General features: G+C 29.3%; 50 protein-coding genes and 1 tRNA gene (2 of these 51 only partly in view). 22 read left to right on the forward strand and 29 right to left on the reverse strand.

The features are described 5' to 3' along the window. From ilvC to ACSIGC_RS16880, 8 genes are all read left to right on the forward strand, one after another. A protein-coding gene (gene ilvC / locus ACSIGC_RS16845) for a ketol-acid reductoisomerase (protein ID WP_442265937.1) crosses the window boundary here: on the forward strand, positions 1–930 show its 3' portion. The gene continues 573 nt to the left of window position 1, outside the view; only the last 930 of its 1503 coding nucleotides appear in the window; its start codon lies beyond the left edge, outside the window; it ends in the stop codon at positions 928–930. A gap of 3 nt (positions 931–933) precedes the next feature. Further along, entirely contained in the window at positions 934–2202 is a 1269-nt protein-coding gene (ilvA, locus tag ACSIGC_RS16850; RefSeq protein ID WP_442265938.1) for a threonine ammonia-lyase IlvA, read from the forward strand. Between the two features lie 247 nt (positions 2203–2449). After that, the gene (locus ACSIGC_RS16855) at positions 2450–3544 is read left to right on the forward strand and encodes an energy transducer TonB (protein ID WP_442265939.1); all 1095 of its coding nucleotides are present in this window, start codon (positions 2450–2452) and stop codon (positions 3542–3544) included. Positions 3545–3657: 113 nt separating this feature from the next. Next, on the forward strand, positions 3658–6840 hold the full coding sequence (locus tag ACSIGC_RS16860) for a SusC/RagA family TonB-linked outer membrane protein (protein ID WP_442265940.1): 3183 nt from the start codon (positions 3658–3660) through the stop codon (positions 6838–6840). Positions 6841–6851: 11 nt separating this feature from the next. Next, on the forward strand, positions 6852–8327 hold the full coding sequence (locus ACSIGC_RS16865) for a RagB/SusD family nutrient uptake outer membrane protein (protein WP_442265941.1): 1476 nt from the start codon (positions 6852–6854) through the stop codon (positions 8325–8327). A gap of 14 nt (positions 8328–8341) precedes the next feature. Further along, a complete protein-coding gene (locus tag ACSIGC_RS16870; RefSeq protein ID WP_442265942.1) occupies positions 8342–10393 on the forward strand; it encodes a PKD domain-containing protein in 2052 nt (683 codons plus the stop codon). Positions 10394–10406: 13 nt separating this feature from the next. Beyond that, positions 10407–12053 (forward strand): glycoside hydrolase family 16 protein, encoded by a 1647-nt coding sequence (locus tag ACSIGC_RS16875; RefSeq protein ID WP_442265943.1) that lies wholly within the window; start codon positions 10407–10409, stop codon positions 12051–12053. Positions 12054–12528: 475 nt separating this feature from the next. After that, positions 12529–12735: a hypothetical protein gene (locus tag ACSIGC_RS16880; RefSeq protein ID WP_442265944.1), complete on the forward strand. Its 207-nt coding sequence runs from the start codon at positions 12529–12531 to the stop codon at positions 12733–12735. A gap of 1847 nt (positions 12736–14582) precedes the next feature. Here the strand turns inward: ACSIGC_RS16880 and ACSIGC_RS16885 are convergent. Next, positions 14583–14726, reverse strand: coding sequence for a hypothetical protein (locus ACSIGC_RS16885; RefSeq protein WP_442265945.1), 144 nt, complete (start codon positions 14724–14726; stop codon positions 14583–14585). Between the two features lie 127 nt (positions 14727–14853). Then, positions 14854–14927: transfer RNA gene (locus ACSIGC_RS16890), tRNA-Met, on the reverse strand. 105 nt (positions 14928–15032) lie between these two features. Between ACSIGC_RS16890 and ACSIGC_RS16895 the strand changes: the two genes are divergently transcribed. From ACSIGC_RS16895 to ACSIGC_RS16905, 3 genes are all read left to right on the forward strand, one after another. Beyond that, positions 15033–15416 carry an START-like domain-containing protein gene (locus ACSIGC_RS16895; protein ID WP_442265946.1) on the forward strand — a complete coding sequence of 128 codons (384 nt, stop codon included), beginning with the start codon at positions 15033–15035 and terminating at the stop codon, positions 15414–15416. Between the two features lie 102 nt (positions 15417–15518). Next, positions 15519–16346 (forward strand): aminotransferase class IV, encoded by an 828-nt coding sequence (locus tag ACSIGC_RS16900; protein ID WP_442265947.1) that lies wholly within the window; start codon positions 15519–15521, stop codon positions 16344–16346. Positions 16347–16463: 117 nt separating this feature from the next. Then, complete coding sequence (locus ACSIGC_RS16905) at positions 16464–17660, forward strand: IS256 family transposase (RefSeq protein ID WP_442265948.1); 1197 nt, start codon at positions 16464–16466, stop codon at positions 17658–17660. On the opposite strand, the gene ACSIGC_RS16910 is transcribed toward ACSIGC_RS16905, so the two are convergent. The 5 genes from ACSIGC_RS16910 to uvrA form a co-directional block, all read right to left on the reverse strand. Beyond that, on the reverse strand, positions 17657–17845 hold the full coding sequence (locus ACSIGC_RS16910) for a hypothetical protein (RefSeq protein ID WP_442265949.1): 189 nt from the start codon (positions 17843–17845) through the stop codon (positions 17657–17659). The two genes, ACSIGC_RS16905 and ACSIGC_RS16910, sit on opposite strands and share 4 nt — an antisense overlap. Positions 17846–18551: 706 nt before the next feature. Next, a complete protein-coding gene (locus ACSIGC_RS16915) occupies positions 18552–19685 on the reverse strand; it encodes a hypothetical protein (protein WP_442265950.1) in 1134 nt (377 codons plus the stop codon). A gap of 12 nt (positions 19686–19697) precedes the next feature. Beyond that, the gene (locus ACSIGC_RS16920) at positions 19698–20471 is read right to left on the reverse strand and encodes a hypothetical protein (RefSeq protein WP_442265951.1); all 774 of its coding nucleotides are present in this window, start codon (positions 20469–20471) and stop codon (positions 19698–19700) included. A gap of 160 nt (positions 20472–20631) precedes the next feature. Continuing rightward, positions 20632–21183 (reverse strand): YqgE/AlgH family protein, encoded by a 552-nt coding sequence (locus ACSIGC_RS16925; protein WP_442265952.1) that lies wholly within the window; start codon positions 21181–21183, stop codon positions 20632–20634. 276 nt (positions 21184–21459) lie between these two features. Then, positions 21460–24249, reverse strand: coding sequence for an excinuclease ABC subunit UvrA (uvrA, locus tag ACSIGC_RS16930; RefSeq protein WP_442265953.1), 2790 nt, complete (start codon positions 24247–24249; stop codon positions 21460–21462). 252 nt (positions 24250–24501) lie between these two features. On the opposite strand from uvrA, the gene ACSIGC_RS16935 reads away from it, so the two are divergent. Continuing rightward, positions 24502–25086, forward strand: coding sequence for an RNA polymerase sigma factor (locus ACSIGC_RS16935; RefSeq protein ID WP_442265954.1), 585 nt, complete (start codon positions 24502–24504; stop codon positions 25084–25086). 233 nt (positions 25087–25319) lie between these two features. On the opposite strand, the gene nth is transcribed toward ACSIGC_RS16935, so the two are convergent. Continuing rightward, entirely contained in the window at positions 25320–25979 is a 660-nt protein-coding gene (gene nth, locus ACSIGC_RS16940) for an endonuclease III (protein ID WP_442265955.1), read from the reverse strand. Between the two features lie 36 nt (positions 25980–26015). Between nth and bcp the strand changes: the two genes are divergently transcribed. Next, positions 26016–26468, forward strand: a complete 453-nt coding sequence (gene bcp, locus ACSIGC_RS16945) for a thioredoxin-dependent thiol peroxidase (protein ID WP_299679472.1) — start codon at positions 26016–26018, stop codon at positions 26466–26468. 57 nt (positions 26469–26525) lie between these two features. On the opposite strand, the gene ACSIGC_RS16950 is transcribed toward bcp, so the two are convergent. From ACSIGC_RS16950 to ACSIGC_RS16970, 5 genes are all read right to left on the reverse strand, one after another. Further along, positions 26526–27461, reverse strand: coding sequence for a sterol desaturase family protein (locus ACSIGC_RS16950; protein ID WP_442265956.1), 936 nt, complete (start codon positions 27459–27461; stop codon positions 26526–26528). 114 nt (positions 27462–27575) lie between these two features. Then, a complete protein-coding gene (locus ACSIGC_RS16955; RefSeq protein WP_442265957.1) occupies positions 27576–28208 on the reverse strand; it encodes an alpha/beta hydrolase in 633 nt (210 codons plus the stop codon). Positions 28209–28214: 6 nt separating this feature from the next. After that, the gene (locus ACSIGC_RS16960) at positions 28215–28544 is read right to left on the reverse strand and encodes a hypothetical protein (RefSeq protein ID WP_442265958.1); all 330 of its coding nucleotides are present in this window, start codon (positions 28542–28544) and stop codon (positions 28215–28217) included. A 6-nt stretch (positions 28545–28550) separates the two neighbouring features. Continuing rightward, positions 28551–29810 carry a dihydroorotase gene (locus ACSIGC_RS16965; protein WP_442265959.1) on the reverse strand — a complete coding sequence of 420 codons (1260 nt, stop codon included), beginning with the start codon at positions 29808–29810 and terminating at the stop codon, positions 28551–28553. Beyond that, on the reverse strand, positions 29807–31738 hold the full coding sequence (locus ACSIGC_RS16970; protein WP_442265960.1) for a BatA domain-containing protein: 1932 nt from the start codon (positions 31736–31738) through the stop codon (positions 29807–29809). Before ACSIGC_RS16970 ends, ACSIGC_RS16965 begins: the two co-directional genes overlap by 4 nt. A gap of 114 nt (positions 31739–31852) precedes the next feature. Between ACSIGC_RS16970 and bshC the strand changes: the two genes are divergently transcribed. Further along, positions 31853–33463, forward strand: coding sequence for a bacillithiol biosynthesis cysteine-adding enzyme BshC (gene bshC, locus ACSIGC_RS16975; RefSeq protein WP_442265961.1), 1611 nt, complete (start codon positions 31853–31855; stop codon positions 33461–33463). 68 nt (positions 33464–33531) lie between these two features. Here bshC and ACSIGC_RS16980 read toward each other — a convergent pair whose 3' ends face one another. The 6 genes from ACSIGC_RS16980 to ACSIGC_RS17005 all read right to left on the reverse strand — a co-directional run bounded on the left by ACSIGC_RS16980 (position 33532) and on the right by ACSIGC_RS17005 (position 38628). After that, on the reverse strand, positions 33532–34431 hold the full coding sequence (locus tag ACSIGC_RS16980; RefSeq protein ID WP_442265962.1) for a peptidoglycan DD-metalloendopeptidase family protein: 900 nt from the start codon (positions 34429–34431) through the stop codon (positions 33532–33534). A 35-nt stretch (positions 34432–34466) separates the two neighbouring features. Beyond that, positions 34467–35771, reverse strand: coding sequence for a peptidoglycan DD-metalloendopeptidase family protein (locus ACSIGC_RS16985; protein ID WP_442265963.1), 1305 nt, complete (start codon positions 35769–35771; stop codon positions 34467–34469). Continuing rightward, a complete protein-coding gene (locus ACSIGC_RS16990; protein WP_299679499.1) occupies positions 35764–36147 on the reverse strand; it encodes a BlaI/MecI/CopY family transcriptional regulator in 384 nt (127 codons plus the stop codon). Before ACSIGC_RS16990 ends, ACSIGC_RS16985 begins: the two co-directional genes overlap by 8 nt. 410 nt (positions 36148–36557) lie before the next feature. After that, the gene (locus tag ACSIGC_RS16995; RefSeq protein WP_442265964.1) at positions 36558–37094 is read right to left on the reverse strand and encodes an RsmD family RNA methyltransferase; all 537 of its coding nucleotides are present in this window, start codon (positions 37092–37094) and stop codon (positions 36558–36560) included. After that, on the reverse strand, positions 37095–37919 hold the full coding sequence (locus tag ACSIGC_RS17000; protein ID WP_442265965.1) for a DUF3822 family protein: 825 nt from the start codon (positions 37917–37919) through the stop codon (positions 37095–37097). Beyond that, positions 37894–38628, reverse strand: a complete 735-nt coding sequence (locus ACSIGC_RS17005; protein ID WP_442265966.1) for a hypothetical protein — start codon at positions 38626–38628, stop codon at positions 37894–37896. Before ACSIGC_RS17005 ends, ACSIGC_RS17000 begins: the two co-directional genes overlap by 26 nt. Positions 38629–38733: 105 nt before the next feature. Here ACSIGC_RS17005 and ACSIGC_RS17010 point away from each other — a divergent pair, with 105 nt between their 5' ends. The 7 genes from ACSIGC_RS17010 to ACSIGC_RS17040 all read left to right on the forward strand — a co-directional run bounded on the left by ACSIGC_RS17010 (position 38734) and on the right by ACSIGC_RS17040 (position 46593). Continuing rightward, positions 38734–40158 (forward strand): ATP-dependent DNA helicase, encoded by a 1425-nt coding sequence (locus tag ACSIGC_RS17010; RefSeq protein ID WP_442265967.1) that lies wholly within the window; start codon positions 38734–38736, stop codon positions 40156–40158. Between the two features lie 172 nt (positions 40159–40330). Further along, positions 40331–42820, forward strand: coding sequence for a PIG-L family deacetylase (locus tag ACSIGC_RS17015; RefSeq protein ID WP_442265968.1), 2490 nt, complete (start codon positions 40331–40333; stop codon positions 42818–42820). A gap of 93 nt (positions 42821–42913) precedes the next feature. Next, the gene (locus ACSIGC_RS17020; RefSeq protein ID WP_442265969.1) at positions 42914–43753 is read left to right on the forward strand and encodes a DMT family transporter; all 840 of its coding nucleotides are present in this window, start codon (positions 42914–42916) and stop codon (positions 43751–43753) included. Between the two features lie 3 nt (positions 43754–43756). Then, positions 43757–43891: a hypothetical protein gene (locus ACSIGC_RS17025; RefSeq protein WP_442265970.1), complete on the forward strand. Its 135-nt coding sequence runs from the start codon at positions 43757–43759 to the stop codon at positions 43889–43891. Positions 43892–44272: 381 nt separating this feature from the next. Beyond that, entirely contained in the window at positions 44273–45520 is a 1248-nt protein-coding gene (locus ACSIGC_RS17030) for a CapA family protein (RefSeq protein WP_442265971.1), read from the forward strand. A 6-nt stretch (positions 45521–45526) separates the two neighbouring features. Further along, complete coding sequence (locus tag ACSIGC_RS17035) at positions 45527–46186, forward strand: hypothetical protein (RefSeq protein WP_442265972.1); 660 nt, start codon at positions 45527–45529, stop codon at positions 46184–46186. Further along, positions 46183–46593 carry a hypothetical protein gene (locus ACSIGC_RS17040; protein WP_442265973.1) on the forward strand — a complete coding sequence of 137 codons (411 nt, stop codon included), beginning with the start codon at positions 46183–46185 and terminating at the stop codon, positions 46591–46593. Before ACSIGC_RS17035 ends, ACSIGC_RS17040 begins: the two co-directional genes overlap by 4 nt. A gap of 427 nt (positions 46594–47020) precedes the next feature. Here ACSIGC_RS17040 and ACSIGC_RS17045 read toward each other — a convergent pair whose 3' ends face one another. The 10 genes from ACSIGC_RS17045 to ACSIGC_RS17090 all read right to left on the reverse strand — a co-directional run bounded on the left by ACSIGC_RS17045 (position 47021) and on the right by ACSIGC_RS17090 (position 57482). After that, positions 47021–47692 carry a DUF4272 domain-containing protein gene (locus ACSIGC_RS17045; protein WP_442265974.1) on the reverse strand — a complete coding sequence of 224 codons (672 nt, stop codon included), beginning with the start codon at positions 47690–47692 and terminating at the stop codon, positions 47021–47023. 6 nt (positions 47693–47698) lie between these two features. Beyond that, the gene (locus tag ACSIGC_RS17050) at positions 47699–49309 is read right to left on the reverse strand and encodes a class I SAM-dependent methyltransferase (protein ID WP_442265975.1); all 1611 of its coding nucleotides are present in this window, start codon (positions 49307–49309) and stop codon (positions 47699–47701) included. 275 nt (positions 49310–49584) lie between these two features. Then, the gene (locus ACSIGC_RS17055) at positions 49585–51522 is read right to left on the reverse strand and encodes an alpha-amylase family glycosyl hydrolase (protein WP_442265976.1); all 1938 of its coding nucleotides are present in this window, start codon (positions 51520–51522) and stop codon (positions 49585–49587) included. A gap of 13 nt (positions 51523–51535) precedes the next feature. After that, entirely contained in the window at positions 51536–51916 is a 381-nt protein-coding gene (locus ACSIGC_RS17060) for a cyclophilin-like family protein (protein ID WP_442265977.1), read from the reverse strand. 174 nt (positions 51917–52090) lie between these two features. Next, positions 52091–52852, reverse strand: coding sequence for a hypothetical protein (locus tag ACSIGC_RS17065; protein ID WP_442265978.1), 762 nt, complete (start codon positions 52850–52852; stop codon positions 52091–52093). Between the two features lie 209 nt (positions 52853–53061). Then, positions 53062–53610 (reverse strand): NUDIX hydrolase, encoded by a 549-nt coding sequence (locus ACSIGC_RS17070; protein WP_442265979.1) that lies wholly within the window; start codon positions 53608–53610, stop codon positions 53062–53064. A 1-nt stretch (position 53611) separates the two neighbouring features. Next, entirely contained in the window at positions 53612–54760 is a 1149-nt protein-coding gene (locus tag ACSIGC_RS17075) for an aminotransferase class V-fold PLP-dependent enzyme (RefSeq protein WP_442265980.1), read from the reverse strand. Positions 54761–54870: 110 nt separating this feature from the next. Continuing rightward, positions 54871–55962 (reverse strand): M42 family metallopeptidase, encoded by a 1092-nt coding sequence (locus ACSIGC_RS17080; protein WP_442265981.1) that lies wholly within the window; start codon positions 55960–55962, stop codon positions 54871–54873. Between the two features lie 15 nt (positions 55963–55977). After that, positions 55978–56808, reverse strand: a complete 831-nt coding sequence (locus ACSIGC_RS17085) for a lysophospholipid acyltransferase family protein (RefSeq protein WP_442265982.1) — start codon at positions 56806–56808, stop codon at positions 55978–55980. 41 nt (positions 56809–56849) lie between these two features. Beyond that, the gene (locus ACSIGC_RS17090; RefSeq protein ID WP_442265983.1) at positions 56850–57482 is read right to left on the reverse strand and encodes an NUDIX hydrolase; all 633 of its coding nucleotides are present in this window, start codon (positions 57480–57482) and stop codon (positions 56850–56852) included. An 85-nt stretch (positions 57483–57567) separates the two neighbouring features. On the opposite strand from ACSIGC_RS17090, the gene ACSIGC_RS17095 reads away from it, so the two are divergent. Beyond that, positions 57568–57671: the 5' portion of a hypothetical protein gene (locus ACSIGC_RS17095; protein ID WP_442265984.1), read on the forward strand. The gene runs 193 nt beyond the window's last position; 104 of the gene's 297 nt are visible here — the first part of the coding sequence; it begins with the start codon at positions 57568–57570; its stop codon lies beyond the right edge, outside the window.

The raw sequence follows: 57671 nt of genomic DNA on the forward strand, positions 1-57671 counted from the left end.
AAGGCTTATGCTTATGCAACAGGTGGGCATAGAGCTGGAGTTTTAGAGTCTTCTTTTGTGGCTGAGGTAAAATCTGATTTAATGGGAGAACAAACGATTTTATGTGGAGTTTTACAAACAGCTTCAATATTATGTTTCGATAAAATAGTAGCAGATGGTGTAGAACCACATTTTGCTAGTAAATTAATTCAATATGGATGGGAAACGATTACTGAAGCCTTAAAGCATGGAGGAATTACGAATATGATGGATCGTTTATCTAATCCAGCGAAAATTAAAGCGTATCATTTATCAGAAGAATTAAAAGATATTTTAAGACCATTGTTTAATAAACACATGGATGATATTATGTCTGGTTATTTTTCATCTACAATGATGGAAGATTGGGCGAATGATGATAAAAATTTATTGGCTTGGAGAGCTGATACTGCCGAAACTGGTTTCGAAAAAACAGAAGCTACTGAAGTTGCAGTTTCTGAACAAGATTATTTTGATAAAGGAACATTGTTAGTTGCTTTTGTGAAATCAGGAGTAGAATTAGCTTTTGAAACTATGGTTGCTTCAGGAATTATTGAAGAATCTGCATATTATGAATCTTTACATGAGCTTCCTTTGATAGCGAATACTGTTGCAAGAAAGAAATTACATGAAATGAATCGAATTATTTCTGATACCGCTGAATATGGTTGTTATTTATTCGATCATGCAGCTAAGCCATTATTACAAGATTTTATGACTACAGTTACTACTGATTTAGTAGGAGAAAATTTTAGTTCATCTAATGGTGTAGACAATGCAGAATTAATTAAAGTAAATAAAGCAATTAGAAATCATCCTATTGAAGAAGTAGGTGAACGATTAAGAGCTGCGATGACAGCTATGAAAGCAATAAAAGAAGAAAAGACAGAATCAGAGTTAGTCTTGTCGTAAATTATGGAATCAATAGTAAAGAAAACATATTTTCCAGAATTGTCAGCAATTAAAGAAGCTGCTGTTACACTTAAAGGTGTAGCAGCAGTTACACCATTGCAAGAAAATTTTAATCTTTCTAATACTTTTAAGGCAAATATATTTTTAAAGAGAGAAGATCTTCAACAAGTGCGCTCGTATAAAATAAGAGGAGCATATAATAAGATAAACTCTTTAACAGCTAAGCAAGTAGAGAGAGGAATTGTTTGTGCTAGTGCAGGAAATCATGCTCAAGGTGTCGCATTAGCTTGTTATAAAAAAGAAATTCAAGGAACTATTTTTATGCCCGCGCCTACACCAAAACAAAAAGTAGAGCAAGTACGAATGTTTGGCGGTAAATATGTAACAATTGAATTAATAGGCGATACTTTTGATGATTCGTATACTAATGCAAAAAAATTTGCTGACTGTAACAAAATGACTTTTGTACATCCTTTTGACGATCCAAAAGTCATTGAAGGCCAGGGAACTGTTGGGTTAGAAATTTTAAATCAATCGAATGTTCCAATAGATTACGTTTTTGTACCAGTAGGAGGAGGAGGTTTAGCATCTGGATTATCTTCAGTGTTTAAGTATCTTTCGCCCAATACAAAAATTATAGGAGTAGAGCCTACAGGAGCACCTTCTATGAGAAATGCATTAGATAAAGGAAATCCTGTAAAATTAAATAGGATAGATAAGTTTGTGGATGGAGCTGCTGTACAACAAGTAGGGGATTTAACACATAAAATTTGTGCTGAGAATTTACATGATATGGTTACAGTTCCTGAAGGTCAAGTTTGTCAAACTATATTAGAAATGTATAATAAAGAAGCTATTGTGGTTGAACCTGCTGGTGCTTTAACAGTTAGTGTGTTACATCAATTTAAAGAAGAGTTAAAAGGAAAAAATATAGTTTGTGTAGTTAGTGGTAGTAACAACGATATTACTAGAACAGCCGAAATAAAAGAGAGGGCGCTTTTACATAATGGCTTAAAACATTATTTTATAATTCGATTTCCGCAACGAGCTGGAGCATTAAAAGAATTTGTGATGAATGTTTTAGGAGAAAACGATGATATCACTTTTTTTGAATACTCAAAAAAAACGACTAGAGAAAACGGACCAGCAGTTGTTGGGATTGAATTAGAAGAAAGTAAAGATTTGTATCCTTTAATTGAAAGAATGAAAAGATTGAATTTCTACGGAGAATATCTTAACGATAAGCCCAATCTTTTCGAATTTTTAGTTTAATCATTTTTATAGATAAAACCGAGTGTTTAACTCGGTTTTTTTATTGGTGTTTTCCTTATTAAATAATAAAGAAAATAACCTTTTTTTTACTTTTTGTGATTTTTTGTTTTTTTAATAGATTGTTAATTAGTATATTAGTAGGTGTGATTGTTTTTTTAAAACAAGAAAAATAATTAAAAAGTTCTTATATATTTTTTACAAATAATAGAGAAAATTAGTTTCATTTAAACATTAAACCCCCCGTATTATGAATATAAAACTAAGGTTTTCGACACTTCTGTTGCTATTCTGTATAGCCAATGTCAGCCCCCAGTCTTCACAGACATGTTCAAACTCTGTAGATGATCCAGTTTTAGATCTAAACAGTATTACAAAGTGCTCTATCGACAGAAAATCTGAAGATAATAAAGTACAAAAAGTTACCGTTCAAGTTACTTCGAGAAGAAGAAGAGTGGTAAGAAAAAGAGATAAAGCCACTGGCTTATCTTCAGCAGGTTATTCTCATAAACTAGCATCAATAAAAAAGAAAGTTAATATTGTTAATTCTATAGTAGATGTTAAAAAAGAAGAAATACCAGATGTTTTACCATATGATTATGTAGATCAAATTCCTCTTTTTAAAAGTTGTGAATCAGCACCTATTTATGAGCAGGATCGTTGTTTTAAAGTTAAATTACGAAATCACATTAGAAAAAATCTTAAATACCCTATAAGTGCTTATGATAGGGGTATTCAAGGAAAAGTATATGCTCATTTTTCAATAAGTAAAAATGGAGATATACAAGATTTAAAAATTGTATCACCATACAAAGGAGATTTATTAGGGAAAGAAGCAAAAAGAATTATTAAGAAGCTACCTAAATTTAAGCCAGGAGAACATAATGGAAATACTGTAGCTGTTAAATATGGCTTACCAATAACATTTAAAATTCCAGGAAAGAAACCGACAAATATTAGAAAAACTAATACAAATAAGGTAAAAGAAACAATTCATAGTTTCTCTTCATTAGATATAATTCCACAGTTTGATTCATGTAAGAAATCTAATGATGATTCTTTAACATGTTTTAATGAAAATTTAATAGAACATATTCAAAGTTATTTTGCTTATCCAGAAGAGGCAAAAATGAAAAATATTGAAGGAGAGGTAGTTGTGAATTTTGTAATTAATTCAAAAGGAAACGTGGTTGATATTACTGCAAAAGGCCCAGAAAATGCTAAAATTTTAGAAGTAGCAGCAATCAGATTTATAGAGAAGTTACCAAAGCTTAAAGCAGGAAAAATAGAAGGGGAAAATGTAAATACTTCTTATTCTTTTCCTATCAATTTTACACTGAATTAAAATTCAAAAAAGTATACACAAATGACATCTAAATTTTAAGATGTCATTTGTGTATATAAATATTTCTCCTCACCAAACAAGATCAAATTTTTAAATCAATTATACCATCTTATATGAGAAAACTATTTACACTATTTAGTCTGTTATGTCTTTCATTTATTTCGTTTGCCCAAGATATTGAAGTAAAGGGAAAAGTGTTAGATGGAGTAACAAAAGAACCAATTCCTGGAGCATTTATTTTATTAAAAGAATCTTCCATTACTTCAGAAACGGAATTTGATGGAAGTTATATAATAAAAGCTGCAATAGGTAAAGTTTTAGAAATTAGTTATCCGGGTTATAAAAAGAAAACAATTGTAGTGACTAGCTCTTTAATAGATGTTGAATTAGAGATAGATACTGAAGAAAGTTTTTTAAATGAAGTAATTATAATAGGGTATGGAGCAAAGCGAAAAGAATTAGTCTCTGGAGCTTATAGTACTGTAAAACCTGAAGAAATAGAACGAAATAATCCACAACGGATTGAACAAGCGTTGCAAGGTAGAACAGCAGGAGTTCAGGTAAGTTCTAATTCAGGTTCTCCGGGATCTTCATATAATATAAGAATTAGAGGTGTAACAACTAATGGAGATAATTCACCTTTAGTATTAGTTGATGGTGTTCAAATTGGTTCAGATTTAAGTATTATTGATCCAAATGATATAGAAAAAATAGATGTGATAAAAGATGCAAGTACTGCTATTTATGGAGTTAGAGGAGCAAATGGAGTAATTTTAATTACAACAAAATCTGGTAAAAATAGTACAGAAACAAAGTTTACTTATAGTACTTCTGTAGCATTACAAGAAACAACTAAAAAATTAAACTTACTTAAGGGAATAGAGTATGCAGCGTTAGTAAATGAAACTATAGCGGCAGATGGTGGAACTCCTCCTTTTCAATTGCAAAATATAAATACAGAGACAGATTGGCAAGACGCATTGTTTGAAACTACTCCAATGATTACGCATCATATTGGTGCAACTGGAGGAGGAGAAACCTATAATTTTAATGTTAGTGGAAGTTTGTTAGATCAAAAAGGAATTATAGCTCCAGGTAGATCTAATTATGCAAGATGGACATTAAGAAGTAATTTAGGTTTAAATTTAACTGATAAATTAAAATTAAATACTCTAGTTTTATATACAAATAATATTAGACGTACTATTCCTGAAGGAAGTAGAGGTTCTGTGTTGTATTATGCTAATAATGCTTCACCGTTAACTCCAATTTTTGATGGTACTGATGGTACAGGCCCTTCTAAAGGGTTTTCTTACATTGGAACTGAACAAGGGAATGAAATTGTAAATCCTTTTGCTGTAATAGATAATACGTTTAATGAAACTAGAGTAAATCGATTTACAGGTAAGATTGAACTGGTATATGATTTTCTGAAAAACTTTGAGTTTACTTCTCGAAATAGTTTTAATTATTCGAATGTATATGCTAGAGCATATTTTCCACTTCAATATTATGGAGAAAATAAAGTGGTGAATACAGTTCGTTTAGATCCTATTTCTGGTCAATTCAATTTAGATAGAAATGGAGATGGAGATCGTGATGTGTATAGTAGAGTAAATGAAAATGATCAAAATTTGTTCTCTTTCATTTCAGAAAACTTTGTGAATTATAATTTTACACTTGGAGAATATCATAACTTTCAAACTACTTTAGGACTTTCATTAACGACTGAACAAAGCAAAGGTATTTTTGGGTCTGGGTTTCTAACAGCAAGTGATTCGTGGAAAAATGCATTCTTATTTAATACACAATCTTTTATTATAGATGATGATGATCTTGGTACAAATGATATTAGAGAAACAATAAATTCAGATTCTTTTACAATCGAAGATCGTTATACTTCTATCTTCGGGAGGTTACAATACGATTTTAATGAAAAGTATTTATTCTCAGCAATTTTACGTCGAGATGCTTCTACAAGATTCGGACCTAATAATAGGGTTGCATATTTACCTTCTTTCTCTGCAGGATGGGTAGTTCATAACGAAGATTTTTTAAGTGATACGGGTATTTCTAATCTTAAGTTGAGAGGAAGTTGGGGGATTGTTGGAAATGACAAAATTGGAGCTTATAGGTGGTTAGGTTTTTTACAAGGTGTAAATGGAGATGCAACGTATCCTTTTGGAGATGTTTTATCATTCGGAAATGCTGTAGGAGTTTTGTCTAATCAAGATTTACAATGGGAAACGACAATTCAAACGAATATCGGATTTGATTTAGGATTTTATAATAATAACTTAAACATTACGCTCGATTATTATAAAAAACGAACGGAAGATTTACTTGTAATTCCAGAAATTTCAGCGCTTTTAGGAGTTTCTGCACCAGGTAGTGGAGCTCCAGTAGTAAATGCTGGTATTGTTGAAAATAAAGGTGTCGAGTTTGGTATAAATTATACACATTATTTTTCTGACGATGTTTCTTTAGCTTTAAACTATAATCTAACTACAATTAATAACGAGGTTATTGATGTAAACAATGCAGCAGGTTTTATTTCTGGTGGTTTATTTGGTTTGAATCAACAGCCTTCTAGAATGCAAAACGGTTTACCAATTGGTGTTTTTTATGGGTTAAAAACTGATGGTGTTTTTCAAACACAAGCTGAGATTGATGCTTTAGCAGTGGATAGAGATGGAGACGGAAGTTTAGATGAATATCAACCTGGTGCAGCTCCTGGAGATTTAAAATATGTAGATGTCGATGGAAATGGATATATAGAGTTCGGTAGCGAAAATGACTTAACTGTATTAGGTGATCCTATTCCAGATTTTACTATGGGTGGTGGGTTCAATTTTAAGCTTTATAACTTCGATTTTGGAGCTTCTTTTTATGCTTCTTTAGGAAACGAAATTGTAAGAAGTTATGAGCGATTTTTAACGTATAGTAATAAATTATCATTGTATAATGGAAGATGGACAGGCCCTGGTACTTCTAACGAAATTCCAAGAGCTTCAACAAATGCTGCTAATAATCAGTTATTTTCTTCTTTTTATGTAGAAGATGGATCATTCTTAAGAATTCAAAATGTACAATTAGGTTATACATTAAATTCAGAACAAATAAAGGGTATAGATTTTTTAAGACTTTATTTCTCTGTAAATAATCTATACACTTTTACAAAATATAGAGGTTATGATCCAGATATTTCTAATGCAAGTGCAATTGGAGCTGGAGTAGATCTAGGTCAGTATCCACAACCAAGAATGTTTATTACAGGAATTAAAGTATCATTTTAAATCAGTAGAAGATGAAAAACAATATAAAAATAATAGCGATAATAATCTTTCTTACTACTTTAAGTTGTGATGATTATTTAGAGGTTTTACCAGAAGGACAAGAAAATACAGAGAACTTTTTTAATACTGCAGAAGATTATGAAAATGCGTTAGTTGGAGTTTACGATTTATTGTCAACTACATATTTAAATCAAATTTTGGGAGAAATTGCCTCTGATAATAGTTTGTGTGGAGGTGAAAACCCTACCGATGTTTTAGATTGGCAACAGATAGATGATATGACGCATAATCCTGATAATGGAGCATTAAGAAATATTTTTCAATGGATGTATGCAGGAATTAGTAGAGCAAATTATATCATTGAGTTTAAAGATAAAACAGATTTCGATAGGAAAGATCAAGTAATAGCAGAAACTAAATTTTTAAGAGCATATTATTATTTTGAATTGGTGAAATTCTTCGGAAGTGTTCCTATGTATTTAGACAAAAGAATAAGTATTGAAGAATCTCAAAGTATAGGTAAGTCTAGTGTAACCGAGATTTATACTCAGTTAGAAAAGGACTTACAAAGTGTTGCTGTTATTTTACCATGGCAACAAACACAGCCTGGTAGAGCTACAAGAGGGGCAGCTTTGGCTCTATTAGGTAAAATATTTTTGTATCAACAAAAATATACTCAAGCAGCACAAGTTTTAGACCAAGTTGTAAGTTCTGGTCAATATAGTTTAGTGCCCAGTTTTTCGATGATTTTTTCAAATCAAAATGAAAATAATTCTGAATCTGTTTTTGAAGTACAATATTTTGGGCAAGAAGGAGCAAGTTTCGATTGTTTCCAATGTGTAGAAGGAAATATAGCAGTTGGTTTTATGGGACCTAGATTTAGAACAGGGAATTATGCTCCTTATGCAGAAGGTTTTAGTTTTAATATTCCGAGTTTAGATATAGTGAATGCTTATCAAACAGGAGATACTAGAAGAAACGCAACGTTTTTTAATATTAATGATTTTGTTGCAACAAGACCAGATGTAACATTTACTCAAGGACATGATCATAATGGATATTTTAATTTTAAATACATTCCTTTTGCTGAAGGAAATGCTTTAGATACTCGATTAACACATAGTAATAATTACAGAGCTATTCGTTATGCAGATGTATTGTTAATGGCTGCTGAGGCTCATGTTCAATCAGGAAATTCCGGAGTAGCACAAGGATACTTAGATCAAGTGAGAGATAGGGCTTTTGGAACTACAACAGATAGAATTACGGCAACTCTAGATAATATTTTATTAGAAAGACGATTAGAATTAGCTGGAGAAGGGCATCGATTTTTTGATCAAGTTCGTACTGGTCAAACTTCATCAATACCTGGATTTACAGCTGGAAAAAATGAATTGTTTCCAATTCCTAGAATTGAAATAGAATTAGCAGGAAATAATTGGTGTCAAAATAAAGGATATGCAACTTCTACATGTTCAGAACAATAAATACAAATAAGATTATGAAGAAAATATATTATATCATATTAGGATTATTAGTTTTAGTAGGTTGTATAGAAGAAGATCGTGATCTATCTTTTGTAGACAGTTTGGTTTCTCCTACTAATGTTTCGGCGACTTATTCGTTAGCGCAAGACAATACGGGTTTGGTTACAATTACGCCCACAGCAGATGGTGCAAATAGTTTTAAAGTTTATTTTGGAGATGGTAGTTCGGATTTTGCTGATGTAGCTATTGGTCAAAGTGTTTCTCATGTTTATGGAGAAGGGACTTACATGGTAAAAATAGAGGCTTTTAATATCAGTGGAAAAAAATCAGAAGTAACACAAGAATTAGTTGTTTCTTTTAAAGCTCCAGAGAATTTAATGATTACTATAGAAAATAGTGTAAGTGTTTCAAAACAAGTTGATGTTACAGCTACAGCAGATTACGCGACTATGTATGAGTTTTACTCAGGAGAATCAGGAGTAAGCCAACCAGTGGCTACAGCCAACATAGGAGAATCATTAAGTTATGTTTATCAAGCTCCAGGAGATTACGATATTCGAGTTGTAGCAAAAGGAGCAGCAATTGCGACTACAGAATATACAGCTACCTTTACGGTTACAGAAATTTTAGCACCAACTACAGCGGCCGCTACGCCAAGAAGTAGAGCTGAATCAGATGTTATTTCATTATTTAGTGATGCTTATACTGATGTTAGTGTCGATACCTGGAATACAGTTTGGAGTGCAGCAAGTTTTGAAGATGTTATGATTGCAGGTAATGCGACAAAGAAATACACTGGGTTAAATTTCAATGGAATAGAAACAGTAAGTTCACCAGTAGATGCTTCAGGAATGGAGTTTATCCACTTAGATGTTTGGACTCCAAACATCACAGCTTTCCGTTTAAAATTAGTTGATTTCAAAGGAGATGGTTTTGGAGGAGCAGGTGATACCGAAGCGGAATTGTCATTTACTCCAACTCAAGGAGAATGGGTTTCTTTAGATATTCCTTTATCAGATTTTGCAGCAGTAGGAATGGAATCATTTTCAGATATCAATCAGTATATTATCTCAAGCGATCCAAGTGGAGCAGGTATTGTATTTATTGATAATGTTTATTTCTGGAAAAATCCGAGTAATACTACAAGTCAAGTTGTAGAAGGGTTTGAAGGAGCAGCACCAGTATTTACAAGTTTCGGAGGAGCAGGAGTAGAGGTTGTATCTAATCCAGATATGAGTGGAATTAACGCTACGGCTAATGTTGCCAGATTAACTAAAGGCTCAGGGTCAGAAGTTTGGGCAGGAGGATTCTTTGAAATTTCATCACCATTAGATTTAGCTACTTTTTCAAAAATTAGCGTAAAAACGTGGTCACCTAAACAAGGAGCAGTAGTGAAGTTAAAATTAGAGAATCAAGATGCTAGTATTACACATGAAGTTGATTTAAACACTACAGTTTCTAATGCATGGGAAGAATTGATTTATGATTTCAGTGGAGCCCCAACGGCCGATTATGTTCGTATAGTTATTTTCTTTGATTTTGGAGTCAATGGAGATGGTAGTGAATATTATTACGATGATATTACCCTAGTAAACGATTCAGGAGTTTCTTCGTTAGTATTCCAAGATTTTGAAGGTACAGCACCAAGTTTTACATCATTCGGAAATATAGCTGGAGTTGAAGTCATTACCAATCCAGACATGAATGGTGTAAATACTACATCTAATGTAGCAAAGTTAACAAAGACAAGTGGTTCAGAAGTTTGGGCAGGAGCTTTTTTTGAGACAGATACAGCATTAGATTTCACTACTTATTCAAAGATTAGTGTAAAAACATGGTCACCCAAACAAGGAGCAGTAGTGAAGTTAAAATTAGAGAATCAAGATGCCAGTATTACACATGAAGTTGATTTAAACACTACAGTTTCCAATTCATGGGAAGAATTGATTTATGATTTTAGTGGTGCACCAGCAGCCGATTATGTTCGAGTAGTTATTTTCTTTGATTTCGGAGTCAATGGAGATGGCAGTGAGTATTATTATGACGAATTAACATTAACGAATTAAACCAAGGATAGCAATGAAAATACAGAAATATATACCTCAAATAGTTATCATAATTTTTACAATGCTATTATTAAATAGTTGTGAAGAGAATAACTATGATTTTGGAGATATTATTACACCGAGTAATATTACTATTGAAGCAGAAATCATTGGTCAAGATACTACAAATCCTAACGGCGATGGTAGTGGAGTTGTAAATTTTAGAGCCACAGCAGAAAATGCTTTATCGTTTAAGTTTATTTATAATGGTATTGAATCATCTAAACCAGATGGTAAAATCACATATAATTTTAGTGAATTAGGAGTAAATACATATACAGTAACAGTAGTTGCAATAGGTACAGGAGGAGTTTCATCAAGTAAAACAATACAAGTAGATGTATTAGCTTTATATGAAGCACCAGATGATTTAAAAAATAAATTATACGGATTCGATCCAGCAGATCCAAATGCTGTTTCTTCAAAGACATGGCGAATTAAAGCGGAAGTTGGAGGCCATTTTGGTTTAGGACCTGTTGGAGGTTCGATATTTGGAGAGTGGTATCAAGCATCAGCAAATGAAAAAGAAGGTGTTGGAATGTATGATGATCGTTTTGTATTCAATTCAGATGGAAGTTTTCAGCATCAAACAAACGGAACTGTTTTTGGTAGAAATGGTTTGATAGATGAATTATCTAGCTCTGGTGGTTCAGGTGGAACTATAGATAATGCAGATGTATTGAATTATACATTAGCAGATTATTCAGGAACATGGAGTTTAATAGCTCCAGGTGGAGTGGAAACAATTTCTTTATCAGGAATAGGATTTATAGGTTATTATATAGGAAATCACAATTATGAAATATTCGATCGTCAAATCCCAAATGAATTAGTTTTAAGGATTACAGATGCGAACAATGAATTTGATTGGTGGTTTTTAATTACCACACAAGATCCTCAAACAACTTCCCCATTTGTTTTTAATACATTAATTTGGGAAGACGATTTTGAAATCAATGGAGCGCCAGATCCAACAAAATGGACTTATGATATTGGTACAGGAACAAATGGTTGGGGAAACAATGAAGTACAGTATTATACAGATAGAGCAGATAATGCAGTAGTTGAGAATGGAAATCTGGTAATTACAGCAAAGCGAGAAAATTTTTCAGGAAGTGCCTTTACTTCAGCAAGATTGAAAACAGAAGGTCTATACGATTTTAAATATGGTAGAGTAGAAGTTAGAGCTAAATTACCTGAAGGCGCTGGTACTTGGCCTGCAATTTGGATGTTAGGTTCTAATTTCTCTACAGTAGGTTGGCCTTTTTCTGGCGAAATTGATATTATGGAGCAAACAGGAGCTGATAAAAATACAGTTCTAGCAACTTGTCATTGGCAAGATACAGCAAGTAATACAAAAGCAGATTTTGGTCAAACAACTTCAATTACTAATGCAACATCAGAATTTCATTTATATACTTTAGAATGGACAGAGTCTAGTATTAGCATGTATTTAGATAATGTTAAATATTATGAATTAGCCAATACTTCAGCTTTGCCATTCAATGAGAATTTCTTTTTGATCTTAAATGTAGCAATGGGAGGAACTTTAGGTGGCTCTATTGATTCAAGCTTCTCAGAAGCTACAATGGAAATAGACTACGTTAGGGTTTATCAATAAAAAATATTTGGATTAGTGTAAAAGAAGGCTGGTACGAATTTATAGTATCGGTCTTCTTTTTTTATTGACTTTATAATGTTTGAAATTATAAAATTAAAAAAGCCTCATATTTTACTATGAGGCTAAAAGTTGTGCATTTTTTTTATGTAATATAAACTATTACTAATATGGTGAAAAAATAGAGAATAAAATTTAAATAGCATAATTTAAGATTGTAATCAATTATAGAGTAACTATGTTTTATGATTTTTAAAAGTTAGTAAATACAGTAGTTTTAGCTTTTAATTGTTTTTAAATAATGTGTTTATAGATTTGTATGTGTAACGATGTTAACTTATTCTGTACTTCTTTTTTTTATTCTGTTGTGTTTTTTAATCAATAACAATTATCGATAGTATATTCAAAATAAAATAATTATATTTAACGAGGTGCTTTTTTACAAAAGCAAAAATTAACCTTTTTTAAAATTATTATAATGAAAAAAAACATTCAAAACTTAGGTAAATTTCTATCGAAAAGTCAGCAAAAAGAAATTAATGGAGGGCAACTTCCTATAATTGGAAAGGCTTGTCAAACAAATGCAGATTGTTCTGCTTTTGGAGGTACATTTGGATGGCCAGATGTTTACTGTAAGAAAAGTAGGTACAGTAGTTACGGAACTTGCCAATTAACCTATTTTTAGGATACATCTTTTCCAAATAATATAATAGAAGATTTCGCTAAAAGCGAGATCTTCTTTTTTTTTTGCCTATAACATAAAATTATTTTCTCTATTTACGACTAGTATTGAAAACAAGAAATGTTTGTGAGTGATGAAATGTAAAATATTGAAAATAAGTGATTTATTGATAAAGTGGAGTTTGGTGTTAATAAATTAAGTGTAACAATAGTTATAAATAATTATTTATTATTTAAAAGAAAAACCCACTCAAAGCTTGAGTGGGAAAATTGCTATGAAAAAGAAAAAGTGTCTAAAACGTCTTTTAGACATTTCAAATTTAATAAATGAATTTCATATTTTTTTATTAAAAGTTAAAAATATTTGAATTAGTGTAAAATAAGGCTGGTACGAATTTATAGTATCTGTCTTCTTTTTTGTATATGTCAATTTTAATTTTCTGTAAAATAAATTTTTACTAGAAGATAAAGCGATCTGAAAGATCACTTTATCTAAAATAAGATTAAAGACAAGACCAATTACCATTTTCATTTAATTGGCAATGTCCTACTTTGCAGATTATTGGCGCACCTTCAAAATTACAAACTTCGAACTTACTAGCGCCATTAATATTTTTTAATTCTTTTTTGTTTAGGATTGATCCTAGGTTTGAAATGTTTTTTAACATAATTAATAAATTTAAGTTTTACCCAATATTAGGTGAAGGTAAAAGTAAAAGTAGAAAGAGAAAAGATGAATTATTTATTGTACGCATACAGTATCCGTACATTTTTAATAGAAAAATATTTGGGAATGGTGATTAGTAAACTAAAAATTATATAATATCATAATTTAAATTTATTAATCTTTTCTTAAATGAGAAATTGAGTGGAATAATTACTGATGAGTATACAAATTAAAGTAAGAAAAAAGGGTAAACTTCTTTAGTGTAAATTTGATTAAAAAAATAGGATTCTATATAATAATATATAAATATCTGAAGTAGTAGTCGATTACAAACTAAAAACAAGCGAACTTTAGTTCGCTTGTTTTTAGTTTGTAATCGATTTAAGTATGTATAATTTTAATTAAACTAATTGATGTTTATTATAAGAATATAGTATAAGACTATATTGATTTTTTTGTTATTTATAGAAATCAATTTTATTAATTAAAAAAATAGGACTAAAATATTAAATAGGACAAAGACATACTCTTTGTGAAAAAACTTCTACACATCCTAGCTTTATTTGTTCCTTTGAGCAATATTTAGCAATTCCACCATTGATTGATTGTTGCTCTAGCTTGTTCAATTTAGAGCCTAAGTTTGAAATGTTTTTTAACATAATTAATAAATTTAAGTTTACCCAATATTAGGTGAAGGTAAAAGTAAAAGTAGAAATAGAAAAGATGAATTATTTATTGTACGCATACAGTATCCGTACATCTTTTAATAGAAAAATGAACTTAGAGCAATCATAATTAATATAATCTAGAAGTTGTTAGAGTATCCCAATTTGAAAATGACATTTTTTATTTTAAATGAAAAAGACAAACAAGGTTAAATGATTATTGTAATAGAGATTAATAGGGTTAAAACTATTAAATTGTGTCTGACATATAAATCTTCATTAAACTTATTGATAAATAAACTTCCTTTAAATTTTAATAGAACTCTTGTAATCTCTGATGGAATCTTTTCTTAGGTCTTGTTTTTTTCTCTTTGTTTAGCTTGATTTAAGAATAAATCCAGAATATCAAATAATTTATAGTATGATTTTGTATTGTTTTCATCAACAAAGGGAGTCTAACCTTTTGCAAGTTTATGGTTGGTTTTTAAACAGAGTTTTTGAGCAAATTTTCTTCTCTCTTTAATGCTTGAAATTTGTTTTTATTTGGATCAAAAAGGGATCTATAGCATAATATTCTATAATCCAATATTTATTCTCTTTTACTTGAGCTGGAATATAATCTATAAACGGAGTGAGATTTTGATGATTTTGAAGTTTTGACATTTTTTTTACGTCGATAATGCTACTTCAACTGTAAAAAAAAATGGAAAAATCAATAGCGAGTATTTGGCATGCTTTTTTTGGTTTTTTCTCTGAAGCCCTTGTGTTTAAAGGGCTTCGAGAAATCTTGTAGCGAAGGGGGGACTTGAACCCCCGACCTCAGGGTTATGAATCCTGCGCTCTAACCACCTGAGCTACCTCGCCGATTGCGGATGCAAATATAGTTCATTTTTTTTTACACACAAGAAAACAATATCATTTTTTTTAAAAAGAATATTTATATATATTGTGTGCTAAACTTAAATGTAAATGAGTAAAGTTAAATTTGAATTAGAGATACCTGTACACGCTTCACCAGCGTTGTTATATCAATATTTTGCAACTCCTTCAGGTTTAGAAGAGTGGTTTGCAGATCGAGTAAATTCTAGAGGAAAAATTATTACCTTTTTTTGGGATGATAGTGAAGAAGAAGCAACCATTATAACAAAAAAAGCGGATGAACGAATTAAATTTAAATGGACCGAGAGTGAAGATGACGAAAGTTATTTTGAATTTAGAGTTCAGGTTGACCCTTTAACAAAAGATGTTTCTCTAATTGTTACTGATTTTGCAGATGATGAAGAATCTGCTGAAGAATCTAAGATGCTTTGGGAGAATCAAATAGATGAATTAAAACATTTGATAGGAGCATAATTACTTCTGTTATTAAATAAATATGAACTCAGCTAAATGCTGAGTTTTTTTATTTATAACATTGTTTTATTTTACTAATTTCGTTCTTTAAATTTTTAAGGAATGATAAATCATAACGGAAATATAATCGACGCATCTGAATTTCAGTTAACTCTAGAAAATAGAGCATTTAAATTTGGTGATGGTATTTTTGAAACTATTAAAATTTTAAATGGAAAAGTAGTGTTTTTTGAAGATCACTATTTTAGATTAATGGCCTCTATGCGTATGTTGCGTATGAAAATTCCTATGAAGTTCACTTTAGAATTTTTAGAAGATGAAATTAAAAAAGTATCTGAAAAGTTTTCAGAGAATAGTTTAAGGGCTAGGTTAACTGTATACAGAAAAGATGGAGGTTTATATACTCCAAAAACTAATGAAATAGATTATGTTATCGATGTTAAACCTGCAAAAGTTGAAGTTAAAGATAAGTATATATTAGATTTATATAAAGACTTTTATAATTATTCAGGATTATTATCTACAGTTAAAACAACAAATAGAATGTTGAATACCATAGCTGCTGTTTTTGCAGAAGAAAATGATTTAGATAATTGTGTTTTGTTAAATGAAAGAAAAGGAGTTGCAGAAGTTACAAATGGAAACATTTTTATAATAAAAGGAAATATAATTAAAACACCTGCACTAACAGAGGGGTGTATAAAAGGCATAGTTCGAAAAAAAATTATCGAATTATTAGAGGATCATAAAGATTTTACAATTGAAGAAACATCTATTTCACCTTTTGAAATTCAGAAGGCAGATGAAGTGTTTATTACCAATGCTGTTATAGGCGTTCAACCAGTAACTAATTATAGAAAAAAAGAATTTAAAACTGAGATTTCTATGAAAATTAGAAAAAGTTTAGATCTTATGGTTTTAACTAGTTAAGATAAACGTTAACCTTAATGGTAGTATCTCATAAACTGTGTAAGTTTTAAAAATATCGGGGTTGAATTCAACCCCGATATTTTTTTTAAATAATTAATTTTAAAATTTTACGCAAAGATGAAACCAGAAGATTTATTAAACGATGACTTTTTAAAACAATTCAGTAACGGTTCAGAATTAACTAGTTTTCTAGAAGAGCTTCATAAACGTGGTATAGAAAAGATTCTAGAAGGAGAATTAGATGCTCATTTAGACTATGAAAAACATAAGAAAAGTAGCACTGGGAATGTTCGCAACGGATATTCTAAAAAGAAATTAAAAACCTCACTAGGCGAAACAGAGATACAAGTTCCTAGAGACAGAGAAGGCAGTTTTAACCCTATGCTTGTCAAGAAAAGAGAAAGTACCTCTGATGGAGTTGAGAATATCATCATATCCCTATATGCCAAGGGAATGAGTACTAGTGACATTGAAGATCAAATAAAAGAACTTTACGGTTTTAATATCTCTAGTTCTACTATATCTCGAATTACAGATAAAATCACCAATGATATAATAGCTTGGAAGAATAGACCATTAGAAGCTACTTATTTAATTGTTTGGATGGATGGTATTGTTTTTAAAGTTAGAGAAAACTCTAAGGTTATCAATAAAACCATCTATATGGCAGTAGGCTTAAGAACAGATGGTAAGAAAGAAGTGCTAGGCTTATGGTTGGGTAAAAATGAATCGTCTGCTTTTTGGATGACCGTATTAACCGACATTAAAGCTAGAGGAACTCAGGATATATTGATAACAGCTACCGATAATTTAAATGGCTTTACTGATACTATAAAAACAGTTTTCCCTAATTCTACTACTCAAATATGTGTAGTTCATCAAATTAGAAATTCTTGTAGATATGTCGTGTGGAGAGATAAAAAAGCTTTTACTCTTGACATGAAGCAAATCTACACAGCGCCCACTAAAGAAGCCGCTAAAGCAGCTTTAGAAGACTTTAAAATCAAATGGAACTCAAAGTACTCTTATGCCATAAAAAGCTGGGAAAATAACTGGGATGAACTTACGGTGTTCTTTGACTTCCCTGTTGAAATTAGAACTATAATTTATACCACAAACCTAATCGAAAATCTAAATGGGAAAATTAGAAAATACACCAAAAATAAACTCTCATACCCAACAGATGAAGCTGTAATTAAATCTGTGTTCTTGGCTTTAAGACAGAGTACAAAAAAATGGACAATGCCCGTTAGAAACTGGGGGATTATTCTTAACCAGTTTTTGGCTATATTTGAAGACAGGATTAAGATTTAAAACCTTAACCCTGATATTTTGAACTTACACACTTTTTGGGATAGTGTCACCTTAATTTTATCGACAAAGTACTCTTTATTAGAATATCTGTTTACAGTTAATGTTAAGTTTGCTATTGGCATTTCCATTTCTATTTCACTACCATTAGGAGTAATAAATTTAAGTTTTTTTACAGGATAATTCATTATTGAAAAAATTAGCTGAATGTGAAATTATTGAGAAAGTAGTTTGATTACTTTTTTTTTAGTTATATGGATGTTTTTTGTGGATGAATGGTTGTTTTTATGTGTTTTTTGGTTTGTAATCAAAATAAAGGAGTGTAATTATATATTTTAATAAGTGGTGAATTGTGGGGGAAGAAAGAAATAATTGAGTTACATGAAAATCAAAATTATATTTTAAAGAAACTATTACCTGATCTATTTTCTAAATTTAAAAAAGACAAATTGGATTATTAAAAGTAATAATTATAAGAGGGTACCATTTTTAAAACATAGAAAACAGCTATAGAACTTATCTGTTTTATTAGCTATGTTAATTAATGAATATAAATTCTTTGGGACTATTTGACATTTTTTCGTAATAATATCTACTTACAGATATAAATCGATTTACTTTTAGGAATTCAATTTCGAATTCATTTCCATGACATTTTATTAGTCTTACTATTGTAGGTTTAATTTTCATGTTTCTGTTTTTATACAGCTACAAGATATTAACGAATTGTTGATTTAATAAGCTTAAACTGCTGAAGTGTAGTTTTTTTAAGTCGATTAGAAGTAGGTGTAACTACAAAAAGAGAATTTATGCTAATAAGAATAATGGAAATAGATGAAAAAAAAATGTGTAAAAAAAAGAGATTTATAATTTATATAAATCTCTTTTTTTAGTTTACTTTAAAATAATTTCATAAGGTGTATTATTATTTAAAGAATAATTTCCTGATATTTCTTCAACTACTTTTTCTTTGTTAGTATCAAAATATGTAACTCTAAATTGTTTAATTTGATCTTCAGGATAAGAGTTAAAATTCATGTCAATTATTCCTTCTGTATTGCTAGTTTTACTTTCTCTAAACTTATATTCAGTTAATGCATCTATGGTTACCTGTATTGGTGTTCCATTAGCATTTTTAAATAATGCTTTAAATGCCTGAAGTTCTTTTTCAGGTTCATTTACATATTTTAAATGTTGTTCGTTGGTGTTCTGATGTTTGTTTCTATAAAAACCTAAGTGGACGTTATTGCTAACATCATCTAAAAAAGTATTATAGCCTTTCTTTTCAGCATCATCAAAATATTTACAAGATTCACTTGTATTAGATCTGGCGTTATTTACTTCTTTACTATATTTCTTTCTACTTCTGTAGTTTTTTATAGCTAAAACAGATCTTTTAAACAAGTAAAACACAAACAATCCTGCCAATACTTCAAGTACATAAAAAAGTACAGGTAAAACATCTTGAATTCCGAAAACTGATTCTCTAATTCCTGCTGAAATTTCTCTCGCAACACGTTCTTTAGAGAAATAATATATAGCAACACCAATGGCAGAAAATAATGTACTACCAACAAAAAATTGAATTCTAACATCTCTTACAATTCCTTTTCTAATGTCAGATTCTGGTTTTGCGGAGTTTGAAGGAACTTTTTTCTCTTCAAAAAAACGTTTATTTCTGGTGTGAGAACTTAGCATTCCAACCATTAATTCTGCAATTACGATAGAAATGAAAATTATACCAACACCAATAACCCAAGGTGCTTGAGGTAAAATATCCCTATAAATTTCTCTACTAAAATAATATTCTAAAATGCATATAACCACAAAAGCAATTGTAAATGGAACAACATATGCATTAGACATAATTTTATCCCATTGTTTAAGTTTTTCTTCATTTGGTTTTAAAATTTCAAAAGTATCTCTAGCTCTTTTAGATGCAGAATTTGCTCTTGAAGCTAGTTCATCAGAGATTTTAAAAAGATCTTCCGATTCATCAGTAGAAGGTTTGTCCCAGTTTATTATCATAACAGTTAGTTTTTATATACATTCAAAGTCTTCAATATAGCTAAAGAAACCTTCTTTGCCTTCAAATTCATTTAGTTCAATTCCTTCAAAAATAGAAGTATCTTTCCAACCAATTAAAAACAATTCAGCATTATCAGGTAAAGCTAATTTGGTTTTAATTTTTTCAATTTTTCCAGATCTTCTAGGTTCATTTACACCATCTGTAAAAAGAACTACCATAACTTTATCATAATCTTCTACGTTTGGTTCTTTTAAAAGTTTGTTAATGTGTTCAAAAGCAAGGTTTATATTAGTAATATCTTTTCCTTTGTAAGGGGTGTAGTTTAAAATTGAACTTTGAACAGTTTTAGATAAAAAGCTGTTTAATTTTGAAGCATTTTTCTTCTTAATTTTTTCATTTTTAGCTTTAATCTTATCGTTGTATTTTTTTTGCTTGGCTTGTTCAGATAATGTTGGGTGTTCTGAAGTTAAAATATTCTTGTAAGGTTTTAAAGCGCTAACTTTTAACCTGAAAATTTCTTTAGAATTAGGTGCTGGATTTCCTATAATTGTTGAAGTGAAATAACCGCTTCCGTTTTGATTAATAACATCAACAATAGCTTTGTAGTCATCTTGATTTAATTTTTGAATACTTTCAGAAGAACCACTTCTGTCATCTCCTAAAACAATCATGATTTTACATTCAGGAATTTCTTCCTCAGCAATTGCATTATGATTTGGTTTGGGTGAATCACATGAAAAAATAAAAAGTAATAGAATAATTGGTAAAAAACTTTTGCTTAACATAAATATTTATTTTTTGCTAATATATATAATGTATTAGATACTTAGATAAACAAACCTTGTTTTTGAAAAAAAAGGATTTTATTCTTTTGTTTTTTAATTGGAAGAAGTGACTTGAAAGTAAGTTTTGTAAAGTCTAAGAAGTAATATTTAAAAAGAAAAATTAATTCATAGTGATGTCTGCTGGAGCATTTGCCCAAATCTTATATTTTCCGCCTTTTTGTAGTAGTTTGTTTTTCCAGATAGCTTCTTCGTCTTCAATAAAAATATTATTAAAATCATTTTCGGAAATAAACCAAGACTCAGTATTCAATTCACTTTCTAATTGTTGAGATCCCCAGCCAGAATAACCAAGGAAAAATCTTATGTCTGAAGGTTTAATTAAATTTTCGTTTAATAGGTTTTTTAAAGAATCAAAATTACCGCCCCAATAAATACCATTAGCAACTTCTATGCTATCTTTTAATAAGTGTGGAACGCGATGTATAAAATATAAATTTTCTTGTTCAACCGGACCGCCTTGATATATGGTAAAATTACATTCTATATCTGGTATTAAATCTTCTAAAACATATTGCATAGGTCTATTTAAAATGAACCCAACAGAACTAGCTTCAGAATGATCTGTAATAAGTACTATTGTTCTTTTAAAAGAGTCATCATTAAGTATAGATGGCTCAGCTATTAATAATCTGCCTTTTTTCGGGGTTAACATTAGTGTTTTGTAAAAATTCTATAGAAAAATAATAATATTTTTTTAAACTTTTAACTTTTTTTTAATGAAAAAAATATTAATAGTGTTTGTTTTTTATATATTTTATAGCGGTTTTAAGTTCTGATTAAAATATAACTTTCTTTTTTTTAGTTGATTACGTTTTTTATTTAGTAAAAAAAGAATTTTTTCAAATCTTATCTTTTAGTCAAGTATTTTATGATTTTTTTGTTTTTTAAAGAAGTTAATCTTAAAATTTTACAGTAAAAATATCATTTATTAATATAGTTTTTCTGAAATGTATTTAGATGTGTACGATTTTTTATTTTTAACCAATTCTTCTGGAGTTCCTTCAAAAATTAATTGGCCACCTTTTTTACCACCTTCTATACCTAAATCTATTATATAATCAGCACATTTAATAAGGTCTATATTATGTTCAATAACAATAATCGAATGTCCTTTTTCAATTAAAGCATTAAAAGAAGCTAATAACTTTTTGATATCATGGAAGTGTAATCCAGTGGTAGGTTCATCAAAAATAAACAGCGCTTTATCTTTTGTATCTCCTTTCATTAAAAAAGAAGCTAATTTTATACGTTGTGCTTCACCTCCTGATAAAGTAGAAGAAGATTGTCCTAATTGAACATAACCCAATCCAACATCTTGAAGTGGCTTTAATTTTTTTGCTATTTTAATAGCGCCATTTTCTGTAAAAAAGTCAATAGCATCATCAATAGTTAAGTTTAAAATATCGTCAATATTTTTTTCTTCAAAGTTAACCTCTAATATTTCCTTTTTAAAGCGTTTCCCTTTACAATTGTCACATTGTAAATGTACATCGGCCATAAATTGCATTTCAATGGTAACTACACCTTCACCTTTACAAACTTCACAACGACCACCTTCTACATTAAAAGAAAAGTGTTTTGGTTGATAATTTCTAATTTTAGATAACTTCTGTGTAGATAGAAGTTTACGGATATCATCGTAAGCTTTTATATAAGTAACAGGGTTTGATCGAGATGATCTACCTATTGGATTTTGATCAATAAACTCTACATGTTTTAAGTTTTCATAACTTCCTTGTACATCTGTGTACTGACCTATTTTATCTCCGTAACCAATTAATTTCTTTTGCATAATTGGATACAGTAATTTTTTTACAAGTGTACTTTTACCACTACCAGAAACTCCAGTGATTACTGTTAAGTTATTTAGAGGGAATGTTACATCTATGTTTTTAAGATTATTCTCTCTAGCTCCTAAAATTTTAATGAAATTTTTAGTTTTTCTACGTTGATTAGGAACTTCTATTTTTAGGGTTTCAGATAAATATTCAGCAGTAAGAGTTTTCGATTTTATTAGTTCATCGTAAGTTCCTTCTGCAACAACTTTTCCTCCGTGAGTTCCTGCTTCTGGTCCAATGTCGATAATGTAATCGGCTTCTTTCATGATGTCTTCATCATGTTCAACTACTATTACCGTATTTCCAAGATCACGTAAGTTTTTAAGTACTTTAATTAATCGTTCTGTATCTTTTGGATGAAGTCCAATACTTGGCTCGTCTAAAATATACATAGAACCAACTAACGAACTTCCTAAAGAAGTAGCCAAGTTAATACGTTGACTTTCTCCTCCTGATAATGTATTAGATGTACGATTTAATGTAAGGTAACTTAATCCAACATCAGTTAAAAATTGGAGTCTATTATTAATTTCAGTTAATAATCGTTTTGCTATTTTCTCTTCATATTCATTTAAAGTAATAGATTTAAAGAATACGCTTAATTCGTCTAATGGAAGATTTACCAAATCAGAAATTGTTTTACCACTAACTTGAACATAGTTTGCTTCTTTTCTTAAGCGTTTTCCGTCGCATTCATGACATTTAGTTTTACCTCTGTAACGAGATAACATGACTCTGTTCTGAATTTTATAGCTTTTTTCTTCTAATTCGTTAAACAGATGATGAATTCCCATGAATTTATCTGTTCCTTCCCAAACTAAATTTTGTTGTTCTTCTGTAAGCTCGAACCAAGGTTTGTGAATTGGAATGTTGTAACTATCTGCATGCAGAATTAAATTTTCCTTATACCATTTATAAGCATCTGTTTTAAATGGGAAAATTGCATCTTCATAAATCGATAGTCCTGTATTAGGAATTACCAAATCTTCATCGATACCAATTACATTTCCGTATCCTTCACAAGTAGGACAAGCTCCGTAAGGATTGTTAAAACTGAAAAGGTGTGTATTTGGTTCTAAAAAAGTAATGCCATCTAGCTCAAATTTATTACTAAATTCTGTTTTAGTTTTTGTTTCTAAATTTTCAACATAACAAAATCCTTTTCCTTCAAAGAAAGCTGTTTGAATAGCATCTGCTAAGCGGTTGTAGAAATCTTCATCATGTTGAATAACAACTCTGTCTACAACTAAATCTATATTATTTCCTTTGAAATCTTCAATAGGGAATTTATCAATTCGATAAACTTTATTATTGTATTTTATTCTAGCATACCCCTGTTGTTTTAAAACTTGTAATAAAGATTCAATAGTTCTCTTTTTAGGTATAACTACTGGAGCAATTAAAAGAAGTTTTGTTTGTTCATTTAACGATTTTACATGATTTACAACATCGGTTACTGTATGTTTCTTGACTTCATTTCCAGAAATAGGAGAGAAGGTTCTACCAATTCTGGCGTATAATAATTTTATATAATCGTAGATTTCTGTAGAAGTTCCAACAGTAGATCTTGGATTGGTAGAATTTACTTTTTGTTCAATTGCAATAGCAGGAGCAATCCCTTTAATGTAATCTACTTTCGGTTTGTTTAGTTTTCCTAAGAATTGACGTGCATAAGAAGATAAACTTTCTACATATCGTCGTTGTCCTTCCGCATATAAAGTATCAAAGGCTAATGAAGATTTACCAGATCCAGAAAGTCCGGTTATAACCACAAGTTTATTTCTAGGGATAACTACATCAATATCTTTTAAATTATGTAATGATGCGCCTTTTATGATTATATTTTCTTTGGGATTTACTTTAGTAATATCTACTTTCATGAACTCGAAAAATAAACATCAAAAATAGTGATTTTACCAGTCAAGTAACAATCTATAATCAAGTAAAATGAAGATAATTATTAATGTTTTTTTTAATTTAAACAACTTAAAATTTGTTTTTTGAGATAAAAAAAATATATTTGTCCTGTACATAATTGTTTAAAAATCATACGCCTATACAAAAAAACTACTTTTAAAAATTTAATATAATTCCCAAAATGAGATAGAAATATCTCTCAAAAAGTAGTAGTTATGTATAAAAAAATAGCAGACGATAGTGTCTTAGTTAGAGAGTATATTAACGGTAAAGAAATCGCTCTAGAGTTTCTTGTTAGAAAACACCAACAACGCATTTTTAGTTTTATTTACAGCAAAGTTCAAGATAGAGATGTTGCTGAAGATATCTTTCAAGATACTTTTATTAAAGTGATCAAAACCCTTAAAAAAGGTAATTACAATGAAGAAGGGAAGTTTTTACCTTGGGTGATGCGAATTTCTCATAACTTAGTTATTGATTATTTTAGAAAGAATAATAGAATGCCGTTTTTTAATAACTCAGATGAGTTTGATATTTTTTCTATTATCAGTGACGATGCTTTAAATGCTGAAAAGCGAATCATTAAAGATCAGATTTTATTAGATGTAAAAAACCTAATTGAGGAACTTCCGGAAGAACAAAAAGAGGTTTTAAAGATGAGGATTTACATGGACATGAGTTTTAATGAAATTTCTGAAAATACAGGTGTAAGTATTAATACTGCATTAGGAAGAATGCGTTATGCTTTGATAAATATCAGAAAATTAATAGATAAGAATAAAATAATTTTAATTAACTAATAATAAATTGATATGTTGTGCGTTACTATTTATAATTAAACAATAAATTATTTATATGGCGCAAATTTACTCTGAAAAACCATCCAATTTCAGGATGAACCCTAAAAAAACAACAATACAATTTATATTAAACTTTTCCAAAAGCTTCAAAACGGTAAGAACAAATAACGATGTTCTCATTGAATTGAATTTGAATTAAGAGTGAAGAAGCTTCAGTGCGAACTGGAGCTTTTTTATTTCTTCCTCTTTTTGTAGTATTCTGTAATTACAGTTTTTCTTCCGATTGCGCTTGTAATTATATCGTTATCTAAGTTCCAACCTCTTGCAGGACAATACTCTCTACCATAAAAGATAATTTGTAAATGTAGTTTATTCCAAATTTCTTTAGGAAATAAACGTTTTGCATCCTTTTCTGTTTGTGCAATACTTTTTCCGTTAGATAAATTCCAACGATACATTAAACGATGAATATGAGTATCAACAGGAAATGCAGGAATATTAAATGCTTGAGCCATTACTACACTAGCTGTTTTATGTCCAACAGCTGGTAATGCTTCTAAAGCTTCAAAACTTTTCGGAACTTCTCCATTATGTTTTTCTATTAAAATTTTGGATAAACCATAAATTCCTTTCGATTTCATAGGTGAAAGTCCAACAGGCTTTATAATTTCTCTGATTTCATCAACAGACAATTGTACCATGTCATAAGGATTATCTGCACGCTCAAAAAGTAAAGGTGTAATTTTATTCACACGTTCATCAGTGCTCTGAGCAGACATTAAAACGGCAATTAATAATGTATAAGGATCTGTATGATCTAAAGGAATAGGAGTTTCTGGATATAATCGTTCTAAAGTGTCAATTACAAACTGAACTTTTTCTGTTTTGTTCATTTTTTCAGTATTTTTACTTAACAAAAATACCAAATTATGACAACACTTAAGATAGGAGATAACGCGCCAAGTTTTGAAGCTAAAGATCAAGACGGAAATATCATAAAATTAGAAGATTACAAAGGGAAAAAGTTAGTTGTTTTTTTCTATCCTAAAGCGAGTACTCCAGGTTGTACAGCTGAAGCTTGTAACTTAAGAGATAATTATGAAACTTTTCAAGCGCAAGGATATGAGATTTTAGGAGTAAGTGCAGATAGTGCAAAGCGTCAACAAAACTTTATCAACAAACACGAATTACCATTTCCTTTATTAGCAGATGAAGATAAATCTGTAATTAATGCATTTGGAGTTTGGGGACCAAAAAAGTTTATGGGGAAAGAGTATGATGGTATTCACCGAACTACTTTTGTAATCGATGAAAATGGTGTTTTAACTGATGTTATCGCTAAAGTGAAAACTAAAGCCCACGCAGAGCAAATTTTAGGATAATTTATCATCTAAAATTGGAATAATAAAAAACGCTACAAATATTTGTAGCGTTTTTTATTATTTATCTAACTTTAATTCTCTTTGAAGTTCTTTACTCGTTTTCGAACTTCCATCATGGCTCCAACCTGGAGGCATAAAAACATATTTTAAACGAGTTCCTAAAGGCAAATGTTTTTTGTTATGAAAAAAGTCTTTAAAGATATCTTTCCACTCGTGGAAAATGATATTTACAGGTCCTTTGTCATCTAAAGGTTTTGTTAATCCGAATTTTAATTTTTCGTATTCCATTTCCTCTTCCTCAGCCTGAAATGTACCAAACATTCTATCCCAAATAATTAAAAACATTCCCATGTTCTTGTCTAAATATTTAATGTTAGAAGCATGATGAACTCTGTGATGAGAAGGAGTAACAAATATATATTCCCAAGTTTTTAGTAAGAAACCTACGAAACCTTTTCTTTTCGTTGGTTTTATAAAGTTCGTGTGACATAAAGTTCCATAATTCTGGTTCATCGCATAAGCAAACATGATATGTAAGGGTTGAATTCCTATTAAAATTAATGGAATTAAAAACATAAAACGATAAAATGGCTGTAGAACCGGTGAACGGAATCCTGTAGAGATATTATAGTATTCTGAGTTATGATGTGTAACATGAACAGCCCAGAAAAATCTTGAATGATGATCTACATAATGATGTACATAGTACAAGAAATCTTGACCAACAAATGCTATAAACCAGTATAAAAATCCAGTACCTTCCCAATTAATGAAACGATAATCATAGAAAAAATCCATTACCACAAACGAAGTAGCGTACATCAATCCATCTAAAAATACATTAACTAACGCAAAATATACGTTTGTTGAAATATCTTTAAATTCATAATTTTTAGCTTTTCGTTTATAGCTAAAATACATCTCAACACCAATGGCTAAAGCACAAATTGGAACAAACCATATATAAGCATTTTGGTGAGTGAAAATATCCATATAAAAAAACATTTAGGTTAAAAAGATAGTAGTTATCTAAGCTTAATCTCGTGCAAAGGTAAACTATCTCTATTTAAAAGAATTTATTAAACATAGAAATTGTTTATACTAAGATTATAACCTCTTATCGATCCAATCTTTAAAACTATAAAAGTTCTGAGGAGCAACACCATGCCCAACAGGATATTCATGAAATTCGTTTTGTAAATTGAGTTTATTTAAGAAATCTGGAGTTTTTTTAGCCCAAGCAAAAGGAATTACTTGATCTACAATTCCATGAGAAATATAATAATCAGTTGTTATTGACTCTGAAATTTCTTTTGGAATTAAATCTTCAAGTAAATATCCACTTAATGCAACTACATGTTGTACTTTGTTAGGATAACGTAAACTTAATCCGTAACTTAAAATTGCACCTTGGCTAAATCCTAGTAAAAATGTTTTGTTTGTATTGTATTTTGCTTGTATTTCGTCAATAAAAACAGCAATTTTATCTACAGATTCACTAGCTTGTTTTGTGTCTGAAAATTTATCGTTGTTTGCATCAAAATTTATAGCATACCAAGCATAACCTCCATAGCCCATTTCATAAGGAGCTCTAACAGTTATTATTAATAATTCATCTGATAATTCTTCAGCAAAAGAAAATAAATCATCTTCATTACTTCCGTATCCGTGAAGTAAAATTAAAACATTCGGATTTTCAGTAGCAACTTTCGGTGCTCTTTCCTTATAAAATAAACTCATTAAATATTATAAACTTTTAAACCAATCTTGGAAGTAATCTCCTAAAATAGGAACTTTTTTTTCTTCACCGTTCAACACTCCCATAAATCCAATAAACCATAGTACGATTAGTAAACCAGAAATAATCCAAGAGACAATTCCTCCAAAAAATCGATAAACTACCCAGCTATTGATTAGTGATATTAAATTTAGTCCAACCATTTGTCTAACATGAAAACTTGTAAAAGCATTCTTCTTAGAACTGTTTAATATAAAAGCTACAATTGTACCGATTATTGTGATATAACTAATTATAGCATTGGTTTTTCCTTGTTCGATTGTTGTTAGATTTCTCATTGTAGATTAGGTGTTTAAAATTAATTGTTGGTTCGCATATATTCCATATGCTTTACCTTTAAGTTTTTCACCTATAAATATACTGTTTTTTGAAGTTGATTGGATATCATTTTCATTAAAAACAACTTCTAATTCTGTAGTAAACAAAGTAAGCTCTGCTTTAGAATCAATAGTTATAGAAGTATTATCAATTCCAAAGATAGATTTAGGATTTGTACTTAAACATTTAGTAATCGTTTCTATATCAAAAATCGAATTTAATGCTCCGAAAGCAGTTTCTAAACCTATGGTTCCATTTTTTGCAATAGAAAATTCTACTTTTTTTTCTTCAATATCAATAGGATTATGATCTGAAGTAATTATATCGATAGTTCCGTTTTTTACGCCTTCAATTAAAGCTAAACGATCCTCTTCTGTTCGCAACGGAGGATTTACTTTTACTCTAGCATCAAAACCAATCAATTTTTCATCAGTTAATAAAAGGTTGTGCACAGCAGTACTACAAGTAACATTTAACCCTTTACTTTTTGCTGCTTTAATAAGTGCTACCGATTTTTTAGTAGAGATGGTTGGAATGTGTAATTTCCCCCCAGTATATTCCAATAAAAATAAGTCTCTAGCAATTTGAATTTCTTCTGCTAAAGCAGGAATACCTTTTAAACCTAATCGTGTTGCATTAACACCTTCATGTGCGACACCTTCACCAGCGATTTTCTTGTTTTTAGGAAAACTTAAAACTAAACCATCAAAATTTTGAGCATAAAGTAATGCAATTTTCAAAAGGTTGTCGTTTTCTACTGGTTTCTTATAATCACCAAAAGCAATAGCTCCAGATTGTTGCATATCAAACAATTCTGCCATTTCAATACCTTCACATTTTTGTGTTAAAGCACCAATTGGATGGAGTGTTACTGCCTTACTAGTCGCTTTATGAATTAAATATTCTACAGCAGATTTAGAATCTGTAATTGGCTGTGTATTTGGATTAACAGCTACTCGTGTGAAACCAGATTTAGCTGCAACTGAAAGTCCGTTTTCAATAGTTTCTCTTTCTTCATAACCAGGTTCACCGAAACTAACGCTAGTATCAAACCAGCCAGTAGAAACATGTAAATTATCAAGAGTTATTGTATTGTAATTTTCTTTGGTATCAATAGTATCACTGATTTCAGTAATAACACCATTTGAAATTAAAATGTCTTTTACGCTATTGTGAAAAGGACTTGAAGGATCTATTATTTTCGCTGATTTTAAAAGCGTGATCATACTTTAAAGTATTTTAGAATCAAAATTTCTAGCAACAAAGATACAATGGCAAGAATTAAAAACCATTTCCAAAACCAATGAACTTTGTATTTATCTTCAATTTTTTTAAAATTATCTTCTAGAGAATTATTTATACTAATATTTTTCTTTTTTAAACTATTGATGTTTAGGTAGTTTAATGAACTTTCGGCAGGAGGATTGTTATAAGCAATAGTTTGAACTTTTAGATTTCCTTTTTCAATGGTGTAAAAACCTTTGCTCTCAGGTAATTCACTAGTGCTTAATTTTACTTTCGTTTGAAAAGTTTGCTGTAATGGAATAAAAGAATTGTTAGTATTCTTAATTGTTAAAATATCATCCTTTTCTAATTGAGTAGCAATTTCTATAGTATTAGGCTGGGCTAATGTGTAATATAATTTAGACAGCTTTAAACTCTGTTTTCCCATATTATAAAATACAGGTACAACCAAAGGCGAATTGGTAAAATTACTTTTCTCTTTGTTTAAAGGAGAAGAAAACCAGTATACTTTACTAGAAGAAGAAGAATTAGTTTCTTGTATAAAAGGTTCGTTATTTTCATAGTCGATAATACTACTAGATCGATTCATCTTAGTATTAAACGTAGTTGTTGTAGTTGGGTACTGAAAATTAGTCACCTTTTTATCAAAAACATTTTTAAATAAAGGATGGTTAAAATTAATTTTAGTGATTTTTAAGGAATCAATTTTCTTACTTAATAATTTTCCAACTCCTAAGCGTTCAAATAATTTGTTGTACGATTTAAATTCGGATTTTGCATTTGGAATAATTGCTAAGCTTCCACCATTTTTTGTATAATCAATTAAACTTCTTAGTAAGCTTTCAGGAAGTTTGTCAACTTCATTTAAAACAATAAGTTGTTGTTGATTTAGAGTGTTATAATTTACATTTTGTATTGTAGAACCTGTAAAGTTGAACTCTTGTTCGGTATAAATTCTTGATAAGAAATCATTATCATTTCCAATAGCTAAAACATTAATTTTTTCATTAGAATTGATAGTGAAAAAGAATTCATTATCAAACTCAAAAGTATCAGTATGATCAAGTTTAACAATTCCAGTAAAATTACTGATGTTTTCAATAGCAAAAGAAATTACCTTTTCCGCATTTTTTTGAATCGTAAAAGTTTGTTTACTTATTAATTTTTTACCATTGTATATTGCTACAGGAATATTTTCTTTTAATGTACCTTGATTTTTAATATTGATATTTATAGTGCTCTTAGCATTCGTATTAGTAGATAAATACACACTATCAATTGCTAAATTTTCTCTTTTTTCTGGTAATATTTGAGTTAGAGAAAGAGTAGAAGATACAGAATTGAAGGCTTCATCTTTGATATTTTGAAAATCTGAAACTAAAATTTTTTCTGTAGCTCCATTAATATTTGATAGTTTTAGTAAAACATCGCTGATTGATAAACTTTGAACAGAATTTTTTGTGTTTAATACGATTTTCTTCAATTCATCTCCAGAAATATTCTGATAAATATTAGAATTTGTTAAAAGTGAATAGGTATTGTTCGGAGAAATATTTTCTGCAATTTCTTGACTAGCAACTTTTAAGATGTTTCCTTTGGAACCTTTTGAATTTGTACTTAAAGAATTATCTAAATAAATTGCCACATGATTTTCTGTGTCTACATTTTCATTGCTGAAAAAAGGTTGTGCAAAAGCCAATACTAAAGCTGTTATTAATAACAAACGAGTACATAGAACTAACCATTTTTTTAGTTGAGAACTTTTCCTGTTTTTTATGACTAAATTCTCTAAAAATGCAACATTTGTAAAAGGAACTTTTTTAAATTTTCGCAGTTGAAAAAGATGTACTAAAATGGGAATTATTAAAAGAAATAAGAAATATAAAATCTCAGGATGTTTAAATTGCATTATAGATTATTTATAATGTAAAAATAGAAAATAGATTTTATAAAGTTTTGTTAAGATGAATTCAAGTTGTAAGCAAAGCGTTAAATTTGTTACTTTACTCAAAACAATTAGCTAATGTCGTTAACCGAGAGTGAGTGTAGTACTTACATACCGTTTCAAAAAACTGGTTTTTTTTCTAAAATGATGTGTGATTATTTAGAGCAATCAGAAAAATTGACTAGTTTTTATCACAATTTTCCTAATTCAGAAGGTTTTAAAAATCAAATATTAGAAAAAAAGAAAACATTTTCTAAAATTAATAGAACTGTTTTAGTTGAAGTTTTAAAGACTCAATATGTAAAGGAAAATATTTCTGAAAGTACAAGTGCTAATATTGAGTTACTCGCTAACGAAAATACATTTACAGTAACAACAGGACATCAGCTAAATCTTTTTACAGGTCCGTTATATTTTTTATACAAGATTATTTCTGCAATCAATTTAGCAGAAGAGTTGAAGGAAAAACATCCAAACGATAATTTTGTTCCAATTTATTGGATGGCTACTGAAGATCATGATTTTGAGGAGATTAATTATTTCAACTTCAAAGAAAAAAAAGTTCAATGGAATTCAAATCAAGCTGGTGGAGTAGGTCGTTTTAGTACAGAAGGATTATCTGAAGTATTTGAATCTTTTTCTAATAAACTAGGAAACTCTAGAAATGCTGAGTTTTTGAAAGAGTTGTTTTTTGAAGCTTATATAAAACATGATAATTTAGCTAATGCAACACGATTTATAGCGAATTCATTATTTGCTGAATTTGGATTAGTAATTATTGATGCAGATGACTCTAAATTAAAGTCGTTGTTTAAATCATATGTCGTTAAAGATTTATTAAATTCAGTTTCATATAAACATGTTTCAGAAACAAATACAAGTTTAGAGGAGAATTACAAGATCCAGGTAAATCCTAGAGAGATTAACTTGTTTTATCTAACGGATAATTTAAGAGAGCGAATAATTCTTGAAGATGGTGTATATAAAGTCAATAATACGGATTTAAGTTTTTCTGAAGAAGAAATTCTAAATGAGGTAGAAAATTATCCTGAACGATTTTCACCAAATGTAATTATGAGACCTTTATATCAAGAAGTTATTTTACCAAATTTATGCTATATCGGTGGAGGAGGAGAGCTAGCTTATTGGATGCAATTAAAAACGTATTTTGAAGCAGTAGAAGTTCCTTTTCCAATTCTTTTATTGCGTAATTCTGTGCAAGTAATTAGTAAAAAACAATTTGGTAAATTAGAAAGACTTTCTATTTCTGTAGAAGAATTATTTTTAAAACAGCAGGATTTATTAGCTAAAAAAGTAAATGAAAATGCTGAGGTTAGTTTTAATTTTGAACAACAAAGAAGCATATTAGAACAACAATTTTCAGACTTAAGAGTTATTGCATCACAAACTGACGCTTCTTTTACAGGAGCTGTAAATGCACAAGAGAAAAAACAATTAAAAGGTTTAGAAAACCTACAAAAACGTTTATTAAGAGCAGAAAAAAGAAAACAATCAGATTTAGTAGAAAGAATTACTTCATTGCAAAGTGCAATATTACCAAGTTTGAGTTTAGAGGAGCGAAAACGTAACTTTTCTGAATATTACTTAGAGTATGGAGATGATTTTATACAAACATTAAAACAAGAATTAAAACCATTACAGTTAGAGTTTTTTGTTTTGGTAAAATAAAAAAAGAGAACCTAAATAATTTCAGGTTCTCTTTTCTTTTTAATCTATTGAAGAAATAATTTAAAATATTATATAATTAATTTTTGTCCAATTCTTAAAGTTGTTGTTTTTCTAATCTTATTTGTTTTACAAATACGACTTATAGAAGTCCTATTTCTGTAAGCTATTCCAGATAGCGTATCACCACTCTTTACAATATATACTTTGCGTTTACGCTTTTTATAAGCTAAAGCTTTTTCATAAGAATCTAATGTTACAAGTCTGCTTTGTCTTTTAGAACTATGATAGTAAGTTTTCGCCCAATCTCTAGTTACCCATAGATTTTTAGCACGAATTTTATTACTGTTTTTTAAGTCTAATAAGTATTCCGGGTTAATAGCAATTCCTTTATATCTAGTTTCTAAATGTAAATGACTACCTCTAGATCTTCCTGAGTTTCCTCCAAAAGCTATAGCTTGCCCTTTCTTTACAATGTCGTTCTTTTTTATAATAAAGCCTGATAAATGTGCATAAACACTTTCTAAACCATTATCATGTCGTATTACAACAGTTTTACCATATCCTGAACTACGGCCTACAAAACGAACCTTACCTGGTAAAATACTAAAGACACTGTCACCAGTTACCAAATCGATATCAATTCCTCTATGTGGTCTATTTCTTCTCCAACCGTATCGAGATGTAATCACACGTTTTTTTGATATTGGTGAAGCATATGTAGAATCTGAAAATTTAATTTCAAAAGGAAATTTTACTTTCGGATTTGCATAAGCAGTAAATTGAGTAGTAACCCAATTTTCTGTGAAACACTCATCATTAAAAACTTCTTTTTTTGTGTTTTTTTCTAAAGAATCATTTTTTACGTGATTAATATAATTCTCAACAATTTTTGTGTTTTTTAGTTTTTTTTGAGCTGATATAATTAAAATATTAGAAATAGTAAATAGTAGACAAATAGTTTTTTTCATTTTCAATTAAAAGTTGAATATAGTTTTATAGTTAATTATTTTATATAGTCTAAAGGGTTAACATTTTTACTATTATGCTTTACTTCATAATGTAAATGTGGACCTTTTGATAAACCTGTATCTCCAGTAAATCCAATTACTTCCCCTTTTTTAACAGATTTTCCTTTTTTTAATTTAAAACTGTTCAAATGTGCATACCAAGTTTCATATCCATTTGTATGTGTTACAACAATTAAATTTCCCCAATTTCCTTTGTAAGACGCATAAGAAATAATACCGTCTGCAGTTGCAACTATAGGTGTTCCAATAGCAGCTCTAATATCAATACCTTGATGAATTTTAGCTTCACTTTTTTTACCAAACTTTCTTAGTTTGCCGAAATGAGATGTGATATCTGAAACTGTTTTATTTTGGATTGGAAAAATAGATGGAATTGAATTATTATCTGTAATTATTACAGGTAAATTATTGTTAAAATCATCTTGATTAAATGATAATAGGCAGATGCTAATTATTGGAATTAGTATTAAGTATTTTATTTTTTTGAAAGAATTGGTTTTATTTTTTGAAATCATTTCTAATCTTTTTTTAATAATTGGTTGTTTGAAATAACTGTATAGCTTGATATTGGTTTTACTATTGATTTCTTTTCTAAGAACTTTTAAGTAATCAGATATGTTAATTTTATTAGTTAGTAATACTTCTTTATCAACTTGAAATTCATGAACAGATTTTAATGATTTTCTGAAGTAATAAACAAAAGGGTTGAACCAGAACAGTATGATGTATAATTCAGTGATTAGGAGATCTAAAGTATGTTTAAAATCAACATGTTTTTTTTCATGTTCAATAATCAAGTTATCTATGTTTTCTCTTTTTGATTTTGGAATAAAAATCCAATTAAAACAAGAGAATACCTCAGTGATATTTGCATATATAAAAGTGTATTTTCTAGATTTTTTAAGTTGAGATTCTTTTTTTAGTTTAATAAGTTGTTGAACAGATTTTATTAAAGAAAAAAGAGAAATGATAACTCCGAAAAAATATAACAAAGTGATTATAAATGAATAATTGAATTTTTCTTTCAAAATCTGATTCTCTGAAAAATTCTCACTCATCATTTGGTCAATTTCTATAAATTTAGGAATGTTTATACTCGATATTTCTAGAGGAGAAAAAACATCAATAGAACTTAAAATAATAGAAACAGGAATAAAAAGTATTAAAATTAATCTGTTCAGTTGAAAAAATGTATGTTTCCTGAATAGTGATACATAAGCTAAGTAGAAGACAATAAAGATCAAACTACTTTTAACAAGAAATATTAAATAATTACTCATTTTGTTCTTTTAAATTTTGAATTTTTTCATCAATAAGTTGTTTTATTTCTTCTAATTCAGAAAGATTCAAATCTTCATTTCTAGTGAAATGAGAAGCAAATTTACCTGCAGAACCATTAAAAAAGCTAAAGATTACATCATTCATATATTCTTTAAAATATTTGTTTTTACTTATTAAAGGATAATATTCTCTGGTTTTTCCAAATGCTTTATAGTCTATAAACTTTTTCTTAACCAAAACACGAACTACTGTAGAAATTGTTGTGTAGGCAGGTTTAGGTTCAGGAAATTCATCTACAATATCTTTTAGGAAAGCTTTTTTTAGTTTCCACAGATAATGCATTATTTGTTCTTCAGGTTTGGTTAATTTGTTCATGTTGCGAATATATAAAAAGAATTACTATAACTATAGTTATAGTAATAAAAAATATGTTAAAGTAGTTTAAAGTGTTAGAAAAAGATTAATGAATCAGCCACAATACGCCCAATGTTAGTAAAATAGGCAGTATTAATGAAATAATAATTGCTATTGAGTTTAAAATTAAACCAATAGAGGAATTCATCTTATAAGAGTTGATTACATTTATTATAGAAGTAATAAATAGAACAATACAGATGATTAATACCAATAATCTATGTTGAAATATATAAAAATTAAAATTTTTGCTATCTAAAAAATAGAAAATTAGAATTCCTAAACCAGTTAAAAAAGACCGGATACAAGGTAAGAAAGGCTTTTTTCATCAATCCAAATAAGGTAAAGAAACAGATTTAAGTTTATTTCTTTTAATTATCGAAAAAACTAAAAACATTACCACCGTAGCGCTTTTCGTAACTATACTTAGGATGATTTGATAAATCTGTATGTTTAGAATGTTCAACTATTAGAACCCCTTCTTCATTTAGAAGTTCTTTTTCAAAGACTAAATCAACAATTTTTAAAAATTTATCTACTTCAAAATCATAAGGAGGATCAGCGAAAATTACATCAGTTTTTAAGGCTGTTTTTTCTAAAAATTTAAAAACATCACTTTTAAAAGTGGTAATATCTAATTCTAAGTCTTTAGCGATTTTATTAATGAATTTAATACATCCAAAATGTGCGTCTACAGCATAAATAGTTTCTGTTCCTCTAGAAGCAAATTCGTAACTAATATTTCCAGTACCAGCAAAAAGATCTAAAACAGAAATAGAATCGAAATAGTAAAGATTATTAAGAATATTAAATAACGATTCTTTAGCCATATCCGTTGTAGGTCGAACTGGTAAATTCTTTGGAGCAGAGATTCTTTTGCTTTTATATTTTCCTGAAATTATTCGCATTTAAGATAAAAGGGTATAGTGTGAGTGTTTAAAAAAATATTCAGACTTTTCGAAAAAGTCGTGATTTGGCTTTAAAAATTCTATGTTTTTAATGTAATCTTCAGTGATCTTATAAATTTCATAGTCGTTAATAATATTACCTGAAAAATATAAGGTTAACTCATTAGGATCTAATTCTAATTGTTCAACACAAAATAAGATATAATAAATAAAATCCTCTTTCGTATTGTAAAAAAATGAATTATATAGATTAAACTCACCGTTTTTTAAGATAACAACATCCATATTAGCATAAGAAACGTTTACAAATATAGCGTTGTCTTTAAACTGTTCTTTCTGTTTTAAAACTTCATCAACAAATAAAGTAGAGTGATGTTTAAATTCAAATTCACCAAAGTTTTGAAATAGAAAATTATTAACATTTACATAAGGAATGTAAATGTTTTTAGCGTTGATATATAGATCATCATATACTACTAAATCAGATGATAATGTTTGAATAGTATAGTTTAAATAAGATTTTAAATGATCTTCATTAAACAAATCATTAGGTACTATGGTAGAGAGTTTATTTTGATGTACAGCAGTAACTTTATCAAAACTTGTTTGTAAATCTTTATCAGATTCAAATACTTGATTGATTTTCTCTAATAATAAGTTTGGAGTATTTAACCTTTCTTTAAATACATATTCTGTCACTACTAAAGTTTCATTAGTAGGAATATCTTTAATACAAAAAGAAAATCCATCCAAACTAAATTGGATGGACAACTTTTTATGTTGAGATATGATTTCTTTATTACTCTTTTGTTTCAGCTTTTGCATCTCCTTTGTCATAATATGGAGGCCAGTTACCACCAGTAGAAACTTCATTTAAAGATCCAACAGATACAAACGCACCTTTAATTTGATCAGCTTCAATAGCTTCTAATTCTTGCTTAACAAGGTGTCTAGGTAATCCTTTTAAAACAACTTCTTTTTCTATTTTAGCTTCAAACACAGGTACAAATAAACCAGTAACTTTCTCGATAACACTTGTTTCTAATTTAAACTCTTTATCTGTATCTGGTACTTTAAACATATTGTTGTAATCTCTATCTTGAAAATAATCGATGATTTTTTCATAGTTAGAAATACGCTCTTTACGAATAGTTTTTACAGAAGTAATACCTCCACCAACATTAACAATTGTATCTTGATTGTATACTTCAATAATAGGTAAAGAATCTTTTTCAATAAAATAAATCAAAGAATCTTTGTTACTAGCGTAACTATTCTTTACGTCTTTATATTTGATTTGAGCATCTCTAATTAGTTTTAATTGATCAACTACCTTACTGTAACGTTTCTTCTTTTCAACGTCAAACTTAATTGGCTCCATTATTCCACCATAAATTAAGTACACTAAATACCCAGCGATAGCCAATAAAACTATTGAAACTACACCTCTAAGTTTTAATGGAACGAATTTTACGATGATATATGCTAATAAGAATGTACCTATTAAAGATCCTATAATTAGTAATGCTAACATTGTTTTTAGATTTTTTAAGTATGATAATCGCAAATCTACAATTTTTTTTCAATCATGAAAACAAATATTTAATAATACATTTACCTTTGTGATTTTATTTTAAATATGATTAAATCTGCTAACGATTTCCATAAAGAGATTATTCAGAAATTTTCTTACGATCCAACCCAAAAACAATTGGAGTTAATAAACCAATTAGCTGAATATATTTTCAATACTGAAACTAATAAATTGTTCTTATTGAAAGGATATGCGGGTACAGGTAAAACCACGGTAATCAGTACGGTAGTTCATAATTTGTGGAAAGCAGGAAAAAAAGCAGTTTTATTAGCTCCTACAGGAAGGGCAGCAAAAGTAATATCAGGTTATTCTAAAAGACAAGCTTTTACAATACATAAAAAAATCTATTTTCCTAAAAAACAAACTAATGGTGGAGTCAGTTTTGTAATGCAGCCGAATAAGCATACAAATACAATTTTTATTGTCGATGAAGCTTCGATGATTTCTGATCAAGTCCAAAATGCGAAGCTTTTTGAAAACGGATCTTTACTTGATGACTTAATATCATATGTATATTCAGGAAAGAATTGTAAACTCATTTTTATTGGAGATACGGCACAGTTACCACCAGTAAAATTAGATGTGAGCCCAGCTTTAGATGCAGATAAATTGTCACTTCATTTTAATAAAAATGTAAATGAAATAGAATTAGATGAAGTAGTTCGTCAGCAACAAGACTCAGGAATTTTGGCAAATGCAACAGATTTAAGGTTGTTAATTCAGAATGAAGGAATAGATTTTCAGTTCGATGTAAATTTCCCTGATATAGTTCGTTTACAAGATGGATATGAAATTCAAGATGCGATTACAGATGCTTATGATGGAGATATTGGAGTAGAAGATACAGCAATAATTGTACGTTCTAATAAAAGAGCGAATCAGTATAATTCACAAATTCGTACAAAAATACGCGGACAAGAAAATGAAATTTCTGTTGGAGATTATGTAATGGTAGTAAAAAACAATTATTTCTGGTTGAAAGATTCTTCTTCGGCAGGTTTTATTGCCAACGGAGATATTTGTGAAGTCATGCGAATTAATGATATTAAAGAATTATACGGGTTTAAGTTCGCGGAGGTTACAATTAGAATGATCGATTATCCTGATATGAAACCATTTGAAACTGTATTACTTCTTGATACTTTAACCAGTGAAAGTCCTTCATTAAGTTATGAAGAATCAAACCGTTTGTACGAAGCAGTAAAAGAAGATTTCGCTCATGAAAAATCGAAATATAAGCAATTCATGGGAGTGAAAAAGAATAAATATTTTAACGCATTGCAAGTAAAATTTTCTTACGCAATGACTTGTCATAAATCTCAAGGAGGTCAGTGGAAAACAATATTTATTGAACAGCCATATCTACCTGATGGAAGTAACGTAGAATATTTACGTTGGTTATATACAGCAGTTACAAGAGCTCAGGAAAAATTGTATTTAATTGGTTTTAAAGATGAATGGTTTGTGTAAATTCTTTGTTTGAATAGCGTTTTCATTTCATATTTAAATGAAATAAATCGTATTATGGTATTTTTACTTTATTCGTACACTTTATGAACTTACAAATGTTAGTGTTTTGTTAAACTCAACAAGTTAGAATAGTAAAAAGGTTACATTTGTTTGTCAATCTTAACTATTAAAAATGAACAAAAAGATACTAGTTAGCCTTTCATTTTTGCTGATTACTTTTTCAGTTTTAGGTCAAAAACCCCAAAAATTAAATACAAATCAGATTTATGAGAAAGTTCAAAAATTAAACTTTCTAGGTTCTGCATTATATGTGGCTGCACATCCAGATGATGAAAACACACGTTTGATTGCTTATTTAGCAAATAATGTTAAAGCAAGAACATCTTATTTATCGTTAACAAGAGGAGATGGAGGACAAAATTTAATTGGTCCAGAAATCAGAGAATTGTTAGGGGTAATTCGTACTCAAGAACTACTAGCAGCTAGAGGAGTAGATGGTGGAGAACAACGTTTTTCTAGAGCTAATGACTTTGGGTATTCTAAACATCCTGAGGAGACTTTAAATATTTGGGATAAAGATAAAGTCTTGGCAGATGTTGTTTGGGCAATTCGTACATTTAAACCAGATGTTATAATCAATAGATTTAATCATAGAACTCCAGGAACTACACATGGTCATCACACAACTTCAGCAATGTTAAGTGTAGAGGCTTTTGACTTAGCTGCTGATAAAACAAAATATCCTGAACAATTAAAATATACATCTATTTGGCAACCAAATAGCTTGTACTTTAACACATCTTGGTGGTTTTATGGAAGTAGAGAAAACTTTGAAAAGGCTGATAAAAGTAAAATGTTAAATTTCGATATTGGTGTATATTATCCTTTAAAAGGAGTTTCTAATAACGAATTAGCTTCAATAGCAAGTAGCCAACATTTATGTCAAGGATTTGGTAGATTAACTACTAGAGGAGAACAAACAGAATACGTTGAGTTCTTAAAAGGAAATTTTCCAAAAGATAAAAAAGATATATTTTCAGGAATTAATACAACTTGGAATAGAGTAGAAGGTGGAGGAGTCATTGGTGATATTTTGTATGATGTAGAAAAGAATTTCGATTTTGTAAATCCATCAAAACATTTACCAAATTTATTAAAAGCTTATCAGTTAATTGAAGGTTTAAAAGATGAACATTGGAAAGCAATTAAGTCTAAAGAAATAAAAGAGATTATTGAAGCTTGTGCAGGTTTATACTTAGAAGCTTCAGCTAAAACTTCAAGTACAACTCCAAATTCAGATGTGAAAGTAGACTTTGAAGCTCTAAATAGAAGTGGAGTTTCTATGGATTTAACATCTATTGAGTGGTTACCAAGTAAAAAAGTAGTAAAGAAAGATTTAGCTTTATCAGATAATAAAAGAAAAAATTTTACTGAAACTATCGCAGTAGGAAGCTTAGGTTATTCTACTCCATATTGGTTATCTGACGAATGGGGATTAGGAATGTACACAGTAAAGAACCAAGAATTAAGAGGGAATCCAGAAACTTCTCGTCCGATTCAAGTAAAGTTCAACTTAACGATAGAAAATACTCCAATTTCATTTACTAAAAATGTAGTAAGAAGATATTCTCAAAGAGATAAAGGAGAGATTTATGAACCTTTTGAAATTTTACCTAAAGTAACAACAAAATTAAAAGATAAAGTTTTAATTTTTTCTAATAGTGAATCAAAAGAAGTAGCTGTAGAAGTAAGATCAGGTGAAGCAAATGTTTCAGGAAAAATAGCTTTAAAAATTCCTGAAGGATGGAGAGTATTTCCAGTTGAATCTGATTTTAAAATTGATCAAAAAGGAGATAAACAAATAATAAAGTTTATGGTTTCTCCATCTAAAAAGCAATCTGAAGGTTATATAAAAGCTGTAGCTACTGTTGGTAACAAAGATTTTGATAAAGAATTAATAGAGATTAATTATAGCCATATTCCAAAACAATCTGTTTTATTACCATCTAAAGCAAAGGTTGTTCGTTTAAATATTAGAAAACAAGGTAAAGAGATTGGTTATATCCAAGGATCAGGAGATGCAGTACCAGAAAGTTTACGTCAAATAGGATATAACGTTACAGAGATTACTCCAGAAGAAATTAATGAAACTATTTTAAATAAGTTTGATGCTGTAGTTGTAGGAATTAGAGCATATAACACTAAGAAAGTTTTACAGTTTAAGCAAAAACATTTATTAGAATATGTGAAAAATGGAGGAAATGTTGTTGTACAATACAACACAAACAGAAGAGTAGATGTAAAGCCTCCTTTCGATTTACAATTGTCTAGAGATAGAGTTACAGACGAACATGCTAAAGTTGAAATTCTAGCAAAAGAGCACATGGTTTTAAACTATCCAAACAAAATTTCTGATAAAGATTTTGAAGGTTGGGTACAAGAGCGTGGTTTATATTTTCCAAATAAGTGGGCTAATGAGTTTACTCCGATTTTAGCTATGAATGATAAAGGAGAATCTACTAAAAAAGGAAGTTTATTGGTAGCAAAATACGGAAAAGGGAATTACATTTACACTGGCTTAAGTTTCTTTAGAGAATTACCAGCTGGTGTTCCAGGGGCTTATCGATTATTTGCAAATTTACTTTCAGTAAAAGAAAATTAATATCTCAATATAAATCATAAAAAAGCGAAGTTTTCACTTCGCTTTTTTATTCTCTAATATGTCTGTTTAGCAAAACACTAAAAGATTTTTTTGATGAAGAAAGCAATTTATTTAATGTTGTTGAGTGCATTATGTTTTACAATAATGAATGTATTTGTAAAGTATTTATCAGGTTACTCAACTTATCAAAAAGTATTTTTTAGAGCAGTAGGATCGTTAGTTTTTACAATGGGATATTTATTGTATCATAAAATTCCAATGGAAGGAAATCAGAAAAAGCTGTTAATATTAAGAGGTTTAGTTGGTGTAACTTCTATGGGATTATTTTTTGCATCTACAGACTATTTATCTATAGGAACAGCAGTTTCTTTACGGTATACTTCACCAATTTTTGCAGCAATTTTAGCCGTTTTCTTTTTGAAAGAAAAGATTTTTAAGTTGCAATGGTTCTATTTCATATTAGCCTTCTTAGGAGTACTTTTAATTAAGGGTTTTGATAATGAAATCAATGTTTTAGGATTGTCTTTAATTTTAGTTTCAGCTTTTTTTAGTGGCTTAGTTTATGTAGTGATTTCAAAAATAGGAGATAAAGATCATCCAGTAGTTATTGTAAATTATTTTATGTGGATTTCTACAATTTTAGGAGGTGTATTATCTATTTCAAACTGGAAAACTCCTCAAGGTAATGATTGGTTTATTCTATTAAGTCTTGGGGTTTTTGGGTATTTCGGACAATTATTTATGACGAAAGCTTATCAGTTAGGTTCTGTTAATAAAATAGTTCCTTTAAAGTATGTGGAAGTAGTTTTTACAATGGTTTTAGGAATGATTTGGTTTGGAGATCAATATCCTTTATTAAGTGTTTTAGGAGTTCTTTTAGTAGTTATAGCTTTAGTGTTAAATGTGCTGTATAAGCAGAAAGTAAAGCATTGAATAATGAAAGAATTAAGTACAATTAGATATTCAATAATTTTAGCTTTAGGAGTACTTACTGTTGATTTTTTAAAGTTTGAATATATCTGTGATTATCCAGAATTGGGACCTACATTTTATGGTTTTCCTTTTGTGTAAGAAACAAATAGCACATGGGCAAATTCTATGTCAGGTGAAATTTATGTTTTGGGTTTCCTTGGGAATTTATTGTTATGGACTCTATTTTTCAGAGTAATATTTCAATTTTTAAAAAGATTTCAAGACAAAGTTACCTTTAAGGTTATAAGATTATTATTAGTTGTTTTCTGTTTATTCAACGTTCATATGTATTTTTCAATAATAGATTGGAGATTTAGTTATTCTCACGATAATTTTAAATTGAATTATTATCAATCAGAACCAGACTGTAAAAGAATATTTAAGTTTTATAAATGGGAAACTGAGGAATAATTTTTCTACACTTCAAACTTTAAACTACCCACTTTTTAATATATTGCTATTCTAAATGATTTATATCGTATGAAGAAAGTAAGAGTAATAATTTCCATATTAGTTTTAAGTTTAATTTATACTTGCGCATCTAAAAAAACAGTTCAAGATCAAACTTCAGAAACAAAAACAACTGTTGAAGAAACAGTTAAAGAAGAAAAAGTTGTTGTTGAAGAAGTAAAAAAGGTAGAAAAAAAGAAAGAACTTCCTAAAAAAGTAAAAGTTTTAAAGAAAGATGATGAAATAAGTTTGTTGTTTATTGGTGATTTTATGGGGCATATGGATCAAATAAAAGCAGCTTATAATAAAAAGACAAAAACTTACGAATACGATTCTTGTTTTTCTAAAATAAAACCAATTTTAAGTAATGCAGATGTAACTCTAGGAAACTTAGAAGTTACTTTAGGAGTAAAGCCTTATTCTGGTTATCCTCAATTCAGTTCACCACCTTCATATGCTACAGCAATTAAAAATGCAGGAGTAGATATTTTAACAACTTCTAACAATCACTCGTGCGATAAACATAAAAAAGGAGTAGAGCGAACTATTCATATTCTAGATTCATTAAATATTGGTCATACAGGAACATTTATTAGTGCTGTAGAAAAAACAAAGAATCCTGCTTATGTGATTGATAAAAACAATTTTAAAATTGCTGTTATTAGCTATACATATGGTACAAACGGATTAAAACCTACTGCGCCAAATGTTGTAAATTATTTAAAGAAAGAAACAATTAAAAAGGATGTAGATTACATTAATTCTTCGATCAATCCAGATCAAATTATAGCTTTTGTTCACTGGGGAGATCAATATAAAGACCTGCCAAATAAATCTCAAAAAGATATGTTTGCTTACTTTAAATCTTTAGGTGTAAATATTGTTATAGGAGCACATCCTCATGTTTTACAGCCTATGGAATGGCATAAACCAACTAAAGAAAATGAACAAGAAAGCTTAGTAGTTTATTCTTTAGGGAATTTTGTGTCACATCAACGTACTTTTCCAAGGGATGGAGGAGCTGTGTTTAAATTATGGCTAAAAAAAGGAAAAGACAATAAAGTAAAAATTAAAAAAGCAGATTATTTCCTTACTTGGGTTCACGAACCTGTTGTTAACGGAAATAAAGAATATTACGTGTTACCAGCAGATGCATACAGTAGCAAACCAGAAGCTTTTTCAAAGAAAAAAGATTATGATAAAATGATGCGTTTTGTAAAACATGCAAGGAAGTTGTTAGGAGAGCACAATAAAAATATAAATGAATACAAAAAGTAAATTGTTATGATGAATTTATTTAGGAAAAAGAAAAAAATAGATATAAACTCCATTACTATTCCAACGTTTAATTGGGTATTAAGACAGAAAAATGAAGGTTTGTATCAATGGAGTAACAAAGAAGAAACTAAAGCACTTTCTGTAAACTTTTTTAATATACCACCTGATCTTCCAACGATAAATAATATCGATTTTCTAAGGAAATTTTACAGAGAAATGTTGAAAAATAGTCAAGGTGGAATAATAGAAGTTGACGTTGTCGATTTATCTGGGTTTAAAGCCGTAAAAACGATAATGAAGTTTCCTCAAAACCCTGGTATGGCTTATTTGTCTTCTTATACTATACCGTTTAAAGATTATAGTTTTGTAATCAAAATTCAAGCTCCGGAAGTAGGAGTTTCTGGTGTGCGAGATTCTGTAATTTTTAATAAACTATTAGCAAAAGGAGAAGTTAATTTTGTAGATGAAGGTATAGAAAATTGGTTTTATGATCCATATGATGCTACCATTACTGATGGAATAAGAATGAATAAATCTGAGCAAGAGATATACGATGAAGAGTTTCCAGAACATCCTTTAAGTGTATCAAGAAAATTATTCCGACAAATAGAGAAGGAAATCAAGTTTGGAAAAGAGTTGTATGATACTCCTAAATTTGAAAAATGAAAAAAGAAAATTTAGAGTCACATAAGTTTTTACCAAGTGGAGAGTGGGAAGGTTTTTATTGCTATTCACATTCACCTGCCCAACATAAAATGACAATAAACTTAACTTTTAAAAAAGGAAAAGTTTCAGGATCAGGAACTGACGATATTAATTATTTTTCATGGAAAGGAGATTATAATTTAGAAGTATTTACAGTTACTATGATAAAAACTTATCCTAGTCACAAAGTAAATTATAAAGGCGATGTTGATGAAAATGGTATTTGGGGATCTTGGAATATTGGTTCAGACTGTAGCGGAGGTTTTCATATTTGGCCTAAAAAGCAAAACTCTGAAGAAGATTTTAAAGCATTAGAAGAAAAAATTACAGAGTCAAAAAAGTTGAAAAAGTTCCTTCAAAATATATAAAAGCCTTACAATAAATAAGAGTTAATTATTCATGTTTTATTTTGTTTAAAATGAGTGTTTTAAACTGATTTTTTGTTTTGTTTAATACAGTTATTCTACAATTAAAATCTGAAAAATAATATCTACTGATTTTTGTTTTAAGAATATGATTTTCAGTTCTTTATGTTGGGTTTAGTGTTAAAAAAATAAAAAGCTTAACTATCTTTAGTTGAAATCATTACCTTTGATGCAAGTAGTTAATTATTAATATGTTTATTAATTTTTGATTACTTATTCTTCAATTTCTGTTTTTTGATTAATTCAACGTTAATTGCAAGAAATCACACTAATTTCTTGTAATGGAAACATTGTTTGATGGGCGGGGCAAAACTTATTTACATTAAATTATTTTCCTCGCTTTGTCGGGCAGTGAAAATATAAGTATTGTTTATGTACTTAAATCTGTGTCTTCCCAATTTACATCCGAAAGCATCCAAGTTAGCGAATGTCTTTTTTCATGAATTACACCACCATTTCCGATCGGATCAAAGTTTTCTGGTACGGTTTTATTTCCCAATTGAGCACTTCTTACAGCGTTATGTAAACAGTAGAATAAATCTTCTTGAAAAATGATTTCTTTTTCGCTCTTAGTTTGTTTATTACTCATCCATTCTTCAATTGAATCATCAATTTTAGCACAGAATTCAAAAAATAAACTTCTGGCAGTTTCACCATTCATCATTTCTCCTGAAGGAAGTAATTCAGAAAAACCAAAGAACCAAGCTAATGGTAAAGCATTTTCAAATTTCCAACCGATAGAATTTATAGCATTTTGATCTCCTCTTGCAGTAGACAAATATTGCATTTCATCTTCAGTGATAAAATCATTAAGATCATTATTGTCAATAAAGTTCAATATTTTCTTATCAGGTAAATCTTCAGGATTAACTAAAACCCATAAAACTAGTGCTTTTATGGCATGCAATCGTTTTGCAATTTCAAGTTTTGGGCGTAATCCAATCTCTTTAATCCATGGTAAAGATGAAGCGTATTGGAATCCATTTTCAATACAAATTTTTTGAATTTCTTTTCTTTCTTCTACTAAGTTTACTGAAGTCATAACTTTTTACTTGAATAAATTTATTGATACGGTTGCTAATACTGAATTTGGAAATTTTTTAGATGAATTTTCATAAGGTGTTAATCCAATTTCTTTTAAAGCCTTCATATATTCTTCAATTTCGATAATATATTGATCTGAATATCCATGAGTTGCATCGTAAGCAGTTGCAGCTGTTTTACCTAAGTTTTTAGCAACTAATTCAGGTTTAGAAGTATGTAATTCAATTAATAATAAACCAAATTTAGTAATATAAGGTTTCCACTTGTTAAAATGCTGTTTTAAAGATTCAACAACAAGATTATTATGTAATCGAACGCCTCTGTGAGTATAGGCTCCGGTAGCGTTAGTTTCTTTTAATTTCGGATTCGGTTTTGGAGTTTCCCAAATTCGATTATGATCTAAAAATGTGCGTACGTTTAGTAAATCGGACAAATCTATACCGTATTTCTCGTTTAAATCTTTCGACATTGCTTCAGGATTTCCGATATCACCCCAAATTACTTTTGCCCAAATATCTGCTTGAACTAAGTTTTTTCTTGTGATTTTTAAAGCAGCTTCATTATAATCTACTCCAATTAGAAATAAAGGGTGATCTTCTAAAATCTTACCACGTTCAGTTCTATTTTCAATGACATTAAATAAATGCTTTAAAAAAGCTCCATTACCACAGCCAACATCTAAAATTCCTTTTGGTTGTTCATGTATCGGTTTATTAAATAAATTGATAATGATTTCATCTAAAACTTTAAAATACGCAGCATGTGCGCTACCACTTCCCCAAACATTCATTTCTCTATCTACATGAATCTCTTCATTTCCCTTTCCTTCAGATCTAAAAATTGTCGGATCACCAAAAATGAATTTATCTAGTTTGCGCAGTGTTGGAATGTAAGAAACGGTAACTCCGTAAGCACTAGCTCTTCTAGCAAAGAACAAACCAGTGTCTGTAAATTCATAAGATTCACCAGATTTATCAAACCATTTTAAATGCGTTAGTATATCTAATAATCGGCCAAAATTTTCTGGATCTTTATGGAATTCTTCAGCTTTAAATTTAGTTTGCATAAAATATTTATGAAACATTCCCCTCATTCCTAGTAAAACTAAAGTAGGCCCAACAATAATTCCTTCTATATGAGATAAAATTTGTTCTTGAATTGCTTTAACCTTTTCATCTTTAGAAATTTCAATACCAAAATTCTGAGTAAAATTTTTAAATAGAGATTCTAATTTTAAGAAAGGTTTTACTTCAAATTTTCGTGAGCTAAATTGTTCTGAAAATTTTAATAATTCAGTTGCTTCTTTGTACATGTTAAAATGATTAAAAGCAATTTCAGAAACTTCGTTTGTACTTACTTTAACTGTATTTAAAGTATTGTCTACTTCATAAGTTAACCAACCTTGTGAAGCAAAAGTTCGAAGAGCTACATTTAAATATCCTTCGTTAGCTTTAAACGTTTTAGAAAGTTCGGTTACATCAACAGTTTTTTGCTTGAGTAAGTATTCTGTAATTCCTTTTTTATGAAGTTCAAAAGCAGCAGGACAGGTTACAATTCCATCTAAATGTCTAAATAATTTACCTCTGAGTTCCGATTTTTCTTGTTTAGATAGCATATTGAAGGTTAGTTTGTTTATCTATAAATTTAAACCTTTCATTGAAATATACTATAAATTTTTATTTTTTATTGGTCTCAAAAATAGTTTAAACTTTGCATTTTAGTGAATTTCACTTTCATTCTCTAAAAACATTTATCGAATGTTATCTGCAATTAGCTTTTAGCTGTTAGCTTTTTAAAACTTTGCTAATAGCTGACAGCTAAAGGCAAAAATGATATAAAAAATAACTTTCAGTCGTAACAAAAACTATGATACTTTTAGTCCATAGAGGTTTATCTTAAAATAACAGCACTTCTTTTAGGAATTAAAATAGTTGTATTGTTTTCTTTCATTTGAAAATCCGCAGTACTAAATACAGTAGAAAATTCAGTTGTTTTTTTCTTCGGAAGTTGTATTGATGTTGATGTATTTCCAATGTTGAAAATAACAAAAATTTCTTCATCCTTCGAATAACGTTTGTAAAGTAAAACTTCTGGATTCTCTTGTGTTATATATTCAATTTCACCATGAACTAATACAGGGTTTTCTTTTCTAACTTTTATGATTTCTTGGTAAAAATCGAAAAGTTTATGATTAAACTTTACTTTATCTACTGGTCTTTTTTGTTGAAGAGGATGTGTAGTTTCGTCTTCAAAAGTATATTCAGGCCAAATTAAAGGCTTTCTACAAGAAGGATCATCTGCGCCCCACATCCCCATTTCATCTCCTGCATAAATATGTGGAGCTCCAAAATATGTATGTTGGTGAGTAATTAAAAGTTTTAAAGTTTCTAGTGTTGCATTATCAGGTTTATGAATTTTATATTCATGATTTTCATGAACTTTACATCCGAATTTATATGGAGTGTTATTAAATAAGGAAGTAAGTAATCTTGGTGTATCAAAACCTCCAGTGTAGTTCATCATTGCATAGTTATTTGCTTTTCTAATACCATGTGCAAAAATTTGCAAACTATCTACAAATTGTTGTGAGGTGATATTTTTAGGAGTCTCACTAAAAAATTGTCTAGATGCTCTATACCACCTGTAATTCATCACTGCATCAAAAATGGTGTCTTTAACAAATGGTTCAGGATTTAAAAGCTTGTCTGGCCATTGTTCCCACCAAATTTCTCCTAATAAATATGCATCTGGATTAATATTTCGAACTTGTTTTCTAAAATCTTTCCAGAAATTTAAAGGCATTTCTCCAGCTACATCTAATCGATAACCATCTACACCATCTGAAGGATCACCATCTCCATTTGGATCTAACCATCGTTTCGTAATATTGAAAATATGATTTTTTACAGCTTCACTATATACATTTCCTTCAAAAGCATTTACCTTAACTGATAAATCTTGTTTTTGTGTTTCTTTAATTTCGGGAAGTTCGTGAACACCAGACCAACCATGATATTTAAATTCGTTTTCTGGAGTCTTAGGATTATCAAATTTATCAATCCAATACCAATCTTTATATTTTGATTTTTCTTGATTTTTTAAAACATCTTGCCACGCCCAAAATGTTTCTCCTGTATGATTCCAAGAATAATCTAAAATTACTTTAATATTTCTCTTATGAAATTCATTGATGACTTTTAAAAATAGTTTATCAGCTTCTGTGAATTGCCAAGTGGTAGGATCATCTGGAATTTCTTTTTCAATAGTTTCAATGTCTTTTTGAGGATTTGGACCAAAATTACGATCAATATGTCTCCAATTCCTTGCATCGTATTTATGAAGTGAAGGCGCATCGTTTAGTGGTCTAAAATAAATGGCAGAAACACCTAAAGAATCTAAATAATTGATTTTATCTAAAACACCTTGTAAATCGCCACCGTAGCGTCTCATTTGAACTTTATCTACAAATTTAGTTAATGTGTTTCCGTAGAAATCTTTATGGTTTTTATAGTCTTTAAAATATGGATCATCTTTATACCAATCTTGTGTCCATGGAGTAATTTTCCAACCTTTTGGAACAAAACCAGGATAAGAACCTTTAATATCTTCTGAAGTCGGATCATTAGTTGTATCTCCATTATGAAAACGTTCAACAGCGATTTCATACCAAACGACTTCCTTAGCCCATTTTGGTGGAGCATCTAAAAGAGTAGAAGCACTATGGTTTATCTGAATTTCTTTTTGAACTTCTTTTTTACAACTAATACAGCATAAAAATAATGTTACAAATACGAACAGCTTGATTAAAATCGAGTGTTGAAATCTCATAAGAAAACAGAAATTAAATTAATTGTAGTGACGAATTAGAAGAAATAGTACTCATGTCTTCTATTGATTTAAAAGTGCCTATTTTTATACCTGGGCTAGAAGTTCTGGGTTTTGTTCCGTCTCCATAATTGGTATTTCCGTACATAAAAAGGATGCCGAATTTTCCTGATTCTTTAGGAGAACGCCAATAGACAACATCACCAACTTCAAAAATTTCTTTTTGGTTTCCATCAAATTCAATATCTAAATCATATTGATAAAAGAAAACTTCTCCTCCGATATTATTCGCAACTCCTGTTAGCGAATTATGTTTTATAAGTTGATTGTACATGTAAGACGAAGTATCCCATTCTATTTCTATCTGATTATCGTGGTATTGAAGTAGTCCTTTCATTATTTAAATACATTCTTTAGAAAGGTTCAAGTTAATTATTTTGTAGAAACGATAGTATGACTTTAACTCTTATTTTAAGTATATAAAGTTTAATGTATCAATAAAAAAACACTAGTAAAAATAGAAATAAATCATATTTTACTAGTGTTTAAAGTGTAATAAAAATACTCTTATTTATGCTTCTTCTTTATTATTTTTCTGAGTCTTAATTAAAGTTATTAAGTTTTTAAGAGGCTTTTTAATGGTTGTTGATTTAGCTTTTTCTAAAACAGAAGTAGCTTTCTTTAACAATCTTTCATAGTCAGCATCTGGATATACTTGAATTAACTCTTTAAAATAGGTGTTAATACCATTAGCATAAGTTTCTTTTTCTTTTTCATAGAATGCATTTTCTTTGGTTGCTAGGTTTAGGTATTTTCCGTAGTTAATCATTAACTTTTTAATGCGAGATTTTATTTTATCATCTAACTCTTCGTCTTTTACATCTTTTGAATTTGCTAAAATTTGATCAAATTCTATGTCGAAAGCGGCCAATTGTAACCCTAATCCAAACTGCCAAATTTCAAGCATTTCTTTACCATATAAATATTTATCACTTGAATCGGTAATATTATAGATTTGATTCATGTTTTTCCATTGTGATAAGAAATCAGAAGCAATCTTATTTTTTTGATTAAAGTTTAATTTATTGTTGTCTAAAAGAACTCTGTAATTTTGTGGGTTAGTTAATTTTTCAAGTACAATTCTTTGCTCAGGATTATCGAATGTTGGCTTAGTTTCATTACCTTCATAGGCATAGCGTAAATCGAAAATAACTTTATCATAATCATTAACATCCCAGTATTCTTTGTTAACAGGAAAATTATGTTTCTCAGTAGAACAACTAATAAAATATATTGCAGCTAATAATACTATAAAAACATTAGTTCTTTTCATTAGGAGAAATTTTTAGTTTTTAAATTGTGAGGCAAATTTATAAAACTGATTATTTTGTGAATGAGCTTTTAGTGTTAAGTGTATGTATAACAACTAGAATAGAAAAAAAAGTGTTTTTTTAAGTATAAAATGCTCTTTTTTGATGACTTTTAAATAAAGTGTTTAGGTTTTTTAACAGGACTAAGTGTTAAAAATATATCTATATTAATTTAGTTCTCTTTCAATTTAGAAATAATTGCGTTAAAAACATTTTCATAATATGTGCTATATTCGGGGAGTAGTATGTTTTGATATAGAGAAGTATTATTTAAAATATCTAAGTCATATAATTTTAAACCAGCTACTTCACTTTCTTGGATCGTTAATGTTTCTACAGGTACTTTTAGTTCAGCAATAAATACATGATGAAATTCATTATCTATAATTCCATTAGGATGATTTACTTGATGTTTTCTTGTTCCTATTTTAATTAAATTTTCTGGAGAAATATGATAGCCAATTTCTTCTTGTACTTCTCTAAGTGCGGCTTCTTCAATAATTTCTCCTGCACCAATATGACCTGCTACTGAAATATCCCACAATCCAGGGAAAACTTTTTTGGTAAAAGCCCTTTGTTGAAGTAGTATTTTACGATCAGTAGTATAAATCCAAATATGAACAGTAGGATGGAAGTAACCGTATTTATGTGCTTCAGATTTTAAACAAGTTTTTCCGGTATAATTTCCTTGTTCATCAACGATGTCAATTAATTCATCCATATTAAGAGATTTCAGAAAGAATACATGTAGTTAGTTTTTCAAAATGGGCTTCAGTATTGTATAAATGACAAGAAATTCGAATATAATCACCTCTAAAAGAAACAAATATTTTCTCATGAGCTAATCTTTCTTTTAAAGCACTTTTGTTAATAGATTCAGGTAGTTTAATTCCAAATAAGTGTTTAGCTCTATAGGTATCTTCTTCAATTTCGCATCCAGCTTTTTTAAGCTGAGAAACAGAAGATGCTGTTATTTTATGGCAATATTCTTGAAGATCTGATGCTTTCCATTTTAACAATTGAGTGATCGCAGCTATTTGCATTTGGATATAAATAAAACTTCCGTGTTCACCAACAGAATAGCGATTTGCCAATGCTTTGTAGTTGGATTCATAATTGGTAAGATTGGTTAAATTTTCGCTACCTAATCGATTTGCCCAGTTTTCTTCAATTGGATTTCCGTCATCAAAATAAGATCCGAAATAGGCATAACCACAACCATAAGGTCCGAAAAGCCACTTGTAACCAGCACAAACCATAGCATCAGGTTGAATTTCTTCAACAGAAAAAGGTAAGGCTCCTACAGATTGACTTCCATCTACAATTAATAGTGCATTATGCTGTTTGGTTTTTTTACGAATAGCTTTCAAATCAAAAATAGTTCCGTTTGCCCAATGAATATTTCCTAGAGCAATTAATCCAGTATTATCATTTATAGCATTTAATATTGCTTCGTTCCATAGTTTTCCGTTAATTTCTTGTTGAACTATTTTAAGTTTAGCATTGTGTTTTTTAGCTAATTTTTCCCAAACATAATAATTACTAGGGAACTGTTCTTCAATTAATACAATTTCACTGTTTTCCTTTAAAGAAATGTTATGGGCAATAGTTGCTAATCCGTAAGAAACAGAAGGAATGTTTGCAATCCTGTTATAATCCTTTACATTAATGAGTTGAGCAAAAAGTTGCTTTAACTCGGTAACAGGATTAAAGAAATCTGAACTTGGTATTAAGTAAGGTTTGCTTTTTTCTTTTACAGCTCTAAGTCCTGCTTCTTCAATACTTTTGAAAGAAGGAGATAGGCTTGCTATATTCAGGTAAGTTACATCTTCTGGAAGATCAAATAAATGCTTTTGATTTGTTAAATTCATTTGAATTGATTTTCCATAAAAATAAAAAATGTCATTTTGAACTTTAGTTAAAATCGTTAGAGATTTTTAAACTTGTTCAAAATGACACAAAATTAATATTGCTGTTATTTTTATTTGAAATAAGAGAAATCTTCTCCGCTTTCAATTTTTAATAAAGCTTGATATATCATTTTTATCACATTCTCTACATCTTCTCTATGAACCATTTCTACAGTTGTGTGCATATATCTTAGAGGTAAAGAAATTAAAGCAGAAGCAACTCCTCCGTTACTGTAAGCAAAAGCATCAGTATCAGTTCCGGTAGCTCTAGATAAAGCAGAACGTTGGAAAGGAATATTATTTTCTTCGGCTCCTTCGATAATTAAATCACGAAGTTTTTGTTGTACAGCTGGAGCATAAGCTACAACCGGACCTTTACCAATTTCTAAATGACCTTGTTTTTTTTGGTCGATCATTGGAGTAGTAGTATCATGAGTTACATCAGTCACAATGGCTACATTTGGCTTAATAGTTTGCGTAATCATTTCAGCACCACGTAAACCTATTTCCTCTTGAACTGAGTTAGTAATATATAAACCGAAAGGTAATTCTTTTTTATTCTCATGAAGTAAACGAGCAACTTCAGCAATCATAAAACCACCCATTCTATTGTCTAAAGCTCTACAAACGAATTTATCTCCGTTTAATACATGAAATTCATCTGGATATGTAATTACACAACCCACATGAACACCTAAAGCTTCAACTTCTTCTTTGTTTGCACATCCAACATCTATAAAAATGTTATCTGGTTTTGGTGGAGTTTCATTTCCTCGATCTCTAGTATGAATTGCAGGCCAACCAAACACACCTTTTACAATTCCATTTTTAGTGTGAATATTTACAACTTTACTTGGTGCAATTTGGTGGTCACTTCCACCATTTCTAATGACATAAATTAATCCGTTATCTGAAATATAATTTACATACCAAGAAATTTCATCTGCATGCCCTTCGATTACTACTTTATATTTTGCATCTGGATTAATAACTCCAACTGCACTACCGTATGTATCGGTAATAAAATCATCAACATATGGTTTTAAGTAATCCATCCATATTTTCTGACCTTCCCACTCGTATCCTGTAGGAGCAGCGTTATTTAAGTATTTTTCTAAAAAATCAAGTGATTTTTCGTTTAAAATAGATTTGTTTTCTCCCATTATAGTATATGTTAATTATTCTTCTTCCTCTTTACCAGAATCAGGTCCCCAAAAACGTCTTTTTTCTCGATATTCTTGTTCTTCTTTTATCTGTTCTGGAGTTAAAACTTTTAAGAAAGAAGGGTGTTGTTCTATAGCGTATTCGATTTTTTCTACAATACTAGCAACATCTTCGTTTTCATAATCAATTTCTAAAGGCTCTTTAATCACCATAGATTGAAGAACATTTCTTTTTTTAATCATTAATCCTTTTTTATCAAAAGAACGTCTGAATCCATCAATTACAATTGGAACAACAGTTGGTTTAAAAGTTTTAATAATGTGTGCAGTTCCTCTTCGTATTGGTTTAAAAGGGGTTGTAGTACCTTGTGGGAATGTAATTACCCAACCATCGTTTAATGCTTTTCCTATATTAGAGATATCAGACATTTTTACTTGTCTTTTAACATCTTTACCAGCATTTCTCCAAGTTCTTTCTACAGAAACAGAACCTACATAAGCAAAAACTCTAGGTAAAAAACCAGAACGCATAGTTTCTCCTGCGGCTACATAGTAAATATTTAATTTAGGTTTCCATAAGTAACCAATATTCTTAATATTATCATCTCTACCTTTTAAGGCTGCATTAAAAACATGAATCATAGCAGCTACATCAGCAAAATAAGTTTGATGATTAGATATGAATAATATGTTTTTATCTGGTAATTGTCTTAATATGTCTGAACCTTCTATTTGTAATTCATTAAAACTTCTATAACGACCATGAGAAATAATTCCTAAAATTTGAATTAATAATCTCTTTATGAATAAGATATGGCCAAAAGGATTCCTTTTAAACAGGGGCATAAAAACTTCTTTAGTTAAACAAATTTACAAAACATTTTTAATCATGATTCTTTTATTAAATCTTTTATTTCAGATAGAATCATAGCTGTAGCTCCCCAAACCACTTGTTCATTTAATAAAAAACAGGGAACTGCTATTTTTTTCATGTAAGAAGTGTCTAGTTCAACAGATGATATTTTTGAATCATCTAATAAGTCATCTAGTTGTACTTCAATTATTTCTGCAACTTCTTCGTTGGTAACGTAGTTTGGTTTATTGTTTAAGTATCCAATGAAAGGAGTTACCATAAAATTGCTTGGTGGAATATAAGTATCTGAAATTTGTCGAATAAGTTGTACACTATTTCTGTCGACTCCAACTTCTTCTTCTAATTCTCGTAAAGCGGTATCGGCAAAAGTTTTATCTTCTTCGTCTGCTTTTCCTCCTGGAAAACTAATTTGAGCAGAATGTGTACCCTTATAACTAGCTCTTTTAGTAAGTAAAAAAACAGTTTTTCCTTCAGAATCTGGATAAAAAAGACAAAGTACAGCTGCTTTTCTAGGATTACTCTTTTTAATAGTTTCCTCAGAGATTTTAATTCTTATTTCAGGAACTAATTTAAATTGAGAGGTAATTCCTCCTAAATCGTTGTTTTTTATTGCGTTTATTTGATTTTTAAAATATGTAAAATCCATTAAAGGTGTTACTTTTTCTAGTTTAATGTGTCTAATATAATGGCTTGAAGTTTGATTCAAGTTAATAAATAACTAAAATACAAATATGAATAGAGAAAATAAATACCAAAAATTATTCTTAAGTATTCTTTTTGATCTTATTGGATATGCTTCTTTTTTAATTCCAGTATTAGCTGAGTTTACAGATAT

Origin of the sequence: Tenacibaculum aquaeponti (assembly GCF_052084715.1) — a bacterium.
In the GTDB taxonomy this organism is placed as follows: Bacteria; Bacteroidota; Bacteroidia; order Flavobacteriales; family Flavobacteriaceae; genus Polaribacter.

Excerpts from the sequence above, each read along its gene's own strand:
- ACSIGC_RS17040 (WP_442265973.1), top strand. The coding sequence starts at position 46,183 with ATGAAAAAAGAAAATTTAGAGTCACATAAGTTTTTACCAAGTGGAGAG.
- ACSIGC_RS17015 (WP_442265968.1), top strand. The coding sequence starts at position 40,331 with ATGAACAAAAAGATACTAGTTAGCCTTTCATTTTTGCTGATTACTTTT.
- ACSIGC_RS17025 (WP_442265970.1), top strand. The coding sequence starts at position 43,757 with ATGAAAGAATTAAGTACAATTAGATATTCAATAATTTTAGCTTTAGGA.
- ACSIGC_RS16970 (WP_442265960.1), bottom strand. The coding sequence starts at position 31,738 with ATGCAATTTAAACATCCTGAGATTTTATATTTCTTATTTCTTTTAATA.
- ACSIGC_RS17045 (WP_442265974.1), bottom strand. The coding sequence starts at position 47,692 with ATGACTTCAGTAAACTTAGTAGAAGAAAGAAAAGAAATTCAAAAAATT.
- ACSIGC_RS17005 (WP_442265966.1), bottom strand. The coding sequence starts at position 38,628 with ATGTTAGCATTACTAATTATAGGATCTTTAATAGGTACATTCTTATTA.
- ACSIGC_RS16915 (WP_442265950.1), bottom strand. The coding sequence starts at position 19,685 with ATGATAATAAACTGGGACAAACCTTCTACTGATGAATCGGAAGATCTT.
- ACSIGC_RS17090 (WP_442265983.1), bottom strand. The coding sequence starts at position 57,482 with ATGGATTTTACATATTTTAAAAATCAAATAAACGCAATAAAAAACAAC.
- ACSIGC_RS17020 (WP_442265969.1), top strand. The coding sequence starts at position 42,914 with ATGAAGAAAGCAATTTATTTAATGTTGTTGAGTGCATTATGTTTTACA.
- ACSIGC_RS16905 (WP_442265948.1), top strand. The coding sequence starts at position 16,464 with ATGAAACCAGAAGATTTATTAAACGATGACTTTTTAAAACAATTCAGT.
- ACSIGC_RS16935 (WP_442265954.1), top strand. The coding sequence starts at position 24,502 with ATGTATAAAAAAATAGCAGACGATAGTGTCTTAGTTAGAGAGTATATT.
- ACSIGC_RS17085 (WP_442265982.1), bottom strand. The coding sequence starts at position 56,808 with ATGCCCCTGTTTAAAAGGAATCCTTTTGGCCATATCTTATTCATAAAG.
- ACSIGC_RS16855 (WP_442265939.1), top strand. The coding sequence starts at position 2,450 with ATGAATATAAAACTAAGGTTTTCGACACTTCTGTTGCTATTCTGTATA.
- ACSIGC_RS16965 (WP_442265959.1), bottom strand. The coding sequence starts at position 29,810 with ATGATCACGCTTTTAAAATCAGCGAAAATAATAGATCCTTCAAGTCCT.
- ACSIGC_RS16880 (WP_442265944.1), top strand. The coding sequence starts at position 12,529 with ATGAAAAAAAACATTCAAAACTTAGGTAAATTTCTATCGAAAAGTCAG.
- ACSIGC_RS16990 (WP_299679499.1), bottom strand. The coding sequence starts at position 36,147 with ATGAACAAATTAACCAAACCTGAAGAACAAATAATGCATTATCTGTGG.
- ACSIGC_RS16870 (WP_442265942.1), top strand. The coding sequence starts at position 8,342 with ATGAAGAAAATATATTATATCATATTAGGATTATTAGTTTTAGTAGGT.
- nth (WP_442265955.1), bottom strand. The coding sequence starts at position 25,979 with ATGAACAAAACAGAAAAAGTTCAGTTTGTAATTGACACTTTAGAACGA.
- ACSIGC_RS17065 (WP_442265978.1), bottom strand. The coding sequence starts at position 52,852 with ATGAAAAGAACTAATGTTTTTATAGTATTATTAGCTGCAATATATTTT.
- bcp (WP_299679472.1), top strand. The coding sequence starts at position 26,016 with ATGACAACACTTAAGATAGGAGATAACGCGCCAAGTTTTGAAGCTAAA.
- ACSIGC_RS16985 (WP_442265963.1), bottom strand. The coding sequence starts at position 35,771 with ATGAGTAATTATTTAATATTTCTTGTTAAAAGTAGTTTGATCTTTATT.
- ACSIGC_RS17035 (WP_442265972.1), top strand. The coding sequence starts at position 45,527 with ATGATGAATTTATTTAGGAAAAAGAAAAAAATAGATATAAACTCCATT.
- ACSIGC_RS17070 (WP_442265979.1), bottom strand. The coding sequence starts at position 53,610 with ATGGATGAATTAATTGACATCGTTGATGAACAAGGAAATTATACCGGA.
- ACSIGC_RS16950 (WP_442265956.1), bottom strand. The coding sequence starts at position 27,461 with ATGGATATTTTCACTCACCAAAATGCTTATATATGGTTTGTTCCAATT.
- ilvA (WP_442265938.1), top strand. The coding sequence starts at position 934 with ATGGAATCAATAGTAAAGAAAACATATTTTCCAGAATTGTCAGCAATT.
- ACSIGC_RS16920 (WP_442265951.1), bottom strand. The coding sequence starts at position 20,471 with ATGTTAAGCAAAAGTTTTTTACCAATTATTCTATTACTTTTTATTTTT.
- ACSIGC_RS16925 (WP_442265952.1), bottom strand. The coding sequence starts at position 21,183 with ATGTTAACCCCGAAAAAAGGCAGATTATTAATAGCTGAGCCATCTATA.
- bshC (WP_442265961.1), top strand. The coding sequence starts at position 31,853 with ATGTCGTTAACCGAGAGTGAGTGTAGTACTTACATACCGTTTCAAAAA.
- ACSIGC_RS17055 (WP_442265976.1), bottom strand. The coding sequence starts at position 51,522 with ATGAGATTTCAACACTCGATTTTAATCAAGCTGTTCGTATTTGTAACA.
- ACSIGC_RS17080 (WP_442265981.1), bottom strand. The coding sequence starts at position 55,962 with ATGGGAGAAAACAAATCTATTTTAAACGAAAAATCACTTGATTTTTTA.
- ACSIGC_RS16995 (WP_442265964.1), bottom strand. The coding sequence starts at position 37,094 with ATGCGAATAATTTCAGGAAAATATAAAAGCAAAAGAATCTCTGCTCCA.
- ACSIGC_RS16980 (WP_442265962.1), bottom strand. The coding sequence starts at position 34,431 with ATGAAAAAAACTATTTGTCTACTATTTACTATTTCTAATATTTTAATT.
- ACSIGC_RS17060 (WP_442265977.1), bottom strand. The coding sequence starts at position 51,916 with ATGAAAGGACTACTTCAATACCACGATAATCAGATAGAAATAGAATGG.
- ACSIGC_RS16860 (WP_442265940.1), top strand. The coding sequence starts at position 3,658 with ATGAGAAAACTATTTACACTATTTAGTCTGTTATGTCTTTCATTTATT.
- ACSIGC_RS17050 (WP_442265975.1), bottom strand. The coding sequence starts at position 49,309 with ATGCTATCTAAACAAGAAAAATCGGAACTCAGAGGTAAATTATTTAGA.
- uvrA (WP_442265953.1), bottom strand. The coding sequence starts at position 24,249 with ATGAAAGTAGATATTACTAAAGTAAATCCCAAAGAAAATATAATCATA.
- ACSIGC_RS16895 (WP_442265946.1), top strand. The coding sequence starts at position 15,033 with ATGAGTAAAGTTAAATTTGAATTAGAGATACCTGTACACGCTTCACCA.
- ACSIGC_RS16955 (WP_442265957.1), bottom strand. The coding sequence starts at position 28,208 with ATGAGTTTATTTTATAAGGAAAGAGCACCGAAAGTTGCTACTGAAAAT.
- ACSIGC_RS17000 (WP_442265965.1), bottom strand. The coding sequence starts at position 37,919 with ATGCAAAAGCTGAAACAAAAGAGTAATAAAGAAATCATATCTCAACAT.
- ACSIGC_RS16900 (WP_442265947.1), top strand. The coding sequence starts at position 15,519 with ATGATAAATCATAACGGAAATATAATCGACGCATCTGAATTTCAGTTA.
- ACSIGC_RS16910 (WP_442265949.1), bottom strand. The coding sequence starts at position 17,845 with ATGAATTATCCTGTAAAAAAACTTAAATTTATTACTCCTAATGGTAGT.
- ACSIGC_RS16885 (WP_442265945.1), bottom strand. The coding sequence starts at position 14,726 with ATGTCAAAACTTCAAAATCATCAAAATCTCACTCCGTTTATAGATTAT.
- ACSIGC_RS17030 (WP_442265971.1), top strand. The coding sequence starts at position 44,273 with ATGAAGAAAGTAAGAGTAATAATTTCCATATTAGTTTTAAGTTTAATT.
- ACSIGC_RS16865 (WP_442265941.1), top strand. The coding sequence starts at position 6,852 with ATGAAAAACAATATAAAAATAATAGCGATAATAATCTTTCTTACTACT.
- ACSIGC_RS16960 (WP_442265958.1), bottom strand. The coding sequence starts at position 28,544 with ATGAGAAATCTAACAACAATCGAACAAGGAAAAACCAATGCTATAATT.
- ACSIGC_RS16875 (WP_442265943.1), top strand. The coding sequence starts at position 10,407 with ATGAAAATACAGAAATATATACCTCAAATAGTTATCATAATTTTTACA.
- ACSIGC_RS17010 (WP_442265967.1), top strand. The coding sequence starts at position 38,734 with ATGATTAAATCTGCTAACGATTTCCATAAAGAGATTATTCAGAAATTT.
- ACSIGC_RS17075 (WP_442265980.1), bottom strand. The coding sequence starts at position 54,760 with ATGAATTTAACAAATCAAAAGCATTTATTTGATCTTCCAGAAGATGTA.